The 57,028-nt window shown below is 71.8% G+C and carries 55 protein-coding genes (1 of these 55 cut by a window edge); 17 read left to right on the top strand and 38 right to left on the bottom strand.

Translation table 11 applies throughout. The features are described 5' to 3' along the window. Positions 1-390: the 3' end of a 1,4-dihydroxy-2-naphthoate polyprenyltransferase gene (locus GH747_RS13420; RefSeq protein WP_149770127.1), read on the top strand. The gene continues 483 nt to the left of window position 1, outside the view; 390 of the gene's 873 nt are visible here — the last part of the coding sequence; its start codon lies beyond the left edge, outside the window; its stop codon occupies positions 388-390. Further along, a complete protein-coding gene (locus GH747_RS13415) occupies positions 390-842 on the top strand; it encodes a hypothetical protein (RefSeq protein ID WP_149770126.1) in 453 nt (150 codons plus the stop codon). The genes GH747_RS13420 and GH747_RS13415 overlap by 1 nt, the downstream gene beginning before the upstream one ends. 10 nt (positions 843-852) lie before the next feature. On the opposite strand, the gene GH747_RS13410 is transcribed toward GH747_RS13415, so the two are convergent. Continuing rightward, positions 853-1,404 carry a hemerythrin domain-containing protein gene (locus GH747_RS13410; protein WP_149770125.1) on the bottom strand — a complete coding sequence of 184 codons (552 nt, stop codon included), beginning with the start codon at positions 1,402-1,404 and terminating at the stop codon, positions 853-855. Between the two features lie 107 nt (positions 1,405-1,511). On the opposite strand from GH747_RS13410, the gene GH747_RS13405 reads away from it, so the two are divergent. Together GH747_RS13405 and GH747_RS13400 are read left to right on the top strand one after the other, a co-directional pair. Further along, positions 1,512-3,107 carry an alkaline phosphatase D family protein gene (locus GH747_RS13405; protein ID WP_149770124.1) on the top strand — a complete coding sequence of 532 codons (1,596 nt, stop codon included), beginning with the start codon at positions 1,512-1,514 and terminating at the stop codon, positions 3,105-3,107. A 16-nt stretch (positions 3,108-3,123) separates the two neighbouring features. Then, complete coding sequence (locus GH747_RS13400; protein WP_149770123.1) at positions 3,124-3,846, top strand: dienelactone hydrolase family protein; 723 nt, start codon at positions 3,124-3,126, stop codon at positions 3,844-3,846. Positions 3,847-3,855: 9 nt separating this feature from the next. Here GH747_RS13400 and GH747_RS13395 read toward each other — a convergent pair whose 3' ends face one another. From GH747_RS13395 to GH747_RS13385, 3 genes are read right to left on the bottom strand one after another with little or no spacing between them, the layout of a single operon-like run. Next, the gene (locus GH747_RS13395) at positions 3,856-4,473 is read right to left on the bottom strand and encodes a TMEM175 family protein (protein ID WP_149770122.1); all 618 of its coding nucleotides are present in this window, start codon (positions 4,471-4,473) and stop codon (positions 3,856-3,858) included. A 19-nt stretch (positions 4,474-4,492) separates the two neighbouring features. Then, positions 4,493-5,377 carry a diacylglycerol/lipid kinase family protein gene (locus GH747_RS13390; RefSeq protein WP_149770121.1) on the bottom strand — a complete coding sequence of 295 codons (885 nt, stop codon included), beginning with the start codon at positions 5,375-5,377 and terminating at the stop codon, positions 4,493-4,495. Next, the gene (locus tag GH747_RS13385; protein ID WP_149770120.1) at positions 5,374-6,978 is read right to left on the bottom strand and encodes an FAD-binding oxidoreductase; all 1,605 of its coding nucleotides are present in this window, start codon (positions 6,976-6,978) and stop codon (positions 5,374-5,376) included. The genes GH747_RS13390 and GH747_RS13385 overlap by 4 nt, the downstream gene beginning before the upstream one ends. 49 nt (positions 6,979-7,027) lie before the next feature. Between GH747_RS13385 and GH747_RS13380 the strand changes: the two genes are divergently transcribed. Then, positions 7,028-7,690: a TetR/AcrR family transcriptional regulator gene (locus GH747_RS13380; protein ID WP_149770119.1), complete on the top strand. Its 663-nt coding sequence runs from the start codon at positions 7,028-7,030 to the stop codon at positions 7,688-7,690. Positions 7,691-7,694: 4 nt separating this feature from the next. After that, positions 7,695-9,224, top strand: a complete 1,530-nt coding sequence (locus tag GH747_RS13375; RefSeq protein ID WP_149770118.1) for a glycerol-3-phosphate dehydrogenase/oxidase — start codon at positions 7,695-7,697, stop codon at positions 9,222-9,224. On the opposite strand, the gene cds1 is transcribed toward GH747_RS13375, so the two are convergent. The 8 genes from cds1 to GH747_RS13335 form a co-directional block, all read right to left on the bottom strand. Beyond that, positions 9,214-10,263: an L-cysteine desulfhydrase Cds1 gene (gene cds1, locus GH747_RS13370; protein WP_276208363.1), complete on the bottom strand. Its 1,050-nt coding sequence runs from the start codon at positions 10,261-10,263 to the stop codon at positions 9,214-9,216. The genes GH747_RS13375 and cds1 overlap by 11 nt on opposite strands. A gap of 39 nt (positions 10,264-10,302) precedes the next feature. Then, positions 10,303-10,569, bottom strand: a complete 267-nt coding sequence (locus GH747_RS13365; protein WP_163695614.1) for a DUF4229 domain-containing protein — start codon at positions 10,567-10,569, stop codon at positions 10,303-10,305. Positions 10,570-10,604: 35 nt separating this feature from the next. Continuing rightward, positions 10,605-12,224: a serine/threonine-protein kinase gene (locus tag GH747_RS13360; protein ID WP_149770116.1), complete on the bottom strand. Its 1,620-nt coding sequence runs from the start codon at positions 12,222-12,224 to the stop codon at positions 10,605-10,607. 111 nt (positions 12,225-12,335) lie between these two features. Next, positions 12,336-14,768 (bottom strand): ABC transporter permease, encoded by a 2,433-nt coding sequence (locus GH747_RS13355; protein ID WP_149770115.1) that lies wholly within the window; start codon positions 14,766-14,768, stop codon positions 12,336-12,338. Further along, positions 14,768-15,529 carry an ABC transporter ATP-binding protein gene (locus GH747_RS13350; RefSeq protein WP_149770114.1) on the bottom strand — a complete coding sequence of 254 codons (762 nt, stop codon included), beginning with the start codon at positions 15,527-15,529 and terminating at the stop codon, positions 14,768-14,770. Before GH747_RS13350 ends, GH747_RS13355 begins: the two co-directional genes overlap by 1 nt. Before the next feature lie 88 nt (positions 15,530-15,617). Further along, complete coding sequence (locus tag GH747_RS13345) at positions 15,618-16,283, bottom strand: response regulator (RefSeq protein ID WP_205602939.1); 666 nt, start codon at positions 16,281-16,283, stop codon at positions 15,618-15,620. Beyond that, positions 16,280-17,599, bottom strand: a complete 1,320-nt coding sequence (locus tag GH747_RS13340) for a sensor histidine kinase (RefSeq protein ID WP_149770113.1) — start codon at positions 17,597-17,599, stop codon at positions 16,280-16,282. Before GH747_RS13340 ends, GH747_RS13345 begins: the two co-directional genes overlap by 4 nt. A gap of 60 nt (positions 17,600-17,659) precedes the next feature. Next, a complete protein-coding gene (locus GH747_RS13335) occupies positions 17,660-18,622 on the bottom strand; it encodes a threonine ammonia-lyase (protein ID WP_149770112.1) in 963 nt (320 codons plus the stop codon). 60 nt (positions 18,623-18,682) lie between these two features. On the opposite strand from GH747_RS13335, the gene GH747_RS13330 reads away from it, so the two are divergent. Beyond that, positions 18,683-18,940, top strand: coding sequence for a PLD nuclease N-terminal domain-containing protein (locus GH747_RS13330; protein ID WP_149770111.1), 258 nt, complete (start codon positions 18,683-18,685; stop codon positions 18,938-18,940). Positions 18,941-18,964: 24 nt separating this feature from the next. On the opposite strand, the gene ccsB is transcribed toward GH747_RS13330, so the two are convergent. Genes ccsB through hemL form a run of 6 tightly spaced genes read right to left on the bottom strand, consistent with a single transcriptional unit; the run spans position 18,965 to position 24,926 of the window. Next, positions 18,965-19,942 (bottom strand): c-type cytochrome biogenesis protein CcsB, encoded by a 978-nt coding sequence (gene ccsB, locus GH747_RS13325; RefSeq protein ID WP_149770110.1) that lies wholly within the window; start codon positions 19,940-19,942, stop codon positions 18,965-18,967. Then, positions 19,939-21,621 (bottom strand): cytochrome c biogenesis protein ResB, encoded by a 1,683-nt coding sequence (resB, locus tag GH747_RS13320; protein ID WP_149770109.1) that lies wholly within the window; start codon positions 21,619-21,621, stop codon positions 19,939-19,941. Before resB ends, ccsB begins: the two co-directional genes overlap by 4 nt. Beyond that, the gene (locus GH747_RS13315) at positions 21,591-22,352 is read right to left on the bottom strand and encodes a cytochrome c biogenesis CcdA family protein (protein ID WP_149770108.1); all 762 of its coding nucleotides are present in this window, start codon (positions 22,350-22,352) and stop codon (positions 21,591-21,593) included. Before GH747_RS13315 ends, resB begins: the two co-directional genes overlap by 31 nt. After that, positions 22,352-22,933, bottom strand: coding sequence for a TlpA family protein disulfide reductase (locus GH747_RS13310; protein WP_149770107.1), 582 nt, complete (start codon positions 22,931-22,933; stop codon positions 22,352-22,354). The genes GH747_RS13315 and GH747_RS13310 overlap by 1 nt, the downstream gene beginning before the upstream one ends. Continuing rightward, a complete protein-coding gene (locus tag GH747_RS13305; protein ID WP_149770106.1) occupies positions 22,930-23,586 on the bottom strand; it encodes a histidine phosphatase family protein in 657 nt (218 codons plus the stop codon). The genes GH747_RS13310 and GH747_RS13305 overlap by 4 nt, the downstream gene beginning before the upstream one ends. 26 nt (positions 23,587-23,612) lie before the next feature. Then, positions 23,613-24,926, bottom strand: coding sequence for a glutamate-1-semialdehyde 2,1-aminomutase (gene hemL, locus GH747_RS13300; protein WP_149770105.1), 1,314 nt, complete (start codon positions 24,924-24,926; stop codon positions 23,613-23,615). A gap of 273 nt (positions 24,927-25,199) precedes the next feature. On the opposite strand from hemL, the gene GH747_RS13295 reads away from it, so the two are divergent. Then, positions 25,200-26,564, top strand: a complete 1,365-nt coding sequence (locus tag GH747_RS13295) for a lytic transglycosylase domain-containing protein (protein ID WP_163695612.1) — start codon at positions 25,200-25,202, stop codon at positions 26,562-26,564. Positions 26,565-26,579: 15 nt separating this feature from the next. Here the strand turns inward: GH747_RS13295 and hemB are convergent, their stop codons facing one another. The 7 genes from hemB to GH747_RS13260 all read right to left on the bottom strand — a co-directional run bounded on the left by hemB (position 26,580) and on the right by GH747_RS13260 (position 34,213). After that, a complete protein-coding gene (gene hemB / locus GH747_RS13290; protein WP_194842914.1) occupies positions 26,580-27,557 on the bottom strand; it encodes a porphobilinogen synthase in 978 nt (325 codons plus the stop codon). After that, positions 27,557-29,233 (bottom strand): uroporphyrinogen-III C-methyltransferase, encoded by a 1,677-nt coding sequence (cobA, locus tag GH747_RS13285; protein ID WP_149770102.1) that lies wholly within the window; start codon positions 29,231-29,233, stop codon positions 27,557-27,559. Before cobA ends, hemB begins: the two co-directional genes overlap by 1 nt. 43 nt (positions 29,234-29,276) lie before the next feature. Then, entirely contained in the window at positions 29,277-30,200 is a 924-nt protein-coding gene (hemC, locus tag GH747_RS13280; RefSeq protein WP_149770101.1) for a hydroxymethylbilane synthase, read from the bottom strand. Next, positions 30,197-31,528 (bottom strand): glutamyl-tRNA reductase, encoded by a 1,332-nt coding sequence (locus tag GH747_RS13275; protein ID WP_149770100.1) that lies wholly within the window; start codon positions 31,526-31,528, stop codon positions 30,197-30,199. The genes hemC and GH747_RS13275 overlap by 4 nt, the downstream gene beginning before the upstream one ends. Next, positions 31,525-32,238: a redox-sensing transcriptional repressor Rex gene (locus GH747_RS13270; protein ID WP_228552921.1), complete on the bottom strand. Its 714-nt coding sequence runs from the start codon at positions 32,236-32,238 to the stop codon at positions 31,525-31,527. Before GH747_RS13270 ends, GH747_RS13275 begins: the two co-directional genes overlap by 4 nt. Positions 32,239-32,387: 149 nt before the next feature. Then, entirely contained in the window at positions 32,388-32,645 is a 258-nt protein-coding gene (locus GH747_RS13265; RefSeq protein ID WP_149770099.1) for a glutaredoxin family protein, read from the bottom strand. Continuing rightward, positions 32,642-34,213 (bottom strand): AMP-binding protein, encoded by a 1,572-nt coding sequence (locus tag GH747_RS13260; protein ID WP_149770098.1) that lies wholly within the window; start codon positions 34,211-34,213, stop codon positions 32,642-32,644. Before GH747_RS13260 ends, GH747_RS13265 begins: the two co-directional genes overlap by 4 nt. A 61-nt stretch (positions 34,214-34,274) precedes the next feature. Here GH747_RS13260 and GH747_RS13255 point away from each other — a divergent pair, with 61 nt between their 5' ends. Further along, a complete protein-coding gene (locus GH747_RS13255; RefSeq protein WP_377036118.1) occupies positions 34,275-35,153 on the top strand; it encodes an HAD family hydrolase in 879 nt (292 codons plus the stop codon). A 15-nt stretch (positions 35,154-35,168) separates the two neighbouring features. Here GH747_RS13255 and GH747_RS13250 read toward each other — a convergent pair whose 3' ends face one another. The 10 genes from GH747_RS13250 to GH747_RS13205 form a co-directional block, all read right to left on the bottom strand. Continuing rightward, entirely contained in the window at positions 35,169-36,434 is a 1,266-nt protein-coding gene (locus tag GH747_RS13250; RefSeq protein ID WP_149770097.1) for a lysophospholipid acyltransferase family protein, read from the bottom strand. Next, on the bottom strand, positions 36,427-37,410 hold the full coding sequence (locus GH747_RS13245) for an NAD-dependent epimerase/dehydratase family protein (protein WP_149770096.1): 984 nt from the start codon (positions 37,408-37,410) through the stop codon (positions 36,427-36,429). The genes GH747_RS13250 and GH747_RS13245 overlap by 8 nt, the downstream gene beginning before the upstream one ends. A 15-nt stretch (positions 37,411-37,425) precedes the next feature. Beyond that, on the bottom strand, positions 37,426-37,527 hold the full coding sequence (locus tag GH747_RS13240; RefSeq protein ID WP_100414870.1) for a 30S ribosomal protein bS22: 102 nt from the start codon (positions 37,525-37,527) through the stop codon (positions 37,426-37,428). A gap of 122 nt (positions 37,528-37,649) precedes the next feature. Continuing rightward, positions 37,650-38,840, bottom strand: coding sequence for an acetoin utilization protein AcuC (locus GH747_RS13235; RefSeq protein ID WP_149770095.1), 1,191 nt, complete (start codon positions 38,838-38,840; stop codon positions 37,650-37,652). Between the two features lie 37 nt (positions 38,841-38,877). Further along, the gene (gene proC, locus GH747_RS13230; RefSeq protein ID WP_149770094.1) at positions 38,878-39,675 is read right to left on the bottom strand and encodes a pyrroline-5-carboxylate reductase; all 798 of its coding nucleotides are present in this window, start codon (positions 39,673-39,675) and stop codon (positions 38,878-38,880) included. 50 nt (positions 39,676-39,725) lie between these two features. Then, positions 39,726-40,463, bottom strand: a complete 738-nt coding sequence (locus tag GH747_RS13225; RefSeq protein ID WP_149770093.1) for an ABC transporter permease — start codon at positions 40,461-40,463, stop codon at positions 39,726-39,728. Next, positions 40,460-41,185 carry an ABC transporter ATP-binding protein gene (locus GH747_RS13220; RefSeq protein WP_149770092.1) on the bottom strand — a complete coding sequence of 242 codons (726 nt, stop codon included), beginning with the start codon at positions 41,183-41,185 and terminating at the stop codon, positions 40,460-40,462. Before GH747_RS13220 ends, GH747_RS13225 begins: the two co-directional genes overlap by 4 nt. 9 nt (positions 41,186-41,194) lie before the next feature. After that, a complete protein-coding gene (locus tag GH747_RS13215) occupies positions 41,195-41,788 on the bottom strand; it encodes a TetR/AcrR family transcriptional regulator (RefSeq protein WP_149770091.1) in 594 nt (197 codons plus the stop codon). A gap of 76 nt (positions 41,789-41,864) precedes the next feature. After that, positions 41,865-42,704 (bottom strand): sugar phosphate isomerase/epimerase family protein, encoded by an 840-nt coding sequence (locus GH747_RS13210; RefSeq protein ID WP_228552920.1) that lies wholly within the window; start codon positions 42,702-42,704, stop codon positions 41,865-41,867. A 24-nt stretch (positions 42,705-42,728) separates the two neighbouring features. Further along, positions 42,729-43,652, bottom strand: a complete 924-nt coding sequence (locus GH747_RS13205; RefSeq protein WP_149770090.1) for a Ppx/GppA phosphatase family protein — start codon at positions 43,650-43,652, stop codon at positions 42,729-42,731. A 48-nt stretch (positions 43,653-43,700) separates the two neighbouring features. On the opposite strand from GH747_RS13205, the gene GH747_RS13200 reads away from it, so the two are divergent. The 6 genes from GH747_RS13200 to disA all read left to right on the top strand — a co-directional run bounded on the left by GH747_RS13200 (position 43,701) and on the right by disA (position 50,435). Further along, a complete protein-coding gene (locus GH747_RS13200; RefSeq protein ID WP_149770089.1) occupies positions 43,701-44,447 on the top strand; it encodes a DUF3109 family protein in 747 nt (248 codons plus the stop codon). 43 nt (positions 44,448-44,490) lie between these two features. After that, positions 44,491-45,129 (top strand): VOC family protein, encoded by a 639-nt coding sequence (locus tag GH747_RS13195; protein ID WP_149770088.1) that lies wholly within the window; start codon positions 44,491-44,493, stop codon positions 45,127-45,129. A 67-nt stretch (positions 45,130-45,196) separates the two neighbouring features. Continuing rightward, on the top strand, positions 45,197-47,260 hold the full coding sequence (locus GH747_RS13190; protein ID WP_149770087.1) for an alginate lyase family protein: 2,064 nt from the start codon (positions 45,197-45,199) through the stop codon (positions 47,258-47,260). A gap of 123 nt (positions 47,261-47,383) precedes the next feature. Continuing rightward, a complete protein-coding gene (locus GH747_RS13185) occupies positions 47,384-47,830 on the top strand; it encodes a hypothetical protein (RefSeq protein ID WP_149770086.1) in 447 nt (148 codons plus the stop codon). A gap of 67 nt (positions 47,831-47,897) precedes the next feature. Continuing rightward, positions 47,898-49,298 carry a DNA repair protein RadA gene (radA, locus tag GH747_RS13180; RefSeq protein WP_149770085.1) on the top strand — a complete coding sequence of 467 codons (1,401 nt, stop codon included), beginning with the start codon at positions 47,898-47,900 and terminating at the stop codon, positions 49,296-49,298. A gap of 48 nt (positions 49,299-49,346) precedes the next feature. After that, positions 49,347-50,435, top strand: a complete 1,089-nt coding sequence (gene disA, locus GH747_RS13175) for a DNA integrity scanning diadenylate cyclase DisA (RefSeq protein ID WP_228552919.1) — start codon at positions 49,347-49,349, stop codon at positions 50,433-50,435. Positions 50,436-50,440: 5 nt separating this feature from the next. Here the strand turns inward: disA and GH747_RS22445 are convergent, their stop codons facing one another. Then, positions 50,441-51,208, bottom strand: a complete 768-nt coding sequence (locus GH747_RS22445) for a hypothetical protein (RefSeq protein WP_153816628.1) — start codon at positions 51,206-51,208, stop codon at positions 50,441-50,443. A gap of 46 nt (positions 51,209-51,254) precedes the next feature. Between GH747_RS22445 and GH747_RS13165 the strand changes: the two genes are divergently transcribed. After that, complete coding sequence (locus GH747_RS13165) at positions 51,255-52,169, top strand: HhH-GPD family protein (protein ID WP_149770083.1); 915 nt, start codon at positions 51,255-51,257, stop codon at positions 52,167-52,169. Positions 52,170-52,233: 64 nt separating this feature from the next. Here the strand turns inward: GH747_RS13165 and GH747_RS13160 are convergent, their stop codons facing one another. Further along, positions 52,234-54,771, bottom strand: a complete 2,538-nt coding sequence (locus GH747_RS13160; protein WP_149770082.1) for an ATP-dependent Clp protease ATP-binding subunit — start codon at positions 54,769-54,771, stop codon at positions 52,234-52,236. A 274-nt stretch (positions 54,772-55,045) separates the two neighbouring features. On the opposite strand from GH747_RS13160, the gene GH747_RS13155 reads away from it, so the two are divergent. Then, the gene (locus tag GH747_RS13155; protein ID WP_205602937.1) at positions 55,046-55,996 is read left to right on the top strand and encodes a class I SAM-dependent methyltransferase; all 951 of its coding nucleotides are present in this window, start codon (positions 55,046-55,048) and stop codon (positions 55,994-55,996) included. On the opposite strand, the gene GH747_RS13150 is transcribed toward GH747_RS13155, so the two are convergent. Then, positions 55,966-57,028: hypothetical protein (locus GH747_RS13150; protein ID WP_163695610.1), on the bottom strand; the 1,063-nt coding region annotated here is incomplete at its 5' end. The two genes, GH747_RS13155 and GH747_RS13150, sit on opposite strands and share 31 nt — an antisense overlap.

The raw sequence follows: 57,028 nt of genomic DNA, 5'->3' as shown, positions 1-57,028 counted from the left end.
CAGGTCGGCGCGTTCACCTGGCCGAGCCTCGCGGCCGCGATCGGCGTCGGCTCCCTGGCGTGCGCGATCCTCGTCGCCAACAACCTCCGCGACATCCCGACCGACACGGTCAGCGGCAAGCGCACGCTCGCGGTCGTGCTCGGCGACCGCCGGACCCGCGCCTTCTTCATCGTGCTGCTCGTCGTCGCCCTGCTCACGGTGTGGTGGCTCGCGTCGTACACGCCGTCGGCGCTGTTCGGCCTCCTCGCGTTCCCGTGGGCCCTGCGCGCCGCCACACCGGTCGCTCGCGGCGAGCGGGGGCTGGCCCTGCTTCCGACGCTGCGCGACACGGGGCTGGCCGAGCTCGTCTACGCGATCGGCATCGCGGTCGGCCTCGCCATCGGCGCCTGATGGGATCGCGGATCCGGTCGGTCGTGGTCGCGGCCGCCGTCGTCGGCCTGCTCGCGACCACGACGGGCTGCTTCCGGACCGCCGACCCGGACGCCATGGAGCAGGTGCAGGGCGCCGTCCGGGATGCGCCGGCGGGCCTGGACGAGATCGTCGTCGACGAGGGCACGGACGGGCTGTCGCGCTACGTGCTCCTCGAGCTGCGCACCACGGGAGACGACCTCACCGCCGACGTCCTCGGCGACACGCTCGAGCTGGTCGGCCGCACGTTGCCCGAGGCGTACGACAGCGTGCAGATCGTGGCACGGACGACTGGGGACGAGCGTCTCGAGGTCTCCCCGGCGTTGACCGACCTCGGCCTCGACACCGCGTACCTGGTCAACCCGAACAGGGCCTCCGTGCCCGCCCCGGCGCTCCGCGCGTTCGCCTCGTCGCCCCGGGCGACGACCGGCTGAGGGCCGCCACTTACTCCTCGTCGTCGAGCAGGCCCCGCTTCTCCGCTCGCGCGACGATGGCCCGGACGTTCTCGATCCGCCCGCAGTCGGCGTCCACCTGGTTGTTGCGCTCGTCGGCGAACGCCTTCCCCAGCGCGAGGCGGGTCCGCTCCGCAACCTCCTCGCGCGCCGGGTTGAGGATCGTGAGCTCCTCCTCCGTCAGGTGGTGGTTGACCACTCGGGCGAGCTCCTCGACGGCGTCGTCGAAGGTCTGGGTGTCGGTGCCCTTCAGCTCGAGCACCGCCAGGAGAGCCTGGTTGCCCTCGGCGTGCTCCTCCTCGCCGTGCTCCTCCTCGTGCTCGCTGATGGCGTCACGGCGGCGCAGCGTCGGATAGACCTCCTTCTCCTCCGCCTCGGCGTGCGCGACGTGGAGCGTCGCGAACGCTCGCCGCACGGCGTCGCGGTCGGAGGTGGCGTCGCGCAGCTGACGCAGCAGGTCCTCGAACCGACGGTGGTCGTCCAGGATCAGGTCGATGACGTCGCCGGAGACGGGGCGCCCCAGCTCGATCGATGAGGTAGGCATGCATCCAACCTACGAGCCCGGAGTCCGTTGCGCGGATCGCCAGGACGTCGCCAGACCCTCACCTCGGTGTCACCGTCCGTTCGCCGCGGGTCGCCAGCGTGGGAGGCATGACTGAGACCTCACCCGACCCCCGAGTCGGCCGCCGTACCCTGCTCCGCGGTGCCGCCGTCGTCGGCGCCGGCGCCGTCGTCCTCGGCTCCGGTGCCGCATCCGCCGCCACCGGCCGTACGACCGCCGCCGCGCCCGCGTTCGTCCGCGGCGGGCGCCCGATCCTCACCCACGGCGTCCAGGCCGGCGACGTCCTCACCCGCGAGGCGACGCTGTGGTCGCGCGCGGACCGCCCGTCCCGTCTGGTCGCCGAGATCTCGCGCGACCGGTCGTTCCGCAGGGCCGTCACCGTGCGCGGACCCGTCGTGACTCCCGACACCGACCTCACCGGCCAGCTCACCGTGCGCGGGCTCCCGTCCGGCACCGACCTCCACTACCGCATCCGCGCGGTCGACCTGCGCGACCCGCGGCGCTCCAGCGCCCCCGAGACGGGACGCCTGCGTACGGCGTCGCAGCGCCGCGACGACATCCGGTTCCAGTGGTCCGGCGACATCGCCGGCCAGGGGTGGGGCGTCAACCCCGCGTACGGCGGCTTCCGCATCGTCGACGCGATGGCCCGCCGCGACCCGGACTTCTTCCTGTCCAGCGGCGACAACGTGTACGCCGACGGCCCGGTCGCCGAGACGGTGACGCTGCCCGGCGGCACGCTCTGGCGCAACCTCGTCATCGAGGAGAAGACGAAGGTCGCCGAGACGCTCGACGAGTTCCGCGGACAGTTCAAGTACAACCTGCTGGCCGACAACTGGCGCAGCTACCTGGCGAGCACGCCGGTGGTGACCCAGTGGGACGACCACGAGGTCACGAACAACTGGTACCCGGGCGAGCTCCTCACCGACGCCCGCTACACCGAGAAGAGCGTCGACGTGCTCGCCGCACGGGGCAGGCAGGCCTTCCACGAGTACATCCCCGTGGCCCCGATCTCGCCCGACCCCGACGGCCGGATCTACCGGGTGCTGCACCTCGGACCGCTGCTCGACGTCTTCGTGCTCGACATGCGAACCCACAAGGACCCGAACACCGCGAGCTCCGAGACCGAGCGCGACGGGGGTGTCCTCGGGCACGCGCAGACCCGGTGGCTGATCCGCGAGCTCCAGCGGTCGCGGGCGACGTGGAAGGTGATCGCGGCCGACCTCCCCATCGGGCTCGTGGTCCCTGACGGACCGCTGCAGGAGGGCATCGCCCAGGGTGACCCGGGTGCGCCGCTGGGTCGCGAGCTGGACATCGCACCGGTGCTCACCGCGTTGAAGCGCGCAGGGATCCGCAACCACGTCTGGCTCACGGCGGACGTCCACTACACCGCCGCACACCACTACTCGCCCGACCGCGCGGCGTACCAGGACTTCGACCAGTTCTGGGAGTTCGTCTCCGGGCCGCTCAACGCCGGCGCGTTCGGACCGAACGCGCTGGACGCCACCTTCGGGCCGAAGGCGGAGTTCGTCGCGGCCCCGCCGCGCGCGAACACCTCACCGGCGGAAGGCTTCCAGTTCTTCGGCGAGGTCGAGATCGACGGACGCTCCGAGGAGCTCACCGTCACGCTCCGCGACGTCGACGGCGCCGCTCTGTTCACGAAGACCCTGGTGCCGCACCGCCGCTAGGCCCTAACGTGACGCCATGCCTGAGGTCGACCTGAGCCGCAGCGGCGCTCGCGACACGTCCCGGACCCTGCGCGGCTACCTGGCCGAGCCGTCCACCCCCGGCCCCTGGCCGGGGGTGGTGCTCGTCCACGAGGCGTTCGGCCTCGTGCCGACGATGCGCCGTCACGCGGACCGCCTCGCCGAGATGGGGTACGCGACGCTGGCTGTCGATCTGTACAGCGACGGCGGAGCACGGCGGTGCCTCGTCGCGACCACGCGCGCCTTCGCGTCCGGCAAGGGCCGCGCCTTCGCCGACATCGACGCCGCACGCCGGTGGCTGATCGAGCGGGAGATCACCAACGGCAAGGTGGGTGTCATCGGCTTCTGCCTCGGCGGCGGGTTCGCCATCCTCGTCGCCGGGCACGGCGACTTCGATGCCGCCGCCGTCAACTACGGGGTGATCCCGAAGGGCCTCGACGACGCGGTCGTGGGCTCGTGCCCGGTCGTCGCGTCGTACGGCAGCGAGGACCGCGTGGTCCGCCGCGGGGCCGAGCGGCTGGAGGCGGCGCTGGCTCGGGCCGACGTCGACCACGACGTCACCGTCTACGCCGGCGCGGGGCACTCCTTCCTCAACGAGGAGGAGGACGGACCTCGGATCCTTCGCCCGATCACGCGCGTCGCGGGCATCGGTCCCGACCCCGACGCCGCCGGGCAGGCGTGGGAGCGGATCGGCGCGTTCTTCGACAAGCACCTGCGCTGACGGGGACCGTCAGGCGGCCGCCCGCCGGCGCGACGCGCGTACGCGTTCGATCGGTGCCTGGAGCAGGAGGATCAGCAACGGGTAGGCACCGAGGTCGGGGAAGAGCAGCACGACGACGAGCACGACGACCAGCAGGACGACCGTGACCACGCCGGACGGCGCCGACCGCCTCCACGCGCCGTCGGCGTCGCTGTCGACGAGCAGCTCCGGATGGCCACGCCCCCACCAGCCGGTGGTCACCAGGGCGAGGACGGCGACGAGCAGCGACAGCACGTAGGTCGCGACGGCCCCCTCGAGGTCCTCCCGAGCGGCGATCAGCTGGGTGGTGAAGGGCAGCAGCACGATCGTCAGCAGCCACACGAAGTGCGTCGCGACGAGCACGCGGTCGTACGTCGCGAAGTGTTCCATCAGCGCGTGGTGGTCGCGCCAGAGCACCCAGATCACGACGAAGCTGATCGCGAAGCCGACGAACGCGTCGTCGTGGTCGCGCACGAGCTCCGCGACGCTCGACGCCCCTTCGGTGTCGGTGACGATCTCGACCAGCGGCAGGACGAGGAGCGTCAGCGCGATCGCGACGACGGCGTCGCTGAACGCGAGGAGCCGGTCGAGCCCGTGTGAGGACCGCATGGCGACCAGTGTCGCCCGATCAGGCGGGTACGACGAGCCGCAACGCCTTCGGGAGCAGCCGCACCGTGACCGGGAGGGACCCGATCTCGTCGCCGTCGAGACCCAGCGGGACCGGTCGGTCGGTCGCGATCGTCACGCTGGTCGTACGAAGGACCTCGACCGCGTCGCGCTCGACGTGGCGGCCGGTCTTGGCCTCCTTCATGTACGCCGCCATGTTGCGGCGGCCGAGTCCGTCCGTGCGGGCGATCAGCACGTCGATCAGACCGTCGTCGACCTCCGCCGACGGGACGATCTTGAGCCCGTGGCCGTACCCGCCGGAGTTGGCGGCGATGACGCTGTGCGCACGCACGGTACGGGTGCCGTGGTCGGTCGTCAGGGTGAACGTGGGCGCGCGCCACGTGATCATCGCGAGCGGGCCCGCCGCGCGGTAGACGAACACCGGTGGGAGGCGGCGCATCCGGTTGATCAGCTGCGTCGCCCGCGAGTCCACTCCCACGTACACGTTGCCCGGGATGACGACCCCGTTCGCGTCCATCACGTCGACAGCGCGGACGTGTCCCCCGAGCAGGACGCCGGCCACCCCGTCGGGGTCGTCGGGGATCCCGACCTTGTGGGCGAAGTCGTTGCCGCGGCCACCGGGCACGATCGCCATCGTCCCGCCGCCGGCCACGACACCGCCGGCGACGTCGCGGACCATCCCGTCGCCGCCGACCGCGACCACGATCCGTCCGGCCCGCGCCAGCTCGGCGGCGGCCCTGGCAGCGTGCTCCGCGCTCTCGGTGACCACGGTCTCCACGTCGGCGCCGGCGTCGCGCAGCCGCGCGGACACCGCCGCCCAGGTCTGCGGGGCGTGGCGCTGCCCGGAGATCGGGTTCACCAGCGCGGTGAACGCAGCCGTGGTCACCGCGCCACCAGGACGCCGGGGTTGAGCACACCGGCAGGATCGAGCGTCGCCTTCACAGCGCGCAGGATATCCACACCGAGCGGCCCGATCTCCTCCTCGTAGGTGTCACGATGGTCCGTGCCGACGCCGTGGTGGTGGGAGATCGCGGCGCCCGCGGTGCGAATCGCGGCGTTGGCGGCCGCCTTCGCGACGGCCCACTGCGCGAGGGCGTCCTCGCCCTGCGCGCACGCGACCGTGAAGTAGAGCGACGCTCCCGTCTCGTACACGTGCGAGATGTGGCAGAGCACGATCGCGGGAGTGCCCTGCGTCCCGAGCGCGGTCTGGATCGCCTCGGTCACGGCGGTCTTGAGACGACTGACGTTCGACCACCAGGTGACGGTCTCCAGCGTCTCGACGAAGGCGCCGGCGTCGAGCAGCGGGTCGCGCAGGTACGGCCCGTGGAACCGGCCGGTCCGCCACTTCTCCCCCGCCTCGGTCCCGGCGGAGACGCCGCCGCACTCCTCGAGGACTGCCGTCGCCGCCGCACGCCGCGACTCGACCTCGTCGGTGCCGCCCTCGTAGCCGACGATGGCCAGGCAGCCCGACGCCTCGCCGGTGGGCCCGCCGGACGGGTCGGACAGGTTGATCGCGGTCTCGGCCTCGTCGGACAGGCGCAGGACCGTCGGCAGCGGGCCGTCCTGGACGAGCCGTCGGAGGGCCTCCTCCCCGGCCTCGAACGAGGGGAACCGCCACCCCTCGAAGACGCGGGCGGTCGGCACCGGCCGCACCCGGACGGTGACCGACGTGATCACCCCGAGCACCCCCTCCGAGCCGAGGACGAGCTGGCGCAGGTCAGGGCCGGCGGCGGACTTCGGGGCCGTCCCGATCTCGAGCGTGCCCCGCGGGGTCGCGAGGACCAGGCCGACGACCATGTCGTCGAAGCGCCCGTAGCCGGCCGAGGACTGACCGGCCGAGCGCGCGGCAGCGTACCCGCCGATCGAGGCGCCCTCGTACGACTGCGGGAAGTGCCCGAGCGTGAAGCCCTCGGCATTCAGCAGCTCCTCGGCGCGAGGACCGCGCATCCCCGCCTCCAGCGTCGCCGTACGCGACACCTCGTCGAGCGCGACCAGCGCGTCGAGACGGCCGACGTCGAGCGCGACCACCCCCCGGAAGCCGTCGCGCTCCGGTGCGAGACCGCCGACGACCGAGGTGCCGCCCGCGTACGGGACGACGGCGACGCGCGCGTCGGAGCACAGCTGCAGGACCGCGACGACCTCGTCGTGCGTGCGAGGGCGTACGACGAGGTCGGGCGCGTCGCTCGCGTCGCCGGCCCGCAGCTTGAGGATGTCGGGCGTCGACCATCCGCGGGTGTGCCGGAGGCGGTCGACGGCGGCGTCGCTGACGTGCTCGGCGCCGACCGCGGCGGCCAGCGCCGTACGGGCCTCGTCGGGCACGGCGACGTCGGCGAGTGCGACGTCCTGCGGGGCGACGGGCGCCTGCCCCGGTCGGATGCCGAGCGCGTCGAGCGCGGCCTGCGTCGCGGCGGGGAGCGTGATGGCGTGCTCCGGGTTGCCCCACCGGTCCGGCGCGAAGTCCACCACCGGGACGTCCGTCTCCGACATGTCGACTCTCCGTTCTTCACCTGCGTTGTCGTGTACAGTTGAACACATCATGCCCAAACGTTTCAATGGTGGGGGTTCCGAGCTCCAGCGGCTCCGCGCCCGGCCGGCCGACGCCGGCAACGCCATCCCCGAGGACCACATCCTCGACGCCGCCGCCGACGGACTGGTCGAGCACGGCCTCGACCGCCTCACGATGGCCGACATCGCGGCCCGCGCGGGCGTGGCCCGCGCGACGCTCTACCGGCGGTGGGAGAACGTACGCTCCGTCGTCGCCGCGCTGCTCACCCGCGAGTGGGTCGCCGTCATCGCCGAGGCGAACCGCGAGGAGATCGCAGTCGGCCGCGACCGGCTCGTGGACGCCGTCGTCCGCACCGCGGCCATGATCCGCGTCCACCCGGTCCAGAAGGCGGTCGTCGAGTCCGACCCGGAGTTCCTCGTCCCCTACGTCTTCCAGCGGATGGGCCGCACCAGCACGCACGTGATCCAGGTCCTCGAGAACGGCATCCGCGAGGGACACGCCGACGGCTCGATCCGCCCGCTCGACGTCGCGCTCCAGGCGCGTACGGTCCTCCTGCTCGCGTGGTCGTTCACCATCACCGCCCCGATGCTGACGGGCTCGACCGACACTCCCGGACCGACCCTCGACGAGCTCGACGGCCAGCTGGCCGAAGCCCTCGACCGCTACCTCGCCCCCGAAGCCCCCCAGGACTGACGCGATGCCCGCACCCTCCTCGTCCCTCAACGCCGCTCGCCGCGCGCGCGACCTCGACACCCTCGCCTCCGGCGGCGTCGTCGACGTGCTCGTCGTCGGAGGTGGCGTCACCGGCACGGGTGTCGCGCTCGACGCGGCGGCTCGCGGGCTGTCCGTCGTGCTCGTCGACAAGCACGACCTGGCCTTCGGGACGAGCCGGTGGAGCTCCAAGCTCGTCCACGGAGGGCTCCGCTACCTCGCGACCGGCGACGTCGGTGTCGCCTACGAGAGCGCACGCGAGCGCGGCATCCTCATCGAGCGCACGGCCCCGCACCTGGTCAGGGCCCTTCCCAACGTCTTCCCGCTGACCGAGTCGGTCTCCGCGAGGACGGCAGCACTGATCCGCGTCGGGCACCTCGCCGGCGACACGCTGCGGCGAGCGGCCGGCACCCCGGGCACGATCCTGCCGCGGTCCCGGCGCATCTCCGGCATGGAGGTCCGCCGCTACGCCCCCGCCGTGCGCGCCGACGGGCTCCGCGGCGGCCTCGTGTTCTGGGACGGACAGCTCGTCGACGACGTCCGTCTCGTCGTGGCGCTCGCGCGTACGGCGGCGTCGCTCGGCGCACGGATCCTGACCCGGACGACGGCCGTCGACGTCACCGGGTCCGGCGCCGTGCTGCGCGACGAGCTCACCGGCTCCACCTTCCAGCTGGACGCCCGCGCCGTCGTGAACGCCGCCGGGGTGTGGGCCGGCACGGTCGCCGACGGCATCACCATGCGCCCGAGCCGCGGCACCCACCTCGTACTGCGTGACGAGACCCTCGGAGGACTGACCGGGGCGCTCAACCTGCCTGTCCCCGGGACCTCGTCACGCTTCCTCCTGGTCCTCCCGGCCGGAGACGGCCGCGTCTACGTCGGCCTCACCGACGAGGAGGTGAGCGGCGAGATCCCGGACGTCCCGACAGCGAGCGAGGACGAGATCACGTTCCTCCTCGAGACGGTGTCGCTCTCGCTGCAACGACCCCTCACCCGCGACGACGTGATCGGCACGTTCTCGGGTCTGCGTCCGCTGCTGGACGCCGGCGAGGGCGAGACGTCCGACCTGTCCCGCAAGCACGTCGTGCTCACCGGTGACGACGGTCTGGTCAGCGTGGTCGGCGGCAAGCTGACCACCTACCGGCGCATGGCCGAGGACGCCGTCGACGCGGCCCTGGCCGCGGCCGGGCTCGACGCAGGCCCGTGCCGTACGGCGTCCCTGCCGCTGGTCGGCGCCGCGAGCCGGGCATCGCTCGGTGCGGTCGCCGCACCCCCGAGGCTCGTCGCCCGGTACGGCACCGAGGCCACCGACGTCGTCGCCGAGGCCGCCGGAGATCCCGCGATGCTCCAGCCGATCGCACCCCACGTGCCGACCGTGCCCGCCGAGCTGCGCTTCGCCGTGCGCCACGAGGGCGCGCTCGACGTCGACGACCTGCTCGACCGCCGTACGCGCACCGGGCTGGTCGCCGCCGACCGCGAGCTCGCCGTGCCGTACGCCGAGGCCGCCCTCAGCCGGTGAAGCGGCCGGTGTCCTCGTACTCGGCCAGCACAGCCTCGTACGGCGCGAGGCCGAGGCCGTGGAGCTCGAGCCACTCGTCGTCGTAGTAGGTCGTCGCGTAGCGGTCACCGGAGTCGCACAGCAGCGTGACGACGCTGCCGTCCTGACCGGCTGCGCGCATCCGCTCGATCACGGTCAGGGCACCCCAGAGGTTCGTGCCGGTCGACGGGCCCACGCTGCGCCCCAGCCTGCGGGTGCACCAGCGCATCGCCGCGACCGACGCCGCGTCCGGGACCCGGAGCATGTCGTCGATGACGCCGCCGACGAACGACGGCTCGACGCGCGGACGACCGATGCCCTCGATGCGTGACGGCTGGCCGGTCGTGTAGTCGGACGTGTCCAGGTCCCAGCCGTCGAGGAAGGCCGAGTTCTCGGGGTCGGCGACCATCACCTGGGTCGCGTGGCGCTGGTAGCGGACGTAGCGTCCGATCGTCGCCGACGTTCCCCCGGTGCCCGCGCTGACGACGATCCACGTCGGGACGGGGTGCCGCTCCTTGGCCAGCTGGGCGAACACGGACTCCGCGATGTTGTTGTTGCCGCGCCAGTCCGTCGCACGCTCGGCATAGGTGAACTGGTCCATGTAGTGCCCGCCGCAGTCGGCCGCCAGCCGCGCTGCCTCGGCGTACACGTCCGGAGCGCGGTCGACGAAGTGGCAGCGGCCGCCGTACCACTCGATCAGCCGGATCTTGGCGGCACTGGTGCTGCGCGGCATGACCGCGACGAACGGGACGCCGATGAGGCGGGCGAAGTACGCCTCACTGACGGCGGTCGACCCGCTGGACGCCTCGACGATGGTGGTGCCGGGTCCGATCCAGCCGTTGCACAGCGCGTACAGGAACAGCGAGCGCGCGAGCCGGTGCTTCAACGACCCGGTCGGGTGGACGGACTCGTCCTTCAGGTACAGCTCGATCCCAGGGGCTCCCGGGAGAGGGAACACGTGGAGGTGGGTGTCAGCGCTCCGGTTGGCGTCGGCGTCGACCCGGCGCACGGCTTCGTCCACCCAGGCACGGTGCTGCGGAGTCGAGCGAGGCACGAGGCGTCAGTCCACGTCCTCGGCGCTGCGGGCGGCCTCGTACCGCGCGTGCATCTTGTCAGCGCGTGCCTTCATCGACATCGCCACCTCGTCGCGCATGCGGCCCAGCAGGATGAACGAGGCGACCGCGGAGATCGCCAGCGCGATGAGCGCGATCCACAGACCGGTCACCGAGTTCCACTCGAGCCAGATCGACGACACCAGGCCGACGACGACGAACGCCACGAGGAAGAAACCGAGCCGGGCGAGGGTGTAGCGAAGGAACGGACTCACCCTTCGAGGGTACCCGGCCTGTCGCTGCGGGGCCCCTACGGACCGGCGACCGTGGGCTCCGTCGGCGGGGGCAGCGCGTTCCCGTCGTCCGTCGGCTCCGTCGTGGGAGGAGTGGTCGCCGTCGTGGGAGGAGTCGTCGGCTCGGTCGTGGGCTCGGTGGTCGGCTCCGTCGTGGGCTCGGTGGTGGGCTCCGTCGTGGGCTCGGTGGTCGGCTCCGTGGTCGGCTCCGTCGTCGGTGTGGTGGCCGTGTCCGTCGGCTCGGTCGTGTCCGTCGTCGTCACCGTGGTCGGCTCGGACTCCGTCGGGGTCGTGACCGTGGGCGTGGGGGTGTCCACCGGGTCGGTCGGGTCCTCCACGCTCGCGAGCACGAGCCACACAGCGGCGACGGCCGCCAGCGTCACCAGCGCCACGACGATCCACGGCGCCCGCCTCGCCCACGGGGAGGGTTCGGAGGAGGCCGCCGCGACGCCACCCTCGGTCGGGTCGTCGGTGCCAGGTGTCCCGGCGCCAGGCGTGGCGGCCAGAGCGTCGTCTGCGACGGTCTCGGACGCGGGTGTCTCGGCGGCGACGGTCTCCGCTGCGACGGTCTCCGCTGCGACGGTCTCGGCTGCCGACGCGGTGTCCTCGCCGCCGGCCTGCGCTGCCTGTGCTGCATCGGCACCGAGCACGCCTGCAGCGGCCCCCGCAGCGACGGCACCCGCAGCGGCGACCGGCGACGCGACGGTGGGATCGTCCTCGACCGGCGTGCCTCCGACGACCGTGGCGTCGCCCTCCGGGTCCGGGACCGCGACGCCTGCGGCCGTCAGCGCCGCCGCGACGTCGCCCCCGTCGCGCACGGCCCGCAGCGCCGCCGCCGCGCCCGCGGCGTCGGGGCGTTCGTCGGGCTCGCGTCGCGTCATCGCCCCGAGGGCGAGCGCCCAGCCGGTCCCGAGGTCGGCGGGGATGCGAGGAGGCCGGTGGAGGCGCGCCGACAGGGTCTCGACGCGGCTGCCCGGGAAGGCTTCCTCGCCGGTGAGCGCCTCGAGCAGCACAAGCCCCAACGCGTAGATGTCGGCGCGCGGGCCGACCTCGTCCAGCACGGCCTGCTCGGGGCTCAGGTAGCGCGCCGTGCCGACGAGCAGGTCGGGGGACGTGAGCCGGGTCCCCTCGAGATAGCGGGAGACGCCGAAGTCGGTGAGCTTCACCTGGTACGAGCCGTCGCCCTGCTCGACGAGCATCGCGTTGGAGGGCTTGATGTCGCGGTGGACGACCCCCGCCTCGTGGATCGCCGCGAGCGCGTCGGCGAGCTGCGCGCCGAGGTCGGCGACCACCCGCGGCTCCAGCGGACCGTCCACGAGCACGCGGCTCAGGGTCTTGCCGGGCACGAACTCCATCACGAGGTGCGGGTCGTCCCCGCTCGGCTGCACGTCGAAGACCATCACGACGCCGGGGTGCGACACCCCGGCCCCGATCTTGGCCTCCATCTCGTGGCGGCGCAGGGCGTCGTCGAACTCGACGCCGGCCTCGGCCCGCATCATCTTCACCGCGACCGTGCGTCCGAGCACCTCGTCACGGGCCCGGTAGACGTCGGCCATGCCGCCTCGCCCGACGAGCGCCAACAAGCGGTAGCGCCCGTCGACGAGCTCACCGACCCGGTCGTTCGCCGACTCCGACATCGAGCGCGGACCGCCTCTCCTCGTTCGGAGGCCATCGTCGCGCGACGATGGCCTCCTCCATTGTGAAGGGTCGACGGGCACGAGGCGAACACGCTGCGGTTCCGGCCGCGGTCAGAGCATGGCGATCCCCTCGGCGGGCGCGACCCGCGTCGCCCTGCGCGCGGGCAGGACCGACGCGAGGAGCCCCGTGGCGGTCGCGGCGACGAGCACCACGGCCACCTGGAACCACGGCACCGTGAAGCTCAGGTCGTCGATCAGGCCCTCCGTCAGCGCACGGACGCCCAGCCAGGCGAACACCCCTCCCAGGGCTGTGCCGAGCACCGCCGCCACCCCCGCCATCAGCAGCGCCTCGGCTGCCATCGTGCCGCGAAGCCCTCGCCGCGTGAGCCCGAGCGCCCGCAGCAGGGCGTTCTCGCGCGACCGCTCCAGGACCGACAGGCTCAGCGTCCCCGCCATGCCGATCACGGCGATGAGGACCGCGACGGCGAGCAGCCCGACCGTGACCGCGAGCATGACGTCCATCTGGAGGGTGATCCAGGAGCGCTGCGAGAGGCTCCCGGCGACGGCAGCACCGGCAGGCTCTGCGATGGCCGCCGCGTCCGCGAGGACCTCGTCGCCGCTCGCCCCGTCGGCACCGCGCACCCACACCGCGCGCGGCTCGACGGAGGCCCCGAGATCGGCGAGGACGCCCGGCGCGACCAGCGCTACCTCTCCGAGCGACCCGCCCCACCGGGGTCGTACGGCGACCTCGCCCGCCGCCGTACGCAGGTGCGACGACGCCCCGAACGACAGGTCGAGCGCGTCAGCCAGCTCGCCACCGACCACGAGCTCCCCGGAGCGCGGCAGCGCGGCGTCGCCGTGGAGGATGCCCGCCGCAGCGGGCCCGACCTCGAGCACGAGGACCTCGTGCCCGTCCATCTCGACCTCGGCCCCTGGCAGGGTGGCGACGGAGCCGACCCCGTCGATGTCCGCGACGCGTGCCTCGATCCCGTCGGCGAGCGGCTCCTCGGTCGCGACCACCGCCGCATCGAGGGCGTAGTCGCGGTCGAGCTCACGGTCGACCGTCGTCCGCAGCGACGCCGTGCCGACCACCACCATGGTGATGAGGGTGACGCCGATCAGGAGCGCGGTCGCCGTCGACGCCGTACGGCGCGGGTTGCGGACGACGTTCGCCGACGCGAGCCTGCCGGCGACCCCCGTGGCGGCGACGGCCGGGCCCACGAGCCGCAGCACGGCGGGCACCAGCAGCGGGGCGAGCACCACCACGCCGAGGAACGCCGCCATGCCTCCGGCGAGTCCGACGGGCAGGAGGTCTCCGGTCCCGACGACGAGCCCGGCCGCGCCGAGCCCGACCAGCGCGACACCGGAGACGACGCGGATCCGACCCGGCCTCCCGCTCAGCCCTGTCGTCTCGTGCGGGCGGAGGGCTTCGAGCGGAGCCAGCCGAGAGACCCTGCGGACGGGCAGCACGGTCGCACCGACCGCGGCCAGCACGCCGATGACGAACGGAACCGCCACCCCCGCCGGCGTCAGCGCCACCGCGCCGAGCGCCACCCCGGAGTCCGACGCCTTCAGCGCCGCCACGGCGACGTGGCCGAGGCCCCAGCCGAGCAGCACGCCGGCCAGCGCCGCGGTGGCGCCGAGGACCGCCGACTCGGTCCGGAGCGCGCGGACGATCTGGCGACGCGTCGCACCGACGCAGCGCAGCAGCGCCAGCTCACGACGACGCTGCGTGAGGACGATGGTGATGGTGTTGGCGATGACCAGGGTGCCCACGAAGGCCGCGATCGCCGCGAACACCAGCACCAGCCGCTGGAGGACGTCCACGTCCTTGGTCGCGTCCAGGATCCGTGCGTCGACCCACGCGTCGCGGTCCGCCACCGGGTGCGGCCCGTCCGCGCTCGCAGCGGCGTCGAGCGCGGACGCGACGGCGTCCTCGTCGGCACCCGAGGCCGTGCGGACCGAGACGTCGGAGGGAATCAGCGCGTCGCCGAGCCGAGCCGCGACGGCCTCGGACACGTACACCGACGCGCCGAGCGTGCCGCCCGGGCTCGCGGAGAACCCGCTGACCACGACCTGCTCTCCCGCCACCGAGACCGAGTCACCGAGCGCGACGCCGTACCGGTCCGCGCTCGACTGCGCGATCAGCGCCTCGTCGGGCGTGCCCGGCGCCGTACCCTCGACGACCTCCTGCCAGCGCAGAGCCTCGTCGGACGCGAGCGTGCCGACGCTCATCATCCGCTCCCCGGTTCCCGCGGCCACGTCGGCATAGCCCGACGCGTTCACGACCGCCGCCGCGACACCGTCGACCTCACGGACCCTCTCGCCGACCTCGCCGGCCGTCGCGCGGTCGTCCGACGACACGTCGACGACGAGGTCGGCGCCGGCGTACTGCGCGACGACGTCGGCACGCAGACCCTCACGTGCCGCGCCGCTGAGCGCGTTCACCGCCACCATGAACGCGACCGCCATCACGATCGCTGCGGCGGCCGTCACGTACCGCCGGGCATGGGCTCGCAGCGAGCCCCACAGGACGGTACGCATCAGCCACCCAGCCCGGTGATCGCACCGACGACGTCCTCGGCGCTCGGGCGCTCGAGGGTCCCGGCAAGCTTCCCGTCGCGCAGCAGCACCACACGGTCGGCGTACGCGGCCGCCACCGGCTCGTGGGTCACCATCACGACCGTCTGGCCGAGCTCGTCGACCGACCGGCGGAGGAAGCCCAGCACCTCGCTGCTCGAGCGGCTGTCGAGGTTGCCGGTGGGCTCGTCGGCGAACACCACGTCGGGCGACGCCAGCAGCGCTCGCGCGATCGCCACGCGCTGCTGCTGACCGCCGGACAGCTCGGACGGGCGGTGCGTGAGCCGGTCCGCGAGACCCAGGACGTCGACGAGGGTGTCGAGACGCTGCCAGTCGGGCTCTGCGCCGGCGAGTTCGAGGGGAAGGAGGATGTTCTGCCGCGCCGTGAGCGTCGGCAGCAGGTTGAACGCCTGGAACACGAAGCCCACGTGCTCGCGCCGGAACCGCGTGAGCGCGGTGTCGTCGAGATCGGCAAGCGACACACCGGCGACCTCGACCGAGCCCGACGTCGGCGAGTCCAGGCCCGCGAGGCAGTGCATCAGGGTGGACTTGCCGGAGCCGGACGGCCCCATGATCGCGGTCAGCCGGGCGCCTTCGACGTCGAGGTCGACGCCGTCGAGCGCACGGACCTCCGCGTGCCCCCGGCCGTACGTCTTGGTCAGGGCACGGGTCCGGGCGGCGGTGGCGACGGTGGCGGGCGGGCCGGTCAAGGAGGAAGGGATCATGCCCGCAACGCTAGGAAGAACAGCCCCTCGGTGGCATCGGCCCGCGGACCGGTCTCGCGGCCGCGACGTCATACCGTGGTCGCACGCGTCAGGTCGCCGGCCGCACCAGCCCGGCGTCGTACGCGAGGACGACGAGCTGGACGCGGTCACGGCTGCCGGTCTTGGAGAGCAGCCTCCCCACGTGGGTCTTCACGGTCGGCTCCGCCACGACCAGGCGGGCAGCGATCTCCGGGTTGGTCAGCCCCTGCGCGACCAGGAGCAGGACCTCCCGCTCCCGGTCGGTCAGGGTCGCGAGCCGTGGCTCCTGGGGCGGTTCACCGCCCGGCAGCTGGTCGGCGAACCGGTCGAGCAGCCGCCGGGTCGCGCTGGGCGCCACGACGGCCTCGCCGCGGTGCACGTCGCGGATCGCGGCCAGCAGGACCTCGGGCGGGGTGTCCTTGAGGAGGAACGCCGACGCGCCGGCCCGCAGGCCGTTGTGGACGTACTCGTCGAGGTCGAACGTCGTCAGGACCACGATGCGCGCCTTGATCCCCCGCGCCGTGAGCGCCCGCGTCGCCGCGACGCCGTCGAGGCGGGGCATCCGGACGTCCATGAGCACCACGTCGGCGGCGGTGACCGAGAGCCGCTCCACCGCCTCGAGACCGTCGGCCGCCTCACCGACGACCTCCATGTCCGGCTGGGAGTCGACGAGCATCCGGAACCCTGCCCGGACGAGCTGCTGGTCGTCGACGATGAAGATCCGCAGGGTGCTCACAGCTGCTCCGAGTCGTACGGGGCTTGTCGGACAGGGCGCGGCTCCGCCGGGCTCGGCTCAGCCGGGCTCGGCGCGGGCGGGGTCGGCTCCGCCGGGCTCGGCGCGGGCGGGTTCGGCGCGGCCGGGCTCTGCTGAATAGGGCTCTGCTGCATAGGGACGTGGGCCTCCACACGGAATCCACCGCCGGTCAGCGGGCCCGCGTCGACGGTGCCGGCATGGATCGCGATGCGCTCCCGGATGCCCCGGATGCCGTGACCACCGCGCTGAGCCGCGGGCGCCCCCGCCGGGACGGACCGGCCTCCGTCGTCCTCGACGCGGACCAGCACGTGGTCGCCCGCGACGGCCAGCTGGACCCGGGCGCGGACACCGGGACCCGCGTGCTTGAGCGTGTTGGTGAGCGCCTCCTGGACGACGCGGTACACCGTGAGCCCCGACGCCGTGTCGACGCGTCCCAGGTCGCCGTGGGACTCGAGCCGTACGTCGAGACCACTGTCGCGGACCTGCTGGATGAGCGTCGGGACGTCGGCAGCGGTCGGCATCGGCGCACGCAGCGTCGCCTCGTCGCCGTCGTCCACCTCCTCGCGCAGCAGGCCGAGCAGCCTCCGCATCTCAGCGAGGGACTGGCGGGAGGTCTGCGAGATGGTCTCCAGCGTCTCGGCCGCCACCTCGGGACGGGTCCGCGACGCGTACAGCGCACCGTCGGCCTGTACGACGATCACCGACAGGCTGTGCGCCACGACGTCGTGCATCTCGCGGGCGATGCGGGCACGCTCGGCGGCGGCCGCGATCTGCGCCTGCTGGGCGGCGTCGCGCTCGAGCTGGCGGGCGCGCTCCTCCAGGCCGGCGACGTACTCGCGGCGGGTCCGCAGGTACGCGCCGAACGACCACGGGGCGAGCACGACCAGGCACATCATGACGACGGTCGCGACGGCGCTCGACTCGGGTGAGTCGCGGTACCAGTCGAGGGTGGAGAGCAGCGCGCCCAGGAAGCCGACGCCGAGTCCGGCGCGGCGTGCCCACAACGGACCGTGCGCGGCGATCGCGTACAACGACAGCAGCAGCGCGACGTCGGCGTAGTACGGGACGTCGGTGATCACCAGCTGCCCGGCCAGCAGGGCGGCCACGGCCGCGAACGACGCGACCGGCGCCGTACGACGCCAGGCCAGCGGAAGGAAGATGAGCATCTGGTACGCGGCGTCGATGCGGCTGCCGCCCTCCCCCAACGCGAAGGGGACGAGCGGGAGGACAAGCACGATCGTGAGGATCACGTCGACCTCGAACGGGTGCGTGCGCGTCCACGCTGTCCAGGTCCTCATCTCGCCAGCGTAGGCGTCGCCCGCCGCTCACCCATCAGACCAGGGTCTGATCCTGCGGCGTCACACGAGCCGCGCGAGCACCTCGGGGTCGATGTTCGCGCCGGAGGCGATCGCCACCGCGACCCCGCCGCCGACCTCGACCCGGTCGTGCAGGAGTGCAGCCGCGGCGACGGCGCCGCTGGCCTCCACGACCAGCCGGGCGCCTCGGACGACCGTGCCGACGGCGGTGAGGATCTCGTCCTCGGACACCGTGACGACGTCGTCGACGAACGCGGCGATGTGGTCCCAGTTGAGCAGCCCCACCGAGTCCGTGCGCAGCCCGTCGGCGACCGTCCGCTGCGTGTCGGCGACCGGCCACACCCGACGCTCCCCCGCCGCCCATCCCTCGGCGAGGTCGCCAGCGAGCTCCGGCTCGACCGCGATGACCCGGACGTCGGGACGCAGCGCCTTCACCGCTGCCGCGATGCCGCTGACGAGCCCGCCACCGCTGACCGGGACCACGACCACGTCGAGGTCGGCGACCTGCTCGACGATCTCCAGCCCGACCGTGCCCTGGCCGGCGATGACCCGCGCGTCGTCGTACGGAGGGATCAGCTCGGCGCCCGTGTCGGAGGCGATCTGCTCGGCCCGCTGCAGACGCTCCTCCGGCGGGACGCGGACGATCTCGGCACCCCACCGCGCGGTCGCGTCGACCTTGACGTCCGGAGCGTTCTCGGGGATCACGATGGTGGCGTGGACCCCCGCCACCTTCGCGGCGTACGCGACCGCCTGGGCGTGGTTGCCCGACGAGTGGGACACGACGCCGGCGCGCCGCTGGTCGTCGTCGAGGAGCGCGATGGCGTTCGTCGCACCCCGGAGCTTGAACGCGCCGGTGGCCTGCAGGCCCTCCGCCTTCACCAGGAACGGGACGGTCCCGTCGGCGGTCACCAGGGGCACGACCGGGGTCCGCAGGCACGTGGCGGCGATGCGCTCGGCGGCGGCGCGGATGTCGTCGACGGACACGAGGGCACGGGAGTCGCTCATGCCACCACCCTAGGTCGACGTCCGCCCTCGTCGCTTCGTTCGCGCAGGTAGGGTGAGGACATGGGGAAGGCGATACCGATCATCATCGTCATCGCGCTCGCGGTGTACGCGTTGTTCGACGTGATCGCCACGCCGCGGGACCGCGTCAGATACCTGCCGAAGCCGCTGTGGGTGCTGGTGGTCCTGGTGCCGGCGATCGGCGTCGCTGCGTGGCTCGTGTTCGGCAAGGTCCGCACGAAGCCGGCCGGTCCTCCGCGTCCGCAGCGCCCGATCGCTCGTGGCCCCGACGACGACCCGGACTTCCTCCGCGGCCTCTGACCCGCCGTACGCCGCGGGCCGGGGCTACTTCGCGTAGGAGTGCAGGCCCGGGAAGAACAGGTTCACGCCGACGAAGTTGAACAGGAACGTGGCGAACGCGATCAGCGACAGGATCGCTGCGGCCTTGCCCTTCCAGCCGGCGGTCGCCCGGGCGTGGAGGTATCCGGCGTACGCGACCCAGGTGATGAACGCCCACACCTCCTTGGGGTCCCAGCCCCAGGGGCGGCCCCACGCGTGCTCGGCCCAGATCGGCCCCGAGATCAGCGCCGCGAACGTCCAGACGGGGAACGAGAACGCCGTCACGCGGTACGCGAGCTGGTCCATCGAGGCCGCGCTCGGGAGGCGGCTCAGGTAGCCCTTGGCACCGCCCCGCGCGTCGGCGCGGGTGCGCAGCAGGTACAGCACCGACGCGCCGGCACCGACGAGGAACCCGGCGCCCGCCACCATCGCGGAGATGACGTGGATGACCAGCCAGTACGAGTCGAGCGCGGGCACCAGCGGACCTGCGGGGACGTAGACGGTCATCGACAGGCCGAGCACGACCACGGCGAACCCGAGCACGATCGGCGCGAGCCAGCGCACCTTCATCAGCACGTCCATCACCAGGTAGCCGCCAAGGACGACGCAGATGCCGGTGGTCGCGAACTCGTACATGTTGCCCCACGGCACGCGCTCGGCCGCGAGGCCACGCGCCACGACCGCCGCGAGGAGCACGAGGAAGCCGAGCACGGTCAGGGAGAACGCGATCCTGCCGAACAGGTCGGAACGCTCCTCGGCCGCCTCCCGGTCGGCGCTCGACGGCCCGTCGACCGCGGGAGCGTTGCTCGAGGCGGAGCCGCCGCCCACGAGGGCGGGCTCGGCCGCCGCCACCGCGCGCTCGACGCGGACGGCCTTCGAGCCGAACGCCCACTGCGCCACCGACGCCAGCCAGGCGAGCGCGAGGACGGCGGTCGCCGCCGCCACCGCGTTGTTGGAGAAGTTCGCCCAGTCCTCGAGTGTCATCCCTCGTCCTTCTTCGGCGGCTCTGCCTCCGACGCCGTGTCGTAGTCGTTGCCAGTATGCCCCGTGCGCTCCGCGAGCCGCGCGGCCAGGTCGTCCACGCTCTGAGCGACGTCGCTGCGCGGCACCCGGTCGAGCGCAGCGATCTCCACGACGGTCACGCCGTCGTCACGGCGCCGGGCGCGCACCCACGTACGGCGGGGGCGGATCGTCAGCGACAGGACCAGGCCGAGCACGCCGATCGAGACGCCCCACAGCGGGATCATCACGCCCGGCTGGGCGCTGAACTGGAACCGCGCGAACTGCCGCAGCTCCACGAACTCGATCGAGCCCATGCCATCGGGCAGGTCGGCCGACTGGCCGGGCGACAGCATGAGCCGCAGCGGCTTGCCGTCATCGCCCAGGAACTGCGTGAGGCCGTCCTTGTCGAGCACGTAGACCGACTGCGACTCGCCACCGTCGAGGCCCAGGTCGCCGTAGTAGGCGAAGAGGCCGAGCAGCGGGTTCGCTGCGGCAGGGTGGGCCGACACCGGGATCTCGTCCTCGCCGAACGAGACGGCCGTCGGCAGGAAGAAGCCCTGGAAGCCGAGCTGCTCCGGGCGTGCGTCGGCGACCTTGACGACGCCGTTCGAGGTGTAGGTCGCGTCCGCCGGCAGGAACGGCACGGCATCCTCGAACACCACGCGGCCCTTGCCGTCGCGGACACGGATCACGGGGGCGTACCCCGAGCCGACGAGGTACGCGGAGGCGCCGTCGACGCGCAGCGGGTGGTTGACCTTCACCTCGAAGGGGCGCGGCTCCTCCCCTGGCGCGTCGATCACGGTGCCGGTCGCCGAGAAGCTGCGCGGCGCACCGCGCTGCGGCCCGTCGAGCTCGAACGTCGCCTCGAGGTTGTCGAGGGTCAGCGAGAACGGCGGAAGGTCGTCGGTGTCGAACAGCCCGCCGGACGTGAACTCGTCGAACTGCGTCAGGGTGTTGGAGAAGCCCTTGCCCTCGGCCACGATGGCGCTGCCGCGGTAGCCGAGCAGGCTCATCGACGCGACGCCGACGAGCACGACCACCAGGCTCACGTGGAAGACGAGGTTGCCGAACTCGCGCAGGTAGCCCTTCTCGGCGCGGACCTCGCCCTCCACCACGGCGCCGTCGTCGGTCACGGTGACGGTGTCCTTGCGGGCGAGACCGAGCGTGGCGCCCGCGGCGGCCAGCACGGTCTCGACGTCGGCCTCGGTCTCGTACGTCGCGGAGGCCGGCAGCCGGGAGAAGTTGCGGGGAGCCTTGGGCGGTCGGGCCCGCAGCGCGCGGGAGTACACAGCGACCCGCGGGAGGATGCAGCCGATCAGCGAGACCATCAGCAGGATGTAGATCGCGCTGAACCATACCGACGTGTACACGTGGAACGCGCCGAGCCGGTCGAGGACCGGGGCGAGGTCGGGGTGACGCTCGAAGTACGCCTGGACGGCCCGCTGGTCGACCGAGCGCTGCGGCACGATCGAGCCGGGCACCGCCGCGAGCGCGAGGAGGAGCAGCAGGAACAGCGCCGTGCGCATCGAGGTCAGCTGCCGCCACGCCCAGCGCAGGGTCTCGAGGAACGAGAGCGCGGGCGCAGCGCCGCCACGTCCCTTGTTGGTCGGAGCCCGTCGGTCGTCCGCCATCACACCACCGGCCTGAAGGAGCCGACCCATGAGGTCAGCTCGACCATCAGCTGCCCCCACAGCCCTGTCACGAGCAGCACGCCGACGACGACGAGCAGCCCACCACCGACGAGCGAGATCGCGCGCTGGTGGCGGCGCACCCACATCGTCGCTCGCGCGAACCGGCTGAACGCCAGCGCCGCGAGCAGGAACGGGATGCCGAGCCCGACGCAGTAGACGAAGGTCAGGAACGCGCCGCGTCCCGCCGTCCCCTCGGTGTACGCGAGCCCGAGGACCGCGCCGAGCGCGGGCCCGATGCACGGCGTCCACCCGATCGCGAACAGCACGCCGAGCAGAGGCGCGACCGCGAGGCCCACCGACGGCACCGCGTGGATCCGGACGTCGCGCTGCAGCAGCGGCACGAACCCCATGAACGCGAGACCGAGCAGGATCACGACGATGCCCATCACGATCGAGATCGGGCGCTCGTACGCCCTCAGCTCGAGGCCGATCGAGCCGAAGAGCACCCCGTACGAGACGAACACCGCACTGAAGCCCAGGACGAAGAGGGCCGCGCCGGCGAAGAGCCGACCCCGCTGGCGTACGGACTTCTCGTCGGCCGCGACCTCGGCGGCCGTCATGCCGGACACGTACGAGAGGTAGCCGGGCAGCAGCGGCACGACGCACGGCGAGAAGAACGAGACGAGGCCGGCGAGCAACGCCACCGCTGCGGCCACCACCAGGGAGCCGGACTCGACGGCCGTGACCGACCAGTCACCCATCAGACGGCCCCCGCGTCCTCGATCAGTCCGCGGAGCGTCGACTCGTCGACCGAGCCGAGGACGCGCGCGGCCACCGTGCCGTCGGGTGCGACGACCCACGTCGTCGGCACCGCCATCGACGGGAGGCTGTCGCGGAAGCCCAGCACGGCCTGGCCGCTGCTGTCGTAGATCGACGGATAGGTGATGCCGAAGTTCTCGTCGTACGCGAGCGCCGCCGCGCGCGAGTCACGGATGTTGATGCCGAGGAACTGCACGTCGTCGCCGGTGTCGGCGTCGACCGCGGCGAACGCCGGGGCCTCGACGCGACAGTCGGCGCACCACGACCCCCACACGTTGACGACGACCGTCTTGCCAGCGAAGTCCGAGAGCGCGACCGGTTCGCCCTCGAGGGACTCGCCCGACAGGTCGGGTGCGGGCTTGCGCTCGGACACCTCCGGGACGGTGATGCTGCCGTCGCCGGCGACGTACCCGCCCGTCGTCTCGTCCGCCTGCGTCGTCGACGAGCAGCCGGCGAGCAGCGCCACCGCGGCGACGGAGGCGATCAGGCGCGCGCCGAGGCGGCGGGGGGTCGTCCGGCTCATGCGCCGCCGACGAACTTCTTGCGCAGCTTCGCGGGGATCAGGTCGCCCGCCGGCTCGTTGTAGGCGACGGCGACCGGCACGTCGCCGTCGTAGGTCACCGAGGTGACGCTGGCGAGCGAGCACTCCCGCTTGCGCGGGTCGTGCAGGTAGCGCCGGCGCTCCACGGTCAGGCGCGCGACCCACACCGGCAGCTGGTGCGAGACGATCACCGCCTCGTGCCCGCGTGCGGCGTCACGGGCGTCCGCCATCGCCTCGAGCATGCGGGCGGCGATCTGGGTGTACGGCTCGCCCCACGACGGCCTCGCCGGGTTGCGCAGCCTCCACCACACCGACGGGTGCCGCAGCGAGCCGTCGCCGACGCCGAAGGTCTTGCCCTCGAACTGGTTGCCGGCCTCGATCACACGAGGGTCGGTCATGACGCTGAGCCCGAGCGTCTTGGCGATCGGCTCCATCGTCTCCTGGGCCCGCTCGAGCGGAGAGGCGACCAGGTGCGTGACGTCCGCGTCGGCGAAGAACTCGGCACCACGCTCGGCCATCTGGCGCCCCAGATCGGAGAGGTGGTAGTCGGGAAGCCGCCCGTAGAGCACGCCGGCGGGGTTGTGCACCTCGCCGTGACGCATCAGGTGGACGATCGTACGGTCGCTGTCGCTCATGCCTTCATTGTCTCCGGTCGTGCTGGTCAGGACTGCATCGCCTGCGCCGCCGCGCGGGCAGCCGGGGCCAGAGCCTGCTCGATCGTGTCGAGGGCGGCCGCGTCGAGGGTGTCGGAGACGAACCACGCCTCGAACGCGCTCGGCGGCAGGTAGACGCCGTGGTCCAGCATCGTGTGGAAGAACGCCTTGTAGGCCTCGGGACTCTGGTCCTGCGCGTCGGCGAAGTTCACCACCGCGTCCGTCCGGCCGAGGAAGACGCTGAACAGGTTGCCGGCACTCTGCACGACGTGCGGCACACCAGCGGCGTCGAGCGCCTTCGTGGCGAGGCCCTGGATCGTGATCGCCAGGGTGTCGAGCCGCGCGTAGACCTCGTCGGTCGCGAGCCTCAGGGTGGTGAGCCCGGCGGTGGTGGCGACGGGGTTCCCCGAGAGCGTGCCGGCCTGGTAGACCGGGCCCTCCGGCGCCAGCTGACGCATGATCTCCTCACGACCGCCGAAGGCAGCAGCCGGGAACCCGCCGCCCATGACCTTGCCGAAGGTCATCAGGTCCGGCGCCCAGCCCTCCTGAGCCCCGTCGAGACCCCAGTGACCGCTCCGGGTCACGCGGAACCCGGTCATCACCTCGTCGGAGATGAACAGGGCCCCGTGCTCGCGGCACGTCGCGGCGAGGAAGGCGTTGAAGCCGGGCAGCGGCGGGACGGCGCCCATGTTGCCCGGCGCGGCCTCGGTGATGACACACGCGATCTGCGCGCCGTGCTCGGCGAACGCCGCAGCGACGGCCTCGCGGTCGTTGTACGGGAGGACGAGGGTCTGGGACGTCGACGCGGACGGGATGCCCGGCGTGCCGGGGAGCCCGAACGTGACGACGCCGGAGCCTGCCTCGACCAGGAGCGCATCGACGTGTCCGTGGTAGCAGCCGGCGAACTTCACGACGAGGTCGCGGCCGGTCCAGCCGCGGGCGAGACGGATCGCCGACATGGTCGCCTCGGTCCCCGACGACACCATGCGGACCAGGTCGACCGGCGTGCGCGCGACGATCTCCTCGGCGAGTGCGACCTCGGGCTCGCTCGGGGTTCCGAAGGAGGTGCCCCGGGCCGCGGCCTCACGGACCGCGTCGATGACCTCCGGGCGGGCATGACCGAGCAGCATCGGACCCCACGACGCGACGAGGTCGACGTACGTGTTGCCGTCCACGTCGGTCAGGGTCGAACCGCTCCCCTCGCGCATGAACCGAGGGGTGCCACCGACGGCGCGGAAGGCGCGGACGGGCGAGTTGACCCCGCCAGGTGACACCGCGCGCGCGCGATCGAAGAGCTGCTGGGAGGTCTCGGAGCCTGACACCCCGCCATTCTCCCTGACCACCCAAGCCACGGCGCACTGGGACGAACGTATGAAGTCCAGGCGAACATCTGGCCCAAACTCCACGAAGAACCCCGGCGGCGTCTACGGTGGAGATCCAGCAGCCCTGACGAGGTTCGTGAGACTGGTGGCCAGAATGCGCCACCTCGCCTAGGGTTGGCGGTGTACCCGTGGAGTCAGAGACGCCGCGGGTCGCCGTTCTGAGTTCGGGCTCACAGGGAGTTGATCGACGAGATGGTGCTGCACGGTCGCAAGGTGGGCTCTTCCACCAAGCGCACGAGCTGGTGGCAGACCGCCGCCGCTCTCGTCCCGTGCGCCATGATCGCCGGTGCCTGGGGCGCCGCCGTGGCCATGCCCGGACAGGCCGGCCCCGTCGACAGCGCCGCCTACTCCGCGTACGCCGAGGAGTCCCCGGAGGTCCCGGTCACCGGACCTCAGCTCGAGGTCTCACCGCTGCAGGACCCGCTCGAGAAGCAGGCCGACAGCAACGTGCTGACGCCCGCGCTCGCCAGCGGCCCGTCCGACATCCCGGCGCCCGCCCTCGCCGCGTACCAGCGCGCCGCCAGCGTGATGGCCGCCACGAAGCCTGAGTGCAAGCTGACGTGGCCGCTCCTCGCCGCGATCGGTCGTGTCGAGTCCAACCACGGCCAGTTCGGCGGCTCGACGGTCACGAGCACCGGCGCGACCACCCGCGCGATCATCGGCATCCCGCTCAACGGCACCAACAACACCGCGAGCATCCCGGACACCGACAAGGGCGCCTGGGACGGCGACACGCAGTGGGACCGCGCCGTGGGTCCGATGCAGTTCATCCCGTCCACGTGGGCGTCGGTCGGCGTGGACGCCGACGGCGATGGCAAGTCCGACCCGAACAACATGAACGACGCCGCGCTCGGCGCCGCCGTCTACCTGTGCGTCGGTGGCCACGACCTGAGCACCGACGCCGGAGCGCGAGCAGCGCTCCTCTCTTACAACCGGTCCACCTCGTACGCCGACCAGGTGCTGACGATCGCACGCTCGTACGCGTCGTCGACCCCGCTCGCGCTGCTCCCGAACCTCCCGTTCCCGACCACCCCGGGTGCGCCGCTCGGCCCGATCGGCACGCAGCCGCCGCTCGGCTCGGTGCCGGGCGGACCGGGAGCAGGCGGCTCGCAGCCGACGCCGCCGGAGGTCATCGGCATCGAGAAGCCCCCGACGCCGAAGCCGATCGACCAGGGCGAGCTCGTCACGAAGCCCAAGCCGAAGCCCACCCCCAAGCCGACTCCGAAGCCGACACCGACTCCGAAGCCGACGCCGACAGACCCCACGGATCCCACGCCGACGGATCCGACACCGACGGACCCGACACCGACCGATCCCACGCCGACGGATCCGACACCGACGGACCCGACGCCCACCGATCCCACGCCGACGCCGACCGATCCCACCACGGATCCGACGACGCAGCCGTCCGGAGAGCCGACGACGGAGCCGCCCTCGGCCCAGCAGAAGGCAGCAGCCTTCTGCGCCGGGCTCGAGGTCAGCGACGCGGTGCGCGCGGCGTGCATCGACGCGTACGTCGCTGCGTACGCCGACGGCGAGGCGGCAGCCGAGAGCGCTGCCCGCGCCGCTGCTGCCTGAGTCGCAGGCTTCAGGTCAGACGAGCCGCGCGGCGTACTCGGCCGCCCAGTAGGTGAGGACGATGTCCGCACCGGCGCGACGGATCGACAGCAAGGTCTCCGCGATCGCCGCGTCCCGGTCGATCCAGCCCTGCGCCGCGGCGGCCTCGACCATCGAGTACTCGCCGGAGATGTTGTAGGCGGCGACCGGCACGTCGACGGCGGCTCGGACGGCGGCCACCACGTCGAGGAAGCCCATCGCCGGCTTCACCATCACGACGTCCGCGCCCTCGGCGACGTCGAGGGCGACCTCACGCAGCGCCTCGCGCCCGTTGGCGGGATCCTGCTGGTACGTCCGCCGGTCACCCTGCAGCGACGACGACACAGCCTCGCGGAACGGTCCGTAGAACGCCGACGCGTACTTCGCGGCGTAGGCGAGCACGCTCGTGTCGACGAGTCCCGCGTCGTCGAGCGCACGCCGGACGACGCCGACCTGGCCGTCCATCATGCCGCTGGGACCGAGCATGTGAGCCCCGGCACGGGCCTGCGCGACCGCCATCTCGGCATAGATCTCGAGGGTCGCGTCGTTGTCCACCCGACCCTCGGCGTCCAGGACACCGCAGTGGCCGTGGTCGGTGAACTCGTCGAGGCACAGGTCGGACATCACGACCAGCGCGTCGCCGACCTCGGCGCGGGCGTCGCGGATCGCGACGTTGAGGATGCCGTCCTCGTCGAGCGCCCCGGAGCCCGTGGCGTCCTTGTGCTCGGGGACACCGAACAGCATCACGCCGCCCAACCCCAGCTCGGCGGCCTCGGCCACGGCCTTGCGGGCGGAGTCGCGGGTGTGCTGGACGACGCCGGGCATGCTGGCGATCGGGCGGGGGTCGGTCAGGCCCTCGGCGACGAACATCGGCAGCACGAGACTGCGCGCCTCCACCGACGTCTCGGACACCATCCGGCGCATCGCCGGCGTGGTGCGGAGGCGACGCGGCCTGACCTCCCCGAATCCCATCATCAGCTCCTGCGACGCGATCCCTTGGTGCGCTGCGACGGCTTCGTCACCGGGTCACCGGCGTCGACCATCGCCTGACGGCGCTGGGCACCGAAGTCCGCCAGCGCCTCCGCGAGGGTGTCGGCCGACGGCGACGGGGCGACCACGTCGACGCGCAGGCCGTGCTCCTCGGCGGTCTGCGCGGTCGCGGGGCCGATGCACGCGATCACGGTGGACGCGTGGGGCTTGCCGGCGATCCCGACGAGGTTGCGCACCGTCGAGCTCGACGTGAAGACGACCGCGTCGAACTTGCCCGACTTGATCGCCTCACGCGTCGGAGCCGGCGGCGGGGCCGCGCGCACCGTGCGGTAGGCGGTCACGTCGTCGACCTCCCAGCCGAGCTCGATCAGGCCGGCCACGAGCTGCTCGGTCGCGATGTCGGCACGCGGCAGGAACACGCGGTTGATCGGGTCGAGGAGCTCGTCGTACGGCGGCCACTCCTCGAGCAGGCCGCGCGAGGACTGCTCCCCGCTCGGGACGAGGTCGGGGCGGATGCCCCAGGCGCTGATCGCCTCAGCGGTCTTCTCACCGACGGCGGCGACCTTCAGCCCGGAGAACGCGCGAGCATCGAGGCCGTACTCGTCGAACTTCTCGCGGACGGCCTTGACGGCGTTCACGCTCGTGAAGGCGACCCACTCGTAGCGTCCCTCGACGAGACCACGGACGGCCTTGTCCATCTGCTGCGGGTTGCGCGGCGGCTCGACGGAGATCGTGGGGACCTCCTCGGAGACCGCGCCGTAGCCGCGGAGGCGGTTCGCGAGCGTCGCCGCCTGCTCCTTGGTGCGGGGGACGAGCACGCGCCAGCCGAACAGCGGCTTCGTCTCGAACCACGACAGCGTCTCGCGCAGGTCGACGACGTCACCGATGACGGTGACGGCCGGCGGGGCCACCTTGGCGGCCTTGGCGTCGGCGGCGACCGCGTCGAGCGTCGACACGAGGGTGGACTGCTCGGTGGTCGTGCCGACACGGGTCATCGCGACCGGCGTCTTCGGGTCCCGGCCGGCCTCGATGAGACCGTTCGCGACGTCCTTGATCGTGTTGACCGCGCTCAGGAGCACGAGGGTCTGGTCACCGGCGTACGGGGCCCAGTCGATCTTGGTCTCCCCCATCCGGATCACGGCGACCTCGCGGTGCGTGCGGGTGGTCAGGGGGATGCCGGCGTACGCGGGGACCGCCGACGCCGAGGACACTCCGGGCACGATCTCGAACGAGATGTTGGCCTTGTCGCAGGCCTGCGCCTCTTCGGGGCCCGAGGCGAAGGTGAAGGGGTCGCCGACGAGCAGACGGACGACGTTCTTGCCGCTCTTGGCGTGCTTGACGACGAGCCGGCCGCGCGCCGCGGGGGTCAGGACCCCGCCGTCCTCGCCGTGACCGCCCTCGACGACCTCCGCACCCTCGGGTGCGAGGTGCGCCTGGTCGGCGGACTCGGTGATCACGACGTCGGCAGCGTCGAGGAGCTCCTTGGCCCGCAGGGTGAGCAGGTTGGCGTCACCCGGTCCGGCGCCGACGAAGCTGACGTGACCGATCGGCCGCACGGTGGCGGTCGGGGTCGCGTCGTCGGCGGCCGCGGCAGGCACGGCCTGCTCCGGCTCGGTCACCTTGCGATTGCGGGTGGCGGTGGTGGTGCTCACTGTTCTCATTCCTCGTCTGCCTCTGGGGTGTTGGGCTCACGGGGGTCGGTGGTCATGGGGCGTCGGCTCGCATCAGCGAGTCAGCGCCCTCGGCGATCATCTCGGCAGCGAGACGTTCGCCGATCCCGGTCGGATCCTGGACGGATCCGGTCGCGGACAGTCGGATGGATGGTGCACCGGAAGGATCTCCGGCAAAGGCCCGCAGCCACAGCTGAAGGGAACCGTCGTCGTCGACGACCTCGGCCCACGCCCCCACGGGAGCCGAGCAACCCGCCTCGAGCGAGGCGAGAAGGCTGCGTTCTGCGGTGACGGCGGCACGGGTCGCGCCGTCGTCGAGGCGGGCGAGCAGACCGGCGACCTCGCGGTCGTCGGATCGGCACTCGCACGCCAAGGCACCCTGGCCGGGTGCCGGGAGTACCTGGAGCGGGTCGAGAAGCTCGGTCGCCTCTTCGATCCTGCCAAGCCGGCGCAAACCGGCGGCGGCGAGCACGACGGCGTCGAGCTCGCCATCACGGACCTTGGAGATCCGCGTGTCTACGTTGCCCCGCAGCCCGACGACCTCGATACCGAGGCCGAGGGCGTTGAGCTGAGCCGTACGGCGTGGCGAACCCGTGCCGACGCGAGAACCGGCCGGCAGCTCGCCGAGGGTCAGGCCGTCGCGGGCGATCACGGCGTCGCGCGGGTCGACGCGCGTCGGCACCGCCGCGAGGAGGATCCCGTCGGCAGCAGCGGTCGGCAGGTCCTTGAGGGAGTGCACCGCGACGTCGACCTCGCCGGCCAGCAGCGCGTCGCGCAGGGCGGACACGAACACGCCGGTGCCGCCGATCTCCGCGAGAGGGCGCGTGTTGCGGTCTCCCTCGGTCGACACGGTCACGAGCTCGGTCTCGACGCCCGTCAGCTCGGTGAGCAGGGCGGCGACCTGGGAGGACTGGGTGGTGGCCAGCGCACTGGCACGGGTCCCGACACGGAGGGTCATGAGGGCTCGCCTCCCGCGACATCGGTCGAGGCCGAGGCTGCCCGGTCGACCGCACTGACGGCGTCGACCGTCCCCGGGTCGAGCGCGAACAGGTCGGCGAGGGCGTTCGCGTACGCCAGCGCGTCGGGCCGTCCTGCCATCTCCTTGATGCGGACGGTGGGCTGGTGCAGCAGCTTGTCGGCGACGCGGCGCACGGTCTGGCGCAGCTCGGCGACGACCTGCGGGTCCACGTCGCGCAGACGCCCCTCGAGGCGCTCGAGCTCGGAGTCGACGACCGACGTGGCCATCGAGCGCAGTGCGACGACGGTGGGGGTCACCTTCGCGACGTGGCGCGCGGACAGGAAGGCGGCCACCTCGCCCGCGACGATCCCGCGAACGGCCTCGACGTCGGCGGCGCCGTGCTCGTCGGTCAGCATCGCCTGGAGCTCGGCGAGCCCGAGGACCATCACGCCCGGGAGGCCCGCCACCTCCTCGTCGATGTCGCGAGGCAGCGCGAGGTCGATCAGGACGTACGGCGTCGTGCGGCCGGCGGTGGCCGCACGGACCTGGTCGATCCCGATCACGGTGCCCGTGGCACCGGTGCAGGAGATCACGAGGTCGGCCTCGCCGAGGGCGTCGGACAGGTCTGCCCAGCGGACGGAGGAGCCGCCGACGCTGGCGGCGAGCCGCTCGGCGCTGGCATCGGTCCGGTTCGCGACGCTCACGTGCGCGACTCCACGGCGGGCGGCCGTCGTCGCGGCGAGCGCCGCCATGGCGCCGGCCCCGACGACGAGCACCCGCATGTCCTCGAGCCGGTGGCCCGACCGGGCGACCGCCTCGAGGGACGCGGCGACCAACGACGGCCCCGCCTTGTCGATGCCGGTCTCGGCGTGACCACGCTTGGCGATGCGCAGCGCCTGCTGGAACAGCAGGTTGAGGGCCGGACCGACGGTCGCATCGTCCTGGCCGCGCTGGAGCGCCGTACGGACCTGGCCCAGGATCTGGCTCTCGCCGACGACCATCGAGTCGAGGCCGGAGGCGACACCGAAGAGGTGGGCCACCGCCGCGTCGTCGTAGTGCACGTAGATGTGGCGGAGCAGGTCGTTGCGGGAGAGCCCGGAGTGCGCGACGAGCAGCTCGGAGATGTCCTCCACGGATCCGTGGAAGCGGTCGGCCTCGACGTAGACCTCGACACGGTTGCAGGTCGAGACGACCAGCGACTCGGTCACGTGGTCGGCGTCGAGCGCGTTCTGGGCGACCTTGGCGATCGCGTCACCGTCCAGCGCGACCCGCTCGAGGACCGAGACGGGCGCGCTGCGGTGGGAGACTCCGACGACCAGGACGCTCACGACTCGACCACCTGTTCGCTCGGCAGACCCTCACGATCCGCACCTGGTGTGCGCTTGCGCTGCTCGTGGTAGGCCAGGATCTGGAGCTCGATCGAGAGGTCGACCTTGCGGACATCGACGCCCTCGGGGACGGTGAGCACGGCCGGGGCGAAGTTGAGGATGCTCGTGACGCCCGCGGCGACGAGCCGGTCCGCGACCGCCTGAGCCGCGTCGCCCGGGGTCGCGATGACGCCGATCGAGCAGCCGCGTTCGACGACCAGCCGGTCGAGCTCGTCGATGTGGGCGATGGCGAGGTCGCCGTGCATCTCACCGACGCGCGAGGCGTCGCCGTCGACGAGGGCGACGATACGGAAGCCGCGCGAGCGGAAGCCGCCGTAGTTGGAGAGCGCCTGGCCCAGGTTGCCGATCCCCACGATGACGACGGCCCAGTCCTGGTTGACGCCGATCTCCCGCGCGATCTGGTAGCGGAGGTACTCCACGTCGTAGCCCACGCCACGGGTGCCATAGGATCCCAGGTACGAGAGGTCCTTGCGGAGCTTCGCCGAGTTGACTCCCGCCGCGGTGGCGAGCTGTTCGGACGAGACCGTCCGCAGCCCGGACTCACCGAGTGCCGTCAGCGCCCGGAGATACACCGGGAGCCGCGCCACCGTTGCCTCGGGGATCCCCGAAGAGGCGGGGCGGCCGTTGGCCTGCGCTCGCAGCTGGTTCACATTGCTCCTGGCACCGCGGTGCGGAATCCGGAAGTTACTGGGGGGTTAACGCCGGTGAACCCGGCGGCTCCACTGTAAGAGCTTGTGAACGTGAGAACAAAATCGAGCGCTGCCCTCGCGGGGTGACTCGGGTCACCCACGACGACCCGTCAGGCGTCCAGCGCCCGCCGCAGTCGCGCAGGGTCCACGCGCCAGAAGTCGTGCTGACGACCGTCGACGAAGGTCACCGGGATCTGCTCCCCGTAGGTCTGCATCAGCTCGGCGTCGCCGCTGATGTCCACCTCGCGCCACGGCGTACCGGTCTCGTCGCAGACCTGCGCCACGAGCGCGACCGCGTCCTCGCACAGGTGGCAGCCCGGCTTGCTGTAGACGACGACACGCTCCGCCGCCCGGGGTCCCGTGGTCATTGCAGTCCCAGCACTCCTCGTCGGGCCTCTGCCGCGCGCAGGCGGCTCTTGGAGATCTCGCCGGTCGTCGTGTGCGGGAGCGAGTCGGTGACGACGATCTCACGCGGCACCTTGAACCGGGCCAGCCGCCCGCGGGCGAACTCGCGCAGCCCCTCGACGAACGCCTCGGGCTCGTCGACGGGGCGGGACGGGACGACGTACGCCCGGACCGCCTCACCGGTCTCGCGGTCCTCCACGCCGACGACCGCGACCTCCATCACCCCGGGAGCGTCCGAGAGCACCTCCTCGACCTCACGCGGGAAGACGTTGAACCCGGACACGATGACGAGCTCGCGGAGCCTGTCGACCAGCGTGAGGTCGCCGTCGGCGTCAAGGATGCCGACGTCGCCGGTCGCAAACCACCCGTCCTCGTCCGGACCGCCGGAGCCGTCGGGCCAGAAGCCGGTCAGCAGGTTGGGGCCCCGCACCCAGATCTCTCCCGGGTCACCCAGCTCCGCGTCCTCGCCGTCCTTGTCGACGAGCCGGAGCTCGACGCCGGTCACGGGCGCACCGACCGACCCCGGCTTGACCAGCGGCCGCCCGAGCGTCGTGGTCACGACGGGTGCGGCCTCGGTGAGGCCGTACCCCTGCTGGAGCTGGTGGCCCGCGGTCGCGCTGAACTCCTCGACGAGGTCGGGCTCGAGGGGAGCGGCACCGCTCAGCACGACACGGACGCCGGCCAGGGCCTCCTGCACTCCCGGCCGCCCGCTCCAGGCCGCGACGACCGGTGGTGCGACCGGCACGACGGTCACCCGCTCCCGCGCGATGACCTCGAGAGTGGCCTCGGGGTCGAAACGGTCGACGAGGACCGACGTGGCCCCCTGGCGTACGGCCTGGCTCAGCACCGCGCTCAGCGCGAACACGTGGAACAGCGGCAGCATGACCACCACGACGTCGTCGGCTTCGATCGCAGGCGGCTCGATCGCCGCGACCTGCTCGAGGTTCGCGAGGAGCGCGCGGTGGCTCAAGACGACGATCCGCTGCTCGGTCGACGTGCCCGAGGTCGACATCAGGAGGGCGGTCGCCTCCGGGTCCTGCGGCGCCGGCGGAAGTCCCCGCGGGCCCGGGCTCACCTGGAGGACGTCGGCGAACGACCGGACCGACGTCGATGGCTCCTCGCCGCTGGCGTGGCCGTCGGCGGCGTCACCGGCGACCACCGTGAGCAACCCTGCACGCGCGAACGCCGGAGCCCACTCGGGGTCGCAGACCACGACGCGTACGCCGGTCGTCGCACAGAGCGCGGTCACCTCGTCGTGCGGCGCGCGCGGGTTCGCGGGGACGACCACGAGGCCCAGCCGGAGGGCGGCGAAGTAGAAGACCGGGAGCTCGATCCGGTTGGACAGGACGAGCGCCACCCGCTGGCCGGCGACGAGTCCTTGGGCCGACAACCACGCCGCCGCGCGCGAGACCTGGGCGTCGAGCACCGCCCACGTCAGGGTCCGGCGCGCGCCGTAGCCCTCCACGAACGCCACGCCATCGGGGGTCTGCTCCGCCTGCTGCCGGACGAGCTCCGCGACGTTCACCGTCATGGCGACGAGTCTCGCACAGCAGACCGCCCGTGCAAGGCCGCATCCTCTGTAGGCTCGTCCCGTGGACCCACACGAGTACCACCGGCCGCGCAACCTCCGGGCACGCTCGATGCTGGCGGGCGAGGCGTCCGCCGCCGCAGCGGAGGTCGAGACCGCGTTCGCGGTGCCGCACGACCCGACCGCCGCCGCGTTCTTCGACGTCGACAACACGGTCATGCAGGGCGCGTCGATCTTCCACCTGGCCCGGGGCCTCTACAAGCGCAAGTTCTTCACGACCCGCGAGCTGGTCGGCGCCGCCTGGAAGCAGGCCTACTTCCGCTTCGCCGGCGTCGAGGACCCCGAGCACGTCGAGTCGGCACGCGCCGCCGCGCTCGCGTTCATCGCCGGGCACCCGGTCAGCGAGCTCGAGCTGGTCGGCAACGAGATCTTCGACGAGACGATGGCCGACAGGATCTGGCCGGGCACCCGCGCGCTCGCCCAGCGTCACCTCGACGAGGGCCAGCACGTGTGGCTCGTCACGGCGGCGCCCGCCGAGATCGCCCGCATCATCGCGCGTCGCCTCGGCCTGACGGGTGCACTGGGGACGGTGGCGGAGTCGGTCGACGGCGTCTACACCGGGCGGCTCGTCGGCGACATGCTGCACGGACCTGCGAAGGCGGAGGCGGTGACCGCCCTCGCACGACAGGAGGGGTACGACCTCGAGCGGTGCTCGGCGTACTCCGACTCGTCCAACGACCTCCCGATGCTGTCGCTCGTCGGGTACCCGTGCGCGGTCAACCCCGATGCGCGGCTGCGCGACCACGCGCGCAAGCACGGGTGGGAGATCCACGACTACCGGACCGGGCGAAAGGCCGCCAAGGCCGGGCTCGTCGGTGCCGCCGTCGCCGGCGCGCTCACGGGCGCGGGGCTCGCCGCCGCACGCGCCCGCCGTCACGAGTGACGCCGAGCACCACCGCTAGACGAAGGGGTGGCCGCGGTCGACCAGCAGCGCGTACAGCGTCTGCTGGATCGTCTCGCGCACCTGGTCGGTCACGTTGAAGACCAGCATCGGGTCGTCCGCGGCCTCGGGCGGGTAGGCGTCGGTGCGCACCGGCTCGCCGAACTCGATGATCCACTTGCTCGGAAGCGGGATCAGCCCGAGCGGGCCGAGCCACGGGAAGAACGGGGTGATCGGGACGTACGGGATGCCGAGGAGGCGCGCGAGCGACGGGACGTTGCCGACCAGCGGATAGATCTCCTCGGCACCGACGATCGAGACCGGGACGATCGGCACCCCGGCACGCATCGCCGCCGACACGAAACCTCCCCGGCCGAAGCGCTGCAGCTTGTAGCGCTCGCTGTACGGCTTGCCGATGCCCTTGAAGCCCTCGGGCCAGACCCCGACGATGTGGCCGTCGGCGAGCAGGCGCTCGGCGTCCTCGTTGCAGGCCAGCGTCGCGCCCATCTTGCGGGCGAGCTCGCCCACGAAGGGCAGGTCGAAGACCAGGTCGGCGCCCAGCAGCCGGAGCGTGCGCTGCCCGTGGTCGTTGACGGTCAGCATCGTCATCAGGGCGTCCACCGGCACGGTGCCGGAGTGGTTGGCGACGACCAGCGCACCGCCGTCGGCAGGGATGTGCTCGGCGCCGCGGACCTCGATCCGGAACCACTTGTCGGCGATCGGACGCAGGGCGGCCATCGCGATCGCGTGCAGCTGAGGGTCGAGCCCGAACTCGTCGATCTCGTAGCTGCCGGTGAGCCGTCGCCGCAGGGTCGACAGGAGCACCGCCGCCTTGCCCTCCCAATCCTCACCGAGAACGGTGCGTGCCCCGTGGGCGAGGGCTGCGACCAGGTCCGAGAGCGGGATACCGGGTCGCTCGTCGTCGGCAGGCTCGGGGGCGTCGTTGACGATGAGCGAGAACGCGGGCCGCGCGGTGGCCTCCTCGGGGGAGGAGTCCTCCGAGGCGGAGCCCTCCGGGGGCGGAGCGGGCGCGGCCTTCTTGGTGGTGCGCTTCACGGTCTTCTTGACGGTCTTCGCGGCGGGACGCGGATCCTCGGCGGGAGCCGAGGGGTCCGAAGCAGGTTCGGCGTCCGGCGCCGGCTTCGGCGCAGCCTTCGGCGCCGGTCGCGCCGAGCCACCAGCGAGCGAGCGAGCCGCCGACGACGGCGTGGCGCTCCCGGTCCCGCGACCCGGACGCCCACCCGTACCGAGGGGGACCGTGGGCTCCTGCGGTGCGTCAGGCATACGTGCCTCCGAGGGCGGAGAGAAGGCCGGGCTCGATAGCCTCGGCGAACGCGTCGAGCGTCTGCGGTGTCGAGTAGAGGACCTCGTAGCCGAGCTCGCGCTCGAGCTTCGAGCCGTCGCACACCCGGCCGTACATGAAAAGGCGGGTCAGCTCGGGCGTGAAGTCGGAGCTCATCAGCCGCACCATGCGGTGGGTGACGCCGTTGAACCCGACCGACGGCAGGCGCAGCATCGGCCGACCGAGCCGGCGCGCCGCCTGGCTCAGCGTCACGACCTGCGGGCCGACGACGTTGTACGTGCCGTCGACGTTGCCGGTCGCGGCGAGCGCGAGGACGTTCAGCGCGTCGTACGGGTGCAGGAACTGCAGCCGCGGGTCGTAGCCGAGGACGGCCGGGAGGACCGGGAGCCGGAGGTACTCGCTGAACGGCGACAGCACGTCTCCGGCGAGGACGTTGCCGAGCCGGAACGTCGCGACGGCGACGTCGGGCCGCCTACGGCCGAAGCCGCGGACGTACGCCTCGACGTCCACCGCGTCCTTCGGAAAGCCGTGCATCGTCCCGGACCGCGCAGGAGTCTGCTCGGTGAACATCGCCGGGTTGCGGGCCGAGGTGCCGTACACCGCGGTCGACGACGCGACCACGAGCCGCTCGACGTTGCGGGAGTTCTGGCAGGCCGCGAGGAGCTGCATCGTCCCGATGACGTTGATCTCCTTGACGGCGCTCGTCGACCCGAGCTGGCGCTGCGGCGCTGCGACGTTCGTGTGCACCACGGTGTCGACGTCCTCGACTGCGAGGACCTTGCCGACCACCGGAGTCCGGATGTCGGCACGCACGTACTTGATGCCGTGCATGTCCCCGGTCGGCGGCTGGACGTCGAGCCCGACCACCTTGTCCACGCCTGGCGTGACCGCGAGACGGCGCGCGAGCCTCGACCCGAGATCGCGCGCGACTCCGGTCACCAGGACGACGCGACCCATGGTGCGCCTGCTGGGCTACTTGCCGAGCTTGCGACGCTGGACGCGCGTGCGCTTGAGGAGCTTGCGGTGCTTCTTCTTCGACATGCGCTTGCGGCGCTTCTTGATGACAGAACCCACGGTTCACCTTCTTTTGTTCACACAGCCTGTGGCGCGAGATGCCCCGGACGTGGGACAACCCCCGCCAAGCGTACGGGCAGTGCGGGCAAAGACGTGAACCGGCCCGTGACGCGGACGGGAGGTCAGGGCATCGGATCGAGCCCGTACATCGGGAAGACGGCGTTGCGGGTGCTCAGGATCTGCCGGTCGAGCCAGCTTGCCGGGTCGTAGCCCTCGCGCCAGTCACGGTACGACGGGGTGCGGCCGTCGGTCATCCGCAGCGGCGCGGCGCCGCCGCTCTTGAGCTCCGACACGTGGGCGCGCCAGTGCGGCGGGGTCGGCGTCGACGGGTGGATCTCGTGGCCGCCCACGATGGCCATCAGGTGGGCCCAGGAGCGCGGCACGACGTCGGTCACGGCGTAGCCGCCACCGCCGTACGCGACCCAGCGCCCGCCGCAGACCTCGTCGGCCAGGTCGCGGAGCGCAAGGTACGAGGCGCGCTGGCCGTCGACGCTCAGCATCAGGTTGGTCAGCGGGTCGTCCATGTGGGAGTCGCAGCCCTGCTGGGTGACGAGCACGTCCGGCTTGAACTCGCGCACGATCGCGGGGACGACCGCGTGGTAGGCGCGGAGCCAGCCGGCGTCGGAGGTGCCCGGCGGCAGCGCGACGTTCACCGAGGCGCCGACCGCGTCGCCGATCCCCGTCTCCGTCGCGAGCCCGGTGCCGGGGAAGAGCGTCTGCGGGGTCTCGTGCAGCGAGATCGTGAGGACCCGCGGGTCGTCGTAGAAGACCTTCTGGACGCCGTCGCCGTGGTGGGCGTCCACGTCGACGTACGCGACGCGCTGGGCGCCGTGGTCGAGGAGCCAGCGGATCGCCACCGCGACGTCGTTGTAGATGCAGAAGCCGCTGGCCCGGTCGGGCATCGCGTGGTGGAGTCCGCCGCAGACGTTGATCGCGCGAAGCCTCCCGCCGGTCCACACCTGACGCGCGGCCTCGACCGACGCCCCGACGATGAGGGAGCTTGCGGCGTGCATGTGGGCGAAGGTCGGGTTGTCGTCGGTGCCCAGCCCGACCGCGAGGTTGGAGGCCGTGGGGTCGTCGCTCGCCGCCTTCACCGCCGCGATGTAGTCGGGCGTGTGGACGGTCGCGATCAGGTCGTCGTCGGCCGGGACGGCGGGGATCTTCACCAGGTCGGCACCGACCACGCCGAGCTCGCCGGCCAGCTCCATCGCGAGGCCCACCCGGATGGGCGCCATGGGGTGGGACGGGCCGAAGTCGTAGCCGGTGAGGCTGTCGCTGCTGACGACGCACGCGGGGCCGGCTCCGTGATCCATGCCACCCAGCGTAGCCCGCAGGTGATGCAGGTCTCGCTCAGCCGCCGATCGCACGCGAACGGTCGCGCGACGCCTCGGTCGCGGCGAGGAACGCGGCACGCAGGCCACGCTCCTCGAGCTGCCGGAGTCCCGCCGCCGTCGTGCCCCCCGGAGAGGTGACGCGCTCACGGAGCACGGCGGGGTGCTCGCCGGTCTCGGCGGCCAGCCGCGCGGCTCCGACGAAGGTCTGCACGGCGAGCTGGGTGGACGTCGTCCGCGGTAGGCCGAGGTGGACGCCCGCCTCGGTCAGGGCCTCGATCGCCAGGAAGACGTACGCCGGTCCCGACCCGGAGACCGCACCAGCGGCGTCCTGGAGCTTCTCGGGAAGGCGTACGACCGTGCCGACCGCGCTCATGATGTCCTCGACGACCGCGAGCTGGGCGTCGTCACAGCAGCTCCCCGCCGAGATCACGGAGACGCCGGCACCGACCTGGGCGGGCGTGTTGGGCATGACGCGCACGACCGGGGTGCCGCCGGGCAGCGCCGCCTCGAGCGAGCTGGTGGTGAGACCGACCGCGAGCGAGACGACCAGCGCACCTGGGCGCAGGCGCGGACCGATCTGCCCGAGCAGCCCTGGGACGTCGACCGGCTTCACGCCGACGAGGACGACGTCCGCCTTCGCGGCCGCCGAGACGGCATCGGTCACCTCGACCGCGTACGACGCGCGCAGCGCCGCGGCGTGCTCCTCGCGTCGCACGGCCAGGACGAGATCGTCCGGGGACCAGCCCTTGGCCAGCATCCCGGAGACGATCGCCTCCCCCATCGCACCGGCCCCGACCACCGCAACTGTGCTCATGGTCCGAGGATAGGGGAGGCGACGAGCGCCCTCGGTCGTCGGCGACCGCCTCAGGGCGTACGGCGGCGGAGCGTGGCCGAGCCCAGCAGCAGGCCACCGACGGTGAAGGCGAGCAGCGCGACGACGTCCCAGGTGAGAGCGGTCGTCCACTGGGCGTGCAAGGTCACCTCCGTCGTCGCGTCGACGGCGTAGGACAGCGGTGTCGCGTACGACACCCACTCGAGCACCTGGGGCAGCTCGTCGCGCGGGACGAGCAGCCCGCACACCAGCAGCTGCGGCAGCACGAATGCCGGCATGAACTGCACCGCCTGGAACTCCGTCGCAGCGAACGCCGACACGAGCAGGCCGAGCGCCGTCCCGAGGACGCCCGACAGCACCGCCACCAGCACGAGCGGCCCGACGCCGCCCCGCACGTCGAGGCCGAGCACCCACACCGAGAGGCCCGCCGCGAGGAACCCCTGGACGAGCGCGACCGCCCCGAACGCCAGCGCGTAGCCCAGAAGGAAGTCCAGCTTGCCCATCGGCAGGGTGAAGAGGCGCTCCAGGGTGCCTGAGGTGCGCTCGGACAGCGTCGTGATCGACGTGACCAGGAACATCACCACGAGCCCGAACACGCCGAGCAGCTGAGGCCCGATCGTGTCGAAGAGGTCGCTGTTGCCGGAGTAGACCCACCACAGGAGGGTGATCAGGGCGCACGGCACCACGAGCATCAGCGCCATCGTCCGGTGGTCGTGCCGCAGCTGACCGAGGACGCGGGCCGCGATCGCCGCCGTGATGCGTCCGGTCACGCCGCACCCTCGTCGATCAGGGCGAGGAACGCGGCCTCGACGTCGTCGGTGCCGGTCCGCTCGAGCAGACCGGCCGGCGTGTCCTCGGCCAGCAGCGCGCCGTCTCGGAGCAGGAGGAGGTCGTCGCACCGTTCGGCCTCGTCCATCACGTGGCTCGACACGAGAAGCGAGATGCCCTCGCTCGCGAGCGCGGCGAACAGGTCCCACAGCCGGACCCGGAGCACGGGGTCGAGCCCGACGGTCGGCTCGTCGAGCACCAGCAGCCTCGGCGAGCCGAGCAGCGCGGAGGCCAGGGAGACCCGGCTCCGCTCGCCACCGGAGAGACGGCCGACCATCGTGTCGGCGTACCGGGCGAGGTCGACGACCTCCAGCACCCGGTCCACGTCCTGGAGCGAGACACCGAGGACGCAGGCGAAGAACCGGACGTTCTCGGCGACCGTCAGACCGGGATAGACGCTCGGCGACTGGGTCACGTAGCCGACCCGGTCCCGCAGCACTGGTGACCCGGCGGGCTCGCCGAGCACCCGCACGGCACCGCCCGCGACCGCCTGCACCCCGACGATCGCGCGGATCAACGTCGACTTGCCGGAGCCGGACGGCCCGAGGAGACCGGTGATGCGGCCGGACCGCACCGTGCACGAGAGGCCCGCGATGACCACACGTCCGCCGCGGACGACGTGGAGCTGCTCGACTGCGACCGCCGGGAGCTCCGTCCTCGCCATGCCGCGATGCTAGACCGTGTCGGCGACCCGGGCGAGGTCGAGATGCTGCTGGGCCACCGGGCCGACCAGCGCGACGACCTCGTCCACCGGCATCGACGCCAGCGGCTCCACCTCGAGGAGGTAGCGCGCCGACACCAGCCCGACCATCATGGCGAGCAGCAGTGCCGCGACCTCCGGCGGCGCGTCGGGGCGATGACGCTGGAGCACCTCGCCGATCGTCTCGCGCATCACGAAGTCGCGCACGATGTCGCCCTGGCCGGCGGTGCCGAGGCCGCTGCGCGAGATCGCGATGACGGCTTCCCGGTTGACCGGCTCGTCCCACGACGTGACGAGCGCCCGGATGAGAGCACCGCCGACGTCGTCCGAGGCGGCGACGAGAACCGGCGCCAGGACCTCGGACGGGGCGACCGGCAGCGAGAGCGCGGCGGTGACCAGACGCTGCTTGTCCTTGAAGTAGTGGTGGACGAGCGCTGGGTCGACAGCGGCTCGGCGGGCCACGGCGCGCAGCGATGTCCCGTCGTATCCGTGCTGCGCGAGCTCCGCGCGCGCAGCGGCGAGGATCTCGCCACGGGTATCGGGTGCGCCAGGGCGCCTGCCAGCCATAAGCGGAAGAGTACGACCGCTCGCGGGTCGTGACGGAAGGTTGTTCAAACAGCGACCGAGATGTCTGCCCGGCTGCTCACGCGTCCGGAGCGGCCTGCGCGGCAGCGGCCAGGTGGAGACGGGTGAAGGCGAGCGCCTCGGCGAGGTCGGCCTCGCGCTGTGCACGGTCGGCGGCCTTGCGGGTCGTGACCTCGACGGCGATGTCGCCCGCGTAGCCGCCCTCGGCCAGCAGCCCGAGAAGCTCGCCCACCGGCTGGTGGCCTCGACCCGGCACCAGGTGCTCGTCGCGCGCCGAGCCCGTGCCGTCACCGAGGTGGACGTGGGCGAGACGGTGGCCGAGCTCCACCGCCATCTCCACCGGGTCGCTGCCCGACGTCGCGCAGTGCGACACGTCGAGCGTGACGTGCTCGTAGCCGAACGCGACCGGGTCCCACCCCGGCGCGTAGGCCTGGAACTCTCGCTTGCCGGTCCGCCACGGGTACATGTTCTCCACCGCGAACACGACGCCTGCGCTCTCCTCGAGCCCGGCGACGCCGGCCTCGAACGCGCGGGCGTACTCGCGCTGCCAGCGGAACGGCGGGTGCACGACGACGAGGCCGGCACCGCACGCCTTCGCCATCTCGGCGCTCTTCTCGAGCTTCACCCAGTTGTCGGTCCCCCAGACCCGCTGGGTGATCAGCAGGCACGGCGCGTGGATGGACAGCACCGGGATGTCGTAGCGCTCCTGGAGCCCCACGACGGCCTCGATGTCGGCGCTCGTCGCGTCGGTCCCGACCATCACCTCGACGCCGTCGTAGCCGAGCCGCTTCGCGAGCTCGAAGCCCGCCTCCGTCGGCTCCGGATAGACCGACGACGTCGACAAGGTCACCCGTGCGGACGGCACGGAGACGGGGAGGTCGGAGTCGGTCGCGGACACGGAACCAAGGTTACGGGGGCGTGCTCACATGTGGTCGTGGCGCTCGATCAGCACGCCCTCGCGCAGCGCCCACGGACAGATCTCGAGCTCCGGGAGGTCGAACAGGTCCATCAGTGCGTCCGCGACGACGGCCCCGGCGACCATCTGGTGCGCGCGGGTCGGGGAGACACCCGGCCGCTCGGCGATCTCGGCGACCGAGAGCGTGCGCAGCTCGTCCAGGTGGGCGCCGAGCAGGTCGCGACGCAGCGCCCGGCGGGCGTACGGGCCGGCCTCCGACGGCGCCGCGCCGCACAGGCGCGCCAGCGAGCGGAAGGTCTTGCTGGTCGCGACGACGTGGTCGAAGTCGCCGCCGCGGCGCAGCGCACCGACGTTGCCGGCGATCTGCTGGCGGACGAACAGCCGCAGCGCGTCGTACTCGGCGTCGGTCGGCACCCCCTCGGGGAACCAGTCGCGGGTGAGGCGCCCGGCACCGAGCGGGAGCGACGTGCACACGTCAGGCGTCTCGTCGCGGCCGGTCGCGATCTCGAGGGAGCCGCCGCCGATGTCGAAGACGCCGAGGCGGCCCGAGGACCACCCGAACCATCGGCGTACGGCGAGGAACGTGAGCCTCGCCTCCTCGTCGCCGGCGAGGACCTCGAGGCGTACGCCGGTCTGCGACTCGACCTTCGCGAGAACAGCGTCCGCGTTGACGGCGTCGCGCACGGCCGAGGTGGCGAACGCGATCACCTCGGAGCAGCCCTTGTCGGCGGCGACGGCGCGCGCCTCGTCGACGAACCGCACCAGCGCCTTGACCCCGCGCGAGTCCACGGCTCCCTCGGCGTCGAGGTGCTCGGCGAGGCGCAAGGGCTCCTTGTAGGTGAACGCAGGCAGGGGCGGGGCACCCCGGTAGGCGTCGACCACCAGGAGGTGCCCGGTGTTCGAGCCGATGTCGAGGACTCCGATACGCATGGTTCGAGCGTACCCACCGGGTTCGTCGCAGCGGTCTAGAGTGAGGGCGTGCCCGAGGTTCTGCTCGACTTTCCGCGAGCGTGGGTGGAGTTCCGCGACCCCGCCGACGACGACCAGGTCTTCCGCTGCGACCTCACCTGGCTGACCTCGCGGTGGTCGTGCATCTTCGGCCAGGGATGCCGCGGCATCTACGCCGACGCGCCCGACGTCGGCTGCTGCACCCTGGGCGCCCACTTCTCCGACGACGACGACTACCGGCGGGTGAAGAAGTACGTCAAGCAGCTCGGGCCGGAGGACTGGCAGCACCGCGCCGAGGGCAAGAAGCGCGGTTGGACGGAGACCGACGAGGACGGCGAGCTCAAGACCCGGACGTACGAGGGCGCGTGCATCTTCCACAATCGTGCGGGCTTCGAGGGCGGCACGGGATGTGCCCTGCACAAGCTCGCTCTCGACCGCGGCATCTCCTTCGTCGAGACGAAGCCGGACGTGTGCTGGCAGCTGCCGATCCGCCGCCAGTTCCGTGAGGTCGAGCGCGGCGACGGCACCTCGTACACCGAGGTCGCCATCGGCGAGTACACGCGCGCCGGGTGGGGCCCCGGCGGCCACGACCTCGACTGGTACTGCTCCGCCAACACCGAGGCCCACGTCGGCAGGGAGCCGGTCTACGTGTCGAGCGCCGACGAGCTGACCGCGCTGATGGGACCCGCGGCGTACGCGCAGCTGGTCACGCTGTGCGAGGAGCGGCTCGCGGCCGACCATCACCGGACGCGCCACCGCGCGGACCCCGGCGCCTGACCCCTCCCGCAGGACGCGATGTGGCTCAGGTCACAATGGCGGCATGCGCTTGGACCATCTCTCCTTCGCGGCCGGGCCTGACGGTCTCGCCGCGACCACAGCCCGCCTGAGCGACGCTCTCGGATCCCCCTTCGTCGACGGGGGCAACCACCCCCGGTTCGGCACCCGCAACATGGTGCTCCCGCTCGCGAGGGACCAGTACGTCGAGGTCGTCAGCGTCCTCGACCACCCCGCCTCCGACAAGGCTCCGTTCGGACAGGCCGTCCGCGCTCGCACCGAGCTCGGCGGCGGCTGGCTCGGCTGGGTCGTGCGGGTGGACGACATGGACCCCGTCGAGCGCCGGATGGGCCGGCACGCGGTCCCGGGCAACCGCCGGCGGCCCGACGGCTACAACCTGGAGTGGAAGCAGATCGGGGTGCGCGGGACGCAGGCCGACCCGCAGCTGCCGTTCGTGGTCCAGTGGGAGGTTCCCGACAGCGAGCACCCCTCGCGAGCAGCCGGGGCCACCGTTGCTCTCCGCTCGCTGGAGATCGCCGGGTCACCGGACCGCGTCACGACCTACCTCGGCGAGTCCGTACTCGACGCGCTCACCGACGTCGACGTGCAGTGGGTCGCGCCGAACGGGATGCCGGGCATCGTGGCCGCCACGTTCGCGACGCCGACAGGCGACGTCCGCATCTGACCGGGGTTGATCCGCTACTGTGCGGTTCACCCGCGCGGCCGATGGCCATCCGAGCCACGGAGCGTCGATGGATCTGAACCGAGAGGGCAGACAATTGTCGCGGTCACGTATCCCGATCACGCTGACGCTGATCGTCACACTCCTCGGCGTCGCGCCGTTGTGGCTCCCTGCGTCGACTTCGGCTGATGCCATGACGACACCTTGTACGACGTCGGACATCACCACCGATCCCTCCTTCCTGGGCGACTGGGATGGCGACGGGATCGACACACCCGGCATCCGACGCGGACGATCATTCCTCCTCAGCGACTTTCTGGGAACCAGCGAATGGGCCCACGACATCCCGTTCGGGACCCCCTCCGACACTCCGCTGGTCGGCGACTGGAACGGCGACGGAATCGACACGCCGGGAGTGAAGCGGGGGAACGTCTACTTTCTGCTGTACGACTCAACGTCAGCGTCCCCCATCGCCTTCTCCTGGGGAAGAGCGACGGACAACGTCGTGGTCGGAGATTGGGACGGCGACGGTCACGACACGATCGGACTGCACCGCCTCCCGAACTCCTTCTTTCTCAGCGCAGGTGACCACCTCGCCAACGTCACGAACAATCTCCCAACTTCCTCGTACGCGACGTTTACCTTCGGCACCGCATCCGACATCCCCCTCGCGGGGCATTGGTTGACCAGCGGCAAAGACACGATCGCGTTGCGACGCCCCGCGGAAAACAGCTGGATCATCCGAAAGGACGACGGCACTGGCACGTCCCCACATGTGTGGGGAGATCCGTGCGGAGCTCCGATCGCGGGGTCCGTGTCAGCGACGCAACCCCTGTCGTCATTCGGCCTTCGGCTCGGCACCTCGTGGTCGATGGAGGGCGAGGTCTCGTTCAGGTATCCGAAGCCGACCGTGTGGACATCGAGCGAGGAACTTGCTCGCGCAAGGGCGCAGGTGTCCGAAGGCGTTCAACCATTCGCCCGCAGCTACGCGTGCCTCAAAGAGACATTCGTGCCGGGGAGCGCAGCCGGGTACACATGCGTACGGTCCGCAGTGTCCCCGCCGATCCCGGACCTGGCGACCTACGTCCCAGCATCGCCGTATCAGGGGCCGGAGTATGAGAGGTACAAGAACCTTGCCCGGCGCGAGGCAGGATATGCGCGCGACTTAGCACTCGTCTCTCGCATCGACAGTGATTCAGCGACCCGGGAGCTTGCCGGCGAGAAGCTGGTCGACCTTATGCTGGCATGGGCTGACGACCCCGAGATGAGTGACAGGATCGCCACCACCGATCCCACCAGACCCGCTGCTGAGGCGGAGCTGCTCAAGCGACGGGCGGGGATGATCATCTCGCGCGCGGCGGTCAACTTTGCCAATGCGTACGCCGTCGCATTCGGCTCGTTCCTTCCCGAGCAGCGAGTCCGTGTCGAGGCTTGGCTGCGGGAACTGTCGCGACAGATCGCCGTCAGCCACGAGCGGTGGACTGTCCAGACCTTCGACAACCAGACGATCGCGCACACCATGGGACGGCTGGCGATCGGGCTCGCCCTCGATGATCGCGCGATGATCGACGAAGCACTCGTGAACAACCGCGACCGGATGCGCGTGCTCTTCGAAGGGGCATTGCTGCGCGCGAACGCACCCGCGAGCGAGCTGCACGACAAAGACTTCACGTACTACCAGGGCGGGGGCAAGCCCGCCACGCGCAAGGGCGAGCTGTACGACCGGTACAGGTCCTGGTACGGAAACGAGGGCCACGGGCTCTACTACGCCGTGCACAGCCTGAGGGAGCTAACGCTCCTGGCCGAGATGGCGACGAAGAGTCGATACGACCCTGGCATCTTCGAGATCACCACCTCGAAAGGAGTCTCACTGAAGGATGCGTTCCTCTTCTACGCGCCGTTCTACAGCAGCGACCTCATCGAAGACCCCAGCTACACAGGTTACTACAGCATGGATAAGCCGGAGAGCCGCCAACTCTCCGACGGCGCCCTGTGGGAGATCGCGGCACGCCAGTACGGCGGCTCGTCCCTGGCCGCCGTGATCGCTCGTCAAGACGGCTCCCTGCCGACGGGCGCGCGGTTCGACTTCGAGACCTTCGGCTTTGCCGCGCCCCTTCTGTTCCGTGAGCAATGACGCCGACAGGCGACGTCCGCATCTGACCGGGTTGCGATCGCCTTGCCGGAATTCTCCCGATGAATAGTTGAACTGAGTACTAGTGCGGATGCCCGGAGGGCGTCGACGATCCACCCTGGACGGATGAGCAGCGTCCTGCGGATCCCCGGGCACCCCAGCGAGGCGACCGTCGTCGTGATCTCGATGGCGGCGACCGCGGTGCTCGGCGCAACGGGCATCAACGTCCTGCTGACGACGAGCCCTGCGCGCGCGGGCTACCTCGCCGCCGCGGTGGCGGCCGGCGGCATCGCGCTCTGCTGCTTCGCCGGCGCGATCGCGCTGCTCCGTCTGACCGGGTGCCTGCGACCGGCGCTGTGGGGCTACCTCCCCGGGCTGGCCGCCGTCCTCGCTGCCGGGCTGCTGGTCAGCGAGCACGCGACCCGAGGAGCCACCGACCCGGTCGCCCCCGCGGTCGGGGCGCTCGTCCTGCTCCTTCCGAGCACGTGGATCCCGATCTACGCCGCCGTCCACGCGCACCTCGAGAGCCGACGCGAGGACGCCGCCGTACGCTCCTGGCGCGGCCGCATCTAGACACCCGCCCGACGCGCTCCGGGCGAGCCCCCGCCGTCCTGTCCGACCTCTCGCCTAGCGTGTGCACGTGAGCAGAGCCCGGACGACCTTCTCCTGCAGCAGCTGCGGGGCCGAGTTCGGCAAGTGGTACGGACGCTGCCCGAAGTGCCAGGAGTTCAGCACGGTCGCCGAGAGCGCGACCGTCGCCAAGGAGACCGGGCTCAAGGCCTCGTCTCAGGGGTCGGCGCCACGCCGGCCGGCTCGCCGCGTCTCGGAGATCAGGGACGACGAGGTCGGCGCCCGCCTGAGCACGGGCATCAAGGAGTTCGACCGCGTCCTCGGCGGCGGCCTCGTGGGCGGTCAGGTCCTGCTGCTCTCCGGCGAGCCGGGTGCCGGCAAGTCCACGCTGCTGCTCGCCTGCGCGAACGCCGTCGCCGCAGCCACCCGCCGGCCGGTCCTGTACGTCTCGGGCGAGGAGTCCGTCCAGCAGATCGCGACCCGCGCCCGCCGGGTGGGCGCGACGAGCGAGCACCTCTACCTCGCGGACACGAACGACCTCGGGGAGGCGATCGGCCACCTCGACGCCCTCGGCCAGGACGTCGCTCTGGTGATCGTCGACTCGGTGCAGACGATCGCCTCGTCCGACGTGGACGGCAGGGCGGGCGGCGTCACGCAGGTCATGGAGGTCGCGACGGCGCTGACGCGGCTGGCGAAGGCGCGCGGCATCCCGTTCTGCCTGGTCGGTCAGGTCACCAAGGACTCCAACGTGGCTGGCCCCCGCGCGCTCGAGCACGTCGCCGACACCACGTTGTCGATGGAGGGCGACCGGCACACCCCGCTGCGGCTGCTGCGCGCGGTCAAGAACCGCTTCGGGCCCGCGGACGAGGTCGCCTGCTTCGAGCAGACCGACGACGGCCTCACCGAGGTCGTCGACCCGAGCGGGCTCTTCCGCGGCATCCGGGACCAGCCGGTCCCGGGCACGTGCATCACCGTGACCGCCGAGGGCCGGCGCCCGATGATCGCCGAGATGCAGGCCCTGGTGTCGTCGACGAACGCACCCAACCCCCGCCGTGGGGTGAGCGGGCTCGACTCCTCGCGCGTCTCGATGCTGATCGCCGTCACCGAGCGCGTCGCCGGGGTGCGGCTCCACGACATGGATGTCTTCGCGGCGACGGTCGGCGGCATGCGGTCCAACGATCCTGGGAGCGATCTCGCGGTGTGCCTGTCGATCGCGTCGGCCGCCAGCGGGAGGCCGCTCCCGCTGGACCTCGCCGCCATCGGCGAGGTCTCGCTGTCGGGAGACATCAGGCGAGTCACGATGGTCGGTCAGCGCCTCCGCGAGGCGGACCGGCTCGGCTACCGACGCATCCTGGTGCCCAGCGGCACCCGCGAGGAGGTGCCCCTCGCTGGGCTCAAGGCGCAGGTGATCGAGGTCGCCACCATCCACCGCGCCATCACCGCCGTGAGCACGATGGTTCCGGACGCCTAGCCACTACACTGTTCTGAGTCATCGAACCGACCAACGCGGGGGCCACTGGTGTCGATCAACGATCGGGCGGGCGGGACGCCTTCGATCCTCAGGGCCACTCTCGCGTCCGTCGCACCCGGCACAGCGCTGCGTGAGGGCCTCGAACGCATCCTTCGCGGCCGCACCGGCGCCCTCATCGTCTTCGGCCAGGACAAGGACATCGACGCACTGTCCACGGGCGGGTTCACCCTCGACGTGCCCTTCACCCCGACGGCGCTCCGCGAGCTCGCGAAGATGGACGGCGCGATCATCCTCGACAAGGACGCGACCCGGATCCTCCAGGCGGGCGTCCACCTGATGCCCGACCCGTCGATCCCCACGCAGGAGACCGGCACCCGTCACCGCACCGCCGACCGTGTCGCACGCCAGACGAACGTCCCGGTGATCTCGGTGTCCGCGTCGATGCACATCATCGCCCTCTACGTCGACGGCACCCGCCGCGTCCTCGAGGAGGCCGGAGCCATCCTCGGACGAGCGAACCAGGCGCTCGCCACGCTCGAGCGCTACAAGCTCCGCCTCGACGAGGTCTCGGGCGCGCTGTCGGCTCTCGAGATCGAGGACCTCGTCACGGTGCGTGACGTCGCCGCCGTCGCGCAGCGCCTCGAGATGGTCACCCGCATCGCGGCCGAGATCGAGGACTACGTGCTCGAGCTCGGCACGGACGGACGTCTCCTCTCGCTGCAGCTCGACGAGCTCGTCACCGGCGTCGAGAGCGAGCGCGAGCTGATCGTGCGCGACTACGCCCCGGGCGGTCGACGCGGCAAGCCCCCCGCAGACGTCCTGGAGGACCTCTCTCAGATCGTGTCCGGCGACCTCGTCGATCTCGCGGCCGTGGCTCGCGCGCTCGGGCTCGGCACGGGCGAGCACCTGGAGTCAGCCGTGTCGCCGCGCGGCTACCGGCTCCTCGCGAAGGTCCCTCGCCTCCCCAATGCGGTCATCGAACGCCTGGTCGAGCACTTCGGCACGCTCCAGAAGCTCCTCGCCGCGAGCATCGAGGACCTCCAGACGGTCGACGGAGTCGGCGAGCTGCGCGCTCGCACGGTCCGTGAGGGCCTCTCCCGACTCGCCGAGTCGAGCATCCTCGAGCGCTACGTCTGACGCTGTCAGGGCGACGTGCTCGTCGTGGGCGTGCTTCCCGGCTTCGGTGACGCCGGGGTGCTCGGTGTCGGACCTCCTGTGCCCTGCGGTGCGGGCTTCGCGGTCGGCGGCGTCGGGGTCGGAGTCGGCGCGGGCGTCAGCGTGAACTCTGCGCTCACCGGGTCGCCGCCGAGCAGGGCCGCCTGGGCGGTGTAGCCCCCCGGCGCCACGAACTCCCCCTTGTCGTCGCAGGAGTCGGCGTCGGCTCGTCCGTTCCACGCGACCTCGACCACGGTGGCCCACGAAGGGTGCACATCGACCGTGCGGGCTTCGACGCCCTCGCAGGTCTGGGTGCTCCAGACCGCGCCGTCGTCACCCTTGACGCCCAGCACGAACGTCGAGGGATCGATGCGGACCGTGCACGGTTGGGGCGAGACGCTGACGACGCGCAGGGTCACGGCGACCGCACGCCCGGCGTACGCGCCTGCCCGGACCGACGGCGAGACCGTCACGGCCTCGGCAGGGCAGGCGCCCTGGACCGGCGCGAACCGTACGTCGACCTGGACGTCCTTCGCTTTGCGCGGCTTCTGCGCGGGGGCGGGAGCGGTCGCCGACGTGGCAGCGGTGGGCGTCGGCTCGGTCGCCTCCGGTTCCTTGGCGGACGAATCGCCCTCGCCTCCGACCACGCGGACCACGAACCAGCCGAGCAGGAGCACGATCGCGAGGAGGAGGAGACGGCGACGCCAGTACACCCCCGGGGGGAGTTTGCCCGCAGGCCGCATCACCGAGCTCACGCCCTCAAACTAACTTCCCGCGGCGCCGTGACAGGATCGACTCGCCATGGTCCTCCCCACGTCACCGCAACCTGTCGCCGGCACCGCCCTCGACGGGCTGCACGACGCCGTCTGCGACTGGTACGCCGCTAGCTCTCGTCCCCTCCCCTGGCGTCGCCCGACGACGACGGCGTGGCACGTCCTCGTCTCGGAGGTCATGCTGCAGCAGACCCCGGTCGACCGGGTCGCCCCGGTCTACGAGGAGTGGATCGCTCGCTGGCCCACGCCGCGCGCGCTCGCAGAGGTGGCCCCGGGGGAAGCCGTACGCGCGTGGGGTCGCCTCGGCTACCCGCGGCGTGCCCTGCGGCTCCACGCCAGCGCGACCGCGATCTGCGAACGCCACGACGGCGAGGTGCCGCGCGATCTCGAGGCGCTCCGCGCGCTCCCCGGCGTCGGCGAGTACACCGCGGCCGCCGTGGCCGTCTTCGCGTACGGCCAGCGGCACGCGGTGCTCGACACCAACGTCCGGAGGGTCCTCGGCCGCGTCCTGGGCGGCGACGCGCTGCCCGCTGCGACGATGTCGGTCGCCGAGCGCGAGCGCGCCCGGTCGGCGCTTCCGGCCGACACCGCGACCGCCGCACGGTGGTCGATCGGGTTGATGGAGCTCGGCGCCCTCGTGTGCACCGCCCGGGCGCCGGCGTGCTCGGTCTGTCCCATCCGCGACGGGTGCCGGTGGCACGCGGCCGGGCGACCGGCGTACGACGGCCCGGCCCGGCGCGGTCAGACCTACGCCGGCACGGACCGGCAGTGCCGAGGTCGGCTCCTCGCGGTGCTGCGCGACGCCGAGGGCGCCGTACCCGGGTCGGCGCTGCGGCAGGTCTGGGACGACGCGACCCAGCGGGAGCGGGCCCTCGACAGCCTGCTCGACGACGGGCTCGTGGTGAACGTCGGCGACGACGAGTACGCACTTCCCGGGACGTGAGAAGGGCCCGCGACCGAGGTCGCGGGCCCTTCTCGTGCTCTGCGGGTCAGGCCCGCAGCGGCGGTCAGCTTGCTGCCGACGCGTCCCCGGTCGTCCCACCGTTGGTGGTGCCGGCGGCGGCCTCCAGCGGCGTGTCCGGGAGCTCGGCCTTCGGCTCGCCCTTGAAGGTGAAGGTCGCGCTCGGACCCTCGCCCTCGACGTCGACCAGCACGATCTGGCCAGGACGGACCTCACCGAACAGCAGCTTCTCGGCGAGCGTGTCCTCGATCTCGCGCTGCACCGTGCGCCGCAGCGGTCGCGCACCGAGGACCGGGTCGAAGCCACGGCTCGCCAGGAGGTTCTTGGCGGCGGACGTGAGCTCCAGCGCCATGTCCTTGTCCTTGAGCCGCTTCTCGACCGAGTCGAGCATCATGTCGACCATGTCGATGATCTCGTCCTGCGTCAGCGGCGGGAAGACCACGATCTCGTCGACACGGTTGAGGAACTCGGGCCGGAAGTGCTGCTTCAGCTCCTCCGAGACCTTCGCCTTCATCTTGTCGTACGAGCCTGCGACGTCGCTGGCCTGGCTGAAGCCGAGGTTGACGCCCTTCGCGATGTCCCGGGTGCCGAGGTTCGTCGTCATGATGATGACGGTGTTCTTGAAGTCGACCACCCGGCCCTGCGAGTCGGTCAGGCGACCTTCCTCGAGGATCTGCAGCAGCGAGTTGAAGATGTCCGGGTGGGCCTTCTCGACCTCGTCGAACAGCACCACCGAGAACGGCTTGCGACGGACCTTCTCGGTGAGCTGGCCGCCCTCTTCGTAGCCGACGTAGCCCGGAGGCGAGCCGAACAGGCGGGAGACGGTGTGCTTCTCGGAGAACTCGCTCATGTCGAGCTGGATGAGCGCGTCGTCGTCGCCGAACAGGAAGTTGGCGAGCGCCTTCGAGAGCCAGGTCTTTCCGACGCCGGACGGGCCGGCGAAGATGAACGAGCCACCCGGGCGGCGCGGATCCTTGAGGCCGGCACGCGTGCGGCGGATCGCCCGTGACAGCGCCTTGATGGCCTCGTCCTGGCCGATGACCCGCTTGTGCAGCTCCTGCTCCATGTTGAGCAGTCGAGTCGACTCCTCCTCGGAGAGCTTCACGATCGGGATGCCGGTCGCGAGCGCCAGGACCTCGGCGATCAGCTCCTCGTCGACCTCGGCGACCTCGTCCATGTCGCCCGCGCGCCACTGCTTCTCGCGGTCGGTCTTGGCCGTGAGGAGCTCACGCTCCTCGTTGCGCAGCGCCGCCGCGGACTCGAAGTCCTGGACGTCGATCGCATTCTCCTTGCGGCGGCGGACGTCGACGATCTTCTCGTCGAAGTCGCGCAGGTCCGGCGGAGCGGTCATCCGGCGGATCCGCAGACGCGAACCGGCCTCGTCGACGAGGTCGATCGCCTTGTCCGGGAGGAACCGGTCGGAGATGTAGCGGTCGGCGAGCGTCGCGGCCGAGACGAGCGCCTCGTCCGTGATCGTGACCCGGTGGTGGGCCTCGTAGCGGTCGCGCAGACCCTTGAGCATCTCGATCGTGTGCGCGATCGACGGCTCCGCGACCTGGATCGGCTGGAACCGGCGCTCGAGCGCGGCATCCTTCTCGAAGTGCTTGCGGTACTCGTCGAGCGTGGTGGCACCGATGGTCTGCAGCTCACCACGGGCCAGCATCGGCTTGAGGATGCTGGCGGCATCGATCGCGCCCTCGGCTGCGCCGGCACCGACGAGCGTGTGGATCTCGTCGATGAAGAGCACGATGTCGCCGCGGGTGCGGATCTCCTTGAGGACCTTCTTGAGGCGCTCCTCGAAGTCGCCGCGGTAGCGCGAGCCTGCGACGAGCGCACCGAGGTCGAGCGTGTAGATCTGCTTGTCGCGCAACGTCTCGGGGACGTCGCCGCGGACGATGTCCTGCGCGAGGCCCTCGACGACCGTCGTCTTGCCGACGCCCGGCTCACCGATGAGGACCGGGTTGTTCTTGGTGCGGCGCGACAGCACCTGCATGACGCGCTCGATCTCCTTCTCACGCCCGATGACCGGGTCGAGCTTGCCCTCGCGGGCAGCCTGCGTGAGGTTGCGGCCGAACTGGTCGAGCACGAGCGAGCTGCTCGGGGCGGACTCGCCCGCGGGGGCGCCTGCCGCCGCGGTCTCCTTGCCCTGGTAGCCGCTCAGTAGCTGGATGACCTGCTGACGGACGCGGTTGAGGTCGGCTCCGAGCTTGACCAGGACCTGCGCGGCGACACCCTCGCCCTCGCGGATCAGGCCGAGCAGGATGTGCTCGGTGCCGATGTAGCTGTGGCCGAGCTGCAGCGCCTCGCGGAGGCTGAGCTCGAGGACCTTCTTGGCGCGCGGGGTGAAGGGAATGTGACCGCTGGGCGCCTGCTGACCCTGGCCGATGATCTCCTCGACCTGCTCGCGCACGGCCTCGAGCGAGATGCCCAGGTTCTCCAGCGCCTTGGCAGCGACTCCCTCACCCTCGTGGATGAGACCAAGAAGGATGTGCTCGGTGCCGATGTAGTTGTGGCTGAGCATGCGCGCCTCTTCCTGGGCGAGCACGACAACACGACGGGCGCGGTCGGTGAACCTCTCGAACATGCAACTCCCCTTGATCCGAGACCGTTCTGCGGGTCGGGTCTCTGTCCACCCCATGCTAGTCACGACCACCAACGTCGGTGGACCACCAGCACACCTGGGATTTGCCTGATTACAAGGGATCGCGGGCCTTCGTGCTTCCGTTGTTCACGCAGGGCGAACACCTCCGGGGCCGATGTTCACCGAGAGCGAACACGAGTTTCGCTGGTAGCGTGATCGCCGTCCCGCAGGATCAGCGCAGTCCTCTCATGTCGGCCACGTCAGGCGAGGAGCACAGATGAGCATACGGACCAGCCTCCGCTCCGGCCTCGAGTCGGTCGTCGGGGAGGAACGCACCCGGTCGCTCGTGCGCTCCGAGCGTGCGGCCCGCACCCGGCTCGCGAAGGCGATCGCCCCACCGCCGCCGCCTCCGAAGAAGCGGAAGGCCGGGAGGCGGTCCGCCGCCAGCAGGCTGCGACGGTCGGACCCGTTCACCCCTCACCCGAAGCCCACGATGTCGCGCCACGAGCTGCTCGCCGGTCTGCACGAGCGTCTGCAGCCGCGGACGTATCTGGAGATCGGCGTGCGTCACGGCGAGAGCCTCAGCCTTTCCTCCACGCGTTCGATCGGTGTCGACCCAGCTTTCAACATCGACCGCGAGATCGAGGCTGACGTGCAGCTCGTCCGCGCAACGAGCGACGACTTCTTCGCCCGCGAGGATCCACTGGCGCACTTCGCCGGCGTCCCGGTCGACCTGGCGTTCATCGACGGCATGCACCTCTCGGAGTTCGCTCTGCGCGACTTCCTCAACACCGAGGCCCACCTGGCGCGCACCGGCGTCGTGGTCTTCGACGACATGCTGCCCCGCAACTCCCTCGAAGCCGCACGCGACCGGCGTACGGTGCAGTGGGCCGGCGACGTCTTCAAAGTGGCCGAGGTGCTGCGCCGGCGACGGCCCGACCTCGTCGTGCTCCTCGTGAACACCTCACCGACCGGGACCGTGGTGGTGGCCGGGCTCGACCCGGGGGCGGCGCTGAGAGACGTTGTGTACGAGGCAGAGGTCGCATACTGCCTCACGCCGGACCCCCAGGAGGTTCCCCCGGAGTACCTCGACCGATCGACAGCCGTCAACGCGCGCGACCTCCTCGAGCTGGGCGCGTGGCACGAGCTGGTGAAGCGTCGTGATGCCGGAGGCGAGTCCCTCGACGACCTCTGGGATCAGCTGCGGTCGCTCCCCGTCGGAGGCTGAGCGTCCCCGGCCTGCCGGATGCGCAGCATCGCCGATGACGCCGCCGAGCACGTGAGGCGGGCTCGGAAGACCTCGCTGCCGTTCCGGTCCCGTACCCGCTGGGCGAGCACGTCGGCATGGACGTCGGGTTCGAGAGGGAGCGCCTGCACCGCGGGCTCGCCCAAGAAGCTGCTCCGCACCTGGAGGCGCCAGGTCCCGGGCTCGAGCGCGGGACCGACGAACCCGACGAAGGGCTGCACCCGCGCGTCGATCGTGATCTCCTGCAGCCACCCGTCGCCATCGCCCGGCTGCACGGCGACCGAGCGGCACTCCACCGGCCACTCGATCCCGGACTGGACGCTCCGGACGGAGAGCGACCCCCAGGGAACGTCATGCGGCCCCAGCGCGGCGCTGATCACGCCGCCGGGCGCCGCGAGCGCCGCGATCGTCCGGTCCGACTCCTTCTCGAGCGTGATGCGGTCGTCATCGCTGCGGACGCGGACCCGGAGCCGGACGTCCAGAGCCGTACCAGACCAGCCGACCTCCTCGACGTCGACGTGGCGCTGGAGGCTGCTCAGTGCCTGGCACACGGCGAGGAACGCGGGCTCGTCGTCCACCCGCAGCGTCTGGAACCGCAGCCTTCTCAGGACGGAGAGCTCGCGGTCGACCTCCTCGCCGAACGCACCGCGGACGAATGCGGCGGTCGACGCGAAGTAGGCGTGGCGGGCGGCCTGGGGTCGGCGGTCGAAGCGGTTGATGAACGTACGGCTGAAGCACTGCTGCGCGCCTTCGCGCCGTAGCTCCCTCGAGACGTCCGGGTCTGCGCCACGCTCGTCGGCGACGTCGAGGGCGGCGGTGTAGTAGCCCCAGTACCAGTCAGGATCTACCGCCTTGCTCGAGTTGTTGGTGCCGTCGCGACGACGGACCCAGCGGTAGCAAGGGTAGGACGCCAGCACCGACGCCACCGGCGCGCACGCGAACACCTGACCCATGAAGTGGTGATCCTCCAACCGCACCCGACCCTCCAGGAACCGGATCCCGTGCTCCATCAGG

It is taken from the genome of Mumia xiangluensis, from assembly GCF_010994095.1.
GTDB classification, from domain to species: Bacteria; Actinomycetota; Actinomycetes; order Propionibacteriales; family Nocardioidaceae; genus Mumia; species Mumia xiangluensis.
The sequence above is the reverse complement of the archived record's forward strand: the minus strand, read 5'-3'. Positions and strand labels throughout refer to the sequence as shown.

Bases quoted from the DNA above. Each gene is read 5' to 3' on its own strand.
- GH747_RS13415 (WP_149770126.1), top strand. From the start codon at position 390: ATGGGATCGCGGATCCGGTCGGTCGTGGTCGCGGCCGCCGTCGTCGGC.
- GH747_RS13410 (WP_149770125.1), bottom strand. From the start codon at position 1,404: ATGCCTACCTCATCGATCGAGCTGGGGCGCCCCGTCTCCGGCGACGTC.
- GH747_RS13405 (WP_149770124.1), top strand. From the start codon at position 1,512: ATGACTGAGACCTCACCCGACCCCCGAGTCGGCCGCCGTACCCTGCTC.
- GH747_RS13400 (WP_149770123.1), top strand. From the start codon at position 3,124: ATGCCTGAGGTCGACCTGAGCCGCAGCGGCGCTCGCGACACGTCCCGG.
- GH747_RS13395 (WP_149770122.1), bottom strand. From the start codon at position 4,473: ATGCGGTCCTCACACGGGCTCGACCGGCTCCTCGCGTTCAGCGACGCC.
- GH747_RS13385 (WP_149770120.1), bottom strand. From the start codon at position 6,978: ATGTCGGAGACGGACGTCCCGGTGGTGGACTTCGCGCCGGACCGGTGG.
- GH747_RS13380 (WP_149770119.1), top strand. From the start codon at position 7,028: ATGCCCAAACGTTTCAATGGTGGGGGTTCCGAGCTCCAGCGGCTCCGC.
- GH747_RS13375 (WP_149770118.1), top strand. From the start codon at position 7,695: ATGCCCGCACCCTCCTCGTCCCTCAACGCCGCTCGCCGCGCGCGCGAC.
- GH747_RS13360 (WP_149770116.1), bottom strand. From the start codon at position 12,224: ATGTCGGAGTCGGCGAACGACCGGGTCGGTGAGCTCGTCGACGGGCGC.
- GH747_RS13355 (WP_149770115.1), bottom strand. From the start codon at position 14,768: ATGCGTACCGTCCTGTGGGGCTCGCTGCGAGCCCATGCCCGGCGGTAC.
- GH747_RS13350 (WP_149770114.1), bottom strand. From the start codon at position 15,529: ATGATCCCTTCCTCCTTGACCGGCCCGCCCGCCACCGTCGCCACCGCC.
- GH747_RS13340 (WP_149770113.1), bottom strand. From the start codon at position 17,599: ATGAGGACCTGGACAGCGTGGACGCGCACGCACCCGTTCGAGGTCGAC.
- GH747_RS13335 (WP_149770112.1), bottom strand. From the start codon at position 18,622: ATGAGCGACTCCCGTGCCCTCGTGTCCGTCGACGACATCCGCGCCGCC.
- GH747_RS13330 (WP_149770111.1), top strand. From the start codon at position 18,683: ATGGGGAAGGCGATACCGATCATCATCGTCATCGCGCTCGCGGTGTAC.
- ccsB (WP_149770110.1), bottom strand. From the start codon at position 19,942: ATGACACTCGAGGACTGGGCGAACTTCTCCAACAACGCGGTGGCGGCG.
- resB (WP_149770109.1), bottom strand. From the start codon at position 21,621: ATGGGTCGGCTCCTTCAGGCCGGTGGTGTGATGGCGGACGACCGACGG.
- GH747_RS13315 (WP_149770108.1), bottom strand. From the start codon at position 22,352: ATGGGTGACTGGTCGGTCACGGCCGTCGAGTCCGGCTCCCTGGTGGTG.
- GH747_RS13310 (WP_149770107.1), bottom strand. From the start codon at position 22,933: ATGAGCCGGACGACCCCCCGCCGCCTCGGCGCGCGCCTGATCGCCTCC.
- GH747_RS13305 (WP_149770106.1), bottom strand. From the start codon at position 23,586: ATGAGCGACAGCGACCGTACGATCGTCCACCTGATGCGTCACGGCGAG.
- hemB (WP_194842914.1), bottom strand. From the start codon at position 27,557: ATGATGGGATTCGGGGAGGTCAGGCCGCGTCGCCTCCGCACCACGCCG.
- cobA (WP_149770102.1), bottom strand. From the start codon at position 29,233: ATGAGAACAGTGAGCACCACCACCGCCACCCGCAATCGCAAGGTGACC.
- hemC (WP_149770101.1), bottom strand. From the start codon at position 30,200: ATGACCCTCCGTGTCGGGACCCGTGCCAGTGCGCTGGCCACCACCCAG.
- GH747_RS13265 (WP_149770099.1), bottom strand. From the start codon at position 32,645: ATGACCACGGGACCCCGGGCGGCGGAGCGTGTCGTCGTCTACAGCAAG.
- GH747_RS13260 (WP_149770098.1), bottom strand. From the start codon at position 34,213: ATGACGGTGAACGTCGCGGAGCTCGTCCGGCAGCAGGCGGAGCAGACC.
- GH747_RS13250 (WP_149770097.1), bottom strand. From the start codon at position 36,434: ATGCCTGACGCACCGCAGGAGCCCACGGTCCCCCTCGGTACGGGTGGG.
- GH747_RS13245 (WP_149770096.1), bottom strand. From the start codon at position 37,410: ATGGGTCGCGTCGTCCTGGTGACCGGAGTCGCGCGCGATCTCGGGTCG.
- GH747_RS13235 (WP_149770095.1), bottom strand. From the start codon at position 38,840: ATGGATCACGGAGCCGGCCCCGCGTGCGTCGTCAGCAGCGACAGCCTC.
- proC (WP_149770094.1), bottom strand. From the start codon at position 39,675: ATGAGCACAGTTGCGGTGGTCGGGGCCGGTGCGATGGGGGAGGCGATC.
- GH747_RS13220 (WP_149770092.1), bottom strand. From the start codon at position 41,185: ATGGCGAGGACGGAGCTCCCGGCGGTCGCAGTCGAGCAGCTCCACGTC.
- GH747_RS13215 (WP_149770091.1), bottom strand. From the start codon at position 41,788: ATGGCTGGCAGGCGCCCTGGCGCACCCGATACCCGTGGCGAGATCCTC.
- GH747_RS13205 (WP_149770090.1), bottom strand. From the start codon at position 43,652: ATGCGTATCGGAGTCCTCGACATCGGCTCGAACACCGGGCACCTCCTG.
- GH747_RS13195 (WP_149770088.1), top strand. From the start codon at position 44,491: ATGCGCTTGGACCATCTCTCCTTCGCGGCCGGGCCTGACGGTCTCGCC.
- GH747_RS13190 (WP_149770087.1), top strand. From the start codon at position 45,197: ATGGATCTGAACCGAGAGGGCAGACAATTGTCGCGGTCACGTATCCCG.
- GH747_RS13185 (WP_149770086.1), top strand. From the start codon at position 47,384: ATGAGCAGCGTCCTGCGGATCCCCGGGCACCCCAGCGAGGCGACCGTC.
- GH747_RS13165 (WP_149770083.1), top strand. From the start codon at position 51,255: ATGGTCCTCCCCACGTCACCGCAACCTGTCGCCGGCACCGCCCTCGAC.
- GH747_RS13160 (WP_149770082.1), bottom strand. From the start codon at position 54,771: ATGTTCGAGAGGTTCACCGACCGCGCCCGTCGTGTTGTCGTGCTCGCC.
- GH747_RS13155 (WP_205602937.1), top strand. From the start codon at position 55,046: ATGAGCATACGGACCAGCCTCCGCTCCGGCCTCGAGTCGGTCGTCGGG.